Source organism: Duganella sp. S19_KUP01_CR8 (assembly GCF_036688705.1).
In the GTDB taxonomy this organism is placed as follows: domain Bacteria; phylum Pseudomonadota; class Gammaproteobacteria; order Burkholderiales; family Burkholderiaceae_D; genus Rugamonas.
Genome location: NZ_JAQQPR010000033.1, coordinates 1 through 55,221, shown reverse-complemented (window position 1 = coordinate 55,221; position 55,221 = coordinate 1). Strand labels below are relative to the sequence as shown.

The window sequence follows — 55,221 nt, the reverse complement described above, 5'->3', positions numbered from 1 at the left end:
ATCCAACTTATGCTTGTCCATCCGTATCCCGTAAAAAGACGAGAGTGGGGCTGGCGGCGGCGGGCTTCTCAGTTAAATATGCGAATGATAATCATTCTCATATGATTGTGTCAAGGCGTTTGCTCATGCCGGTGAAGGCGAAGCTGTTGCCGTCGATGCGGAACAGGTCGGGGATTTCGCCGGTTTGTTCGAAGCCTTTGCTTTGGTAGAGGCGGATCGCGGGTGCGTTCACGGACAGCACTTGCAGGTCGATCCATGCGCGTTGCGCCGATGTGCGCGCCCATTGCGCGGCGTGGTCGATCAGGCGGCTGCCCAGTCCGAGTTGGCGGAAGGCGCGGTCCACGCCCATGCCCAGCACACAGCGGTGGGTAGCGTAGCGCTCTGGATGGGCGCGCAGGTCGAGGTGGCCGGCGATGCGGCCGTCGGCGGTGCGCGCCAGCCAGAAGCGGCGCCAGCCGGGCGCATCCAGCGGCGTCTGCATGCCGGTGCGGAAAGCGTCGACCTTGTCGGCTGGGAGGCGTGATTCCGCGCGCGACAGCGGCTGGAAATACGCGGTGTCGCCCTGGCCGTTGTCGGACAGGTGATCGTTGATGTAGAGGAGAAAATCGTCGAAGCCGGCAGGCTCCAGCAGGTCGATGTGTAGGTCGGTGTGTAGTTGGCTCATCGATAAAGTGTAGCAATTTTTTTGGGGGGGCGCTCCACTGGGAGCGTTTCCACTTTACACTTGGCATTCTGTTCACTTTGCTAAGGTTGATGGAATTCCATGAACACCAATGCTACCCGTCTGGATGTGATCGACGCCTTGCGCGGCTTTGCCATCGTCTCGATCATGCTTCTGCACAATATCGAGCACTTCGATTTCTACTTTCTCCCGTCCGGATTGCCGCCCTGGCTGATGGTGGTGGACAAAACGATCTGGGATAGCCTGTTTTTCTTGTTCGGCGGCAAGTCTTACGCGATCTTCGCGCTATTGTTCGGAATGACGTTCTACATCCAGGATCATAGCCGTTCCTTGCGCGGCCAGGACTTCCTCGCCCGCTTTGCCTGGCGCATGGTGTTATTACTGGGTTTCGGCCTGTTCAATTCCATGTTTTACCACGGCGATATACTCAGTATTTATGCCGTGCTGGGATTGGCTCTGATACCGGTGGCGCGCTTGCGCAATGGCGTGGTATTGGGCATCGCGGTGTTCTTATTGCTGTTGCCGCACGCATGGGTGGAATTCTTCCAGGCCTTGCCACATCCCGACGAGAAACTCGCCGATCCCGCTTCCTGGGCATATTTCGGCCGCGCCGAAAAGTATATGGCGCATGGTTCGGCATTCGAGGTATGGCGGGGGAATTTAAGCAACGGGAAAATCGGCGTCATCCGCTGGAGCTGGGAAAATGGTCGCGTATTCCAGATACCGGCATTATTCATGTTGGGTATGCTGGCCGGCCGTTTATCACTGTTTATTCAATCCGAAGCTAACCGGGTATTCTGGCGTAAAACCTTGCTGACGGCGGCGCTGGCGTTTATCCCGTTGTATCTGTTGAAAACCTTCCCCGATGCCTGGCATATCGGCGCGGCGGTGCGCCGTCCATTGTTGGTGATCGTTACTTCATGGTCGAACGTGGCGTTCATGGTGGTGCTGGTATCCAGCTTTACGCTGCTGTCTTATTCCGGTAATTGGTTGCGGATATTCTCGCCGCTGGGCCGCATGAGTTTGACCAGCTATGTGGTGCAATCGATCGTCGGCACATCGATTTATTATGGCTTCGGCCTGGGGATGTATCAATACACCGGCGCCAGTTTCGCGCTGGCGATAGGATTGACGCTGGCGTTGCTGCAAAGGCAGTTCAGCGTGTGGTGGTTGGGCCGCCACAAGCAGGGACCGCTTGAAACGCTGTGGCACAAAGCCACATGGATTGGTTCTCATAGTGAAGTCGTGCCAAATATTGGCGCGAATATACCAAAAAACAGCTTGTGAAGAGCGGCCGACGGCGACGGCCATTCAACGCTTTATTCGTCGTCGGGAGCGATCCATTGAATGCGGCCATGTCCGGCTTCATTCAATCGGTGGACCAGTTGCGCGGCTGCGCTATCGGGAAGGCTGAATTCAAACTGCACATGGTCGGAATGGGCGACATTATCAAGGGTGGCGCCGGCCAATTCAATTTCACGCCTGATCATGCCCTCCATCGCATAGGGCGCGGTGCAGGTCAGGTATTGCAGCTTGATAATCGCGATTTTCTCGGACTTTAATAATGCCTGGGCTACGCTGTCGGTATAAGCGCGCACCAGTCCGCCAGCGCCCAATTTAACGCCACCGAAATAGCGGACCACGGTGGCTAATACCCCTTCGAGGTCCTGGTGGCGTAAAACATCGAGCATGGGACGGCCGGCGGTACCGCTGGGTTCGCCGTCATCGACCGCCGCCGATTGGCCACCGGCTAATAATGCCCAACAAACATGGGCGGCGCCCGGATGTTGCGCCCATAACTCGGCCACCACCTTTTGCGCGGCGCTCCGATCCGTCATCGGCTGAACGCAGGCAATAAAGCGGCTTTTTTTAATCAGCAATTCGTGGTGAACGGCGGAGGCGAGGGAGAAGGGCATGGCGGGATTTCTGGCACGGCGGCGGTATAAACCGGCCTATGGTGCCAGAAATCCGGGGGGAAGACAAAAACGCGCTTAGCGGTTGCTGATTTTCAGGCCGTCGCTATCGGTGAAATTGCCGAGGATGACCATAATAAAATCGATCAGCGCCCAGATACCAAAGCCGCCGAAGGTGAACAGCATTAAAATGCCGGTACCGATCTTGCCGACGTAGAAGCGGTGCACGCCCAACACGCCGAGGAAGAAGCACAACAGCACGGTGACGACGTAGTCTTTTTCCGAACGCGGGCCGGAGGCGGCTGCGGAGTGTTGCGGCGCGCCGCAATGCGGACAGGTTGGTGCTGTTTCGTGAATTTCTTTGCCGCAACCGCGGCAGAATACCATGCCCATGTTTTCCCTTTTGTTTTGTCTAATTGTTGTAGGCTGATTGCCTAGGCGGAATATTATAGGTGGACAGCCGGCTTAGCTTTCTCACCAACTGTAACGATCTGCTAAAATTCCAGCCCACCTACCTGAGTTTCCTACATGAGCAATTCCTCCCCCGCGCCGCACCACCACGCCACCGACAGCGACCAGGGGGAAGACGACGACCTGATGCGCAAGCTCGGGCTGAGCGCCAAAGGCGTGTTGCTGGCGCGCCAGGAAGGCCGCGTGTTCCTGCGCCTGAGCGGGGTGGTCGATTATGCAGGATTGCGGGTCGCCTACGACCTGGTGCCGGCGCAGGGCGTGCTGGCCAAAGCGTCCAAATGGCGCAAGATGGACGTCGACGCCCGTTCCCAGCTGTTGCTGGAACGCGCCAGCGACGCCGTCGGCGCCGAGCTGCGCGGCTATGTCAGCGCCTTTGTGCAGGAAATGGCGGACGCTTGCGACGACTGCGGGCTGGACGCCCAACCCTTCCTCGGCGCACTGGCGGAGATGCAGATCTCGGAACCGGCCGGCGTTGTGTTCGACCGTATCCGGCAGCGCCTGGAGCACGCGGTCGAGCGCGACATGGAAGAGCAGCACGCCGAACGCACGCGCCAGAGCATCAACCTGGCCGAATATCCGGCCTCGTTCGACGTGGCGCGGCGCATGAAGCGCCGTTTCATCGCGCTGCTGGGCCCGACCAATTCCGGCAAGACCCACCAGGCCATCGAAGCGCTGGCCAAGGCGCCCAGCGGTGTTTATTTGGCGCCGCTGCGTCTGCTGGCGCTGGAAAACTACGAGCGTCTGCAAGCCATGGAAGCGCACGGCAAGCCGCTGGCGGTCAGCCTGGTGACGGGCGAGGAGCGCCGCCTGGTGGCCGGCGCCACCCACGTGGCCAGCACCGTCGAGATGCTCGACACGCGCACGCCGGTCGACGTGGCGGTAATCGATGAAATCCAGATGCTGGCCGACCGCGACCGTGGCTCGGCCTGGACCGCCGCCGTCTGCGGCGCGCCGGCGCAAGTGGTCTACCTGGTGGGCGCGCCGGAAGCGCGGCGCGCCATCGAGGTGCTGGCGGCGCGGCTGGACTGCGAGCTGGAAGTCCATGTGCTCAAGCGCAAAGGCCCGTTGTCGGTGGAGCCGACCGCCGTGCGCAAGATGAGCAATCTGCGGCGCGGCGACGCCGTGATCTGCTTCTCGCGCCGCGAAGTGCTGATGTGGCGCGACATGGTGACCGAGCTTGGCCTGTCGGTGGCCACCGTCTACGGCAATCTGTCGCCGGAGGTGCGGCGCGCGCAGGCCCAGCGTTTCCGCGACGGCGCCGCCGACGTGGTGGTGGGCACGGATGCCATCGCGATGGGCTTGAACATGCCGATCGCGCGCATCGTCATGACCACCTCGGTCAAGTACAACGGCTATGAAGAGGAAGAGATCCCGGCCGCGCTGGCGCGCCAGATCGCCGGCCGGGCGGGGCGCTTCGGCGTGCACGAGGAAGGCCTGGTGGCCGGCTACGACAACGAGACCCACAATGTGATCCGCTCGCTGCTGAGGGAAAAACCGGTGCCGCTGAAGACCACCGGCTTCGCCGTGGCGCCGACGCTGGAGCATCTGCACCGGATTTCGTCGGTGACCAACGAGCATGGTCTGGCCAAGCTGTTGAAGCGCTTCGTGCACAACATCGACGTGCCGGACGGCTTCTTCTACCCGCGCATCACCGAGGACCAGTTCGAGCGCGCGGCCTGGCTCGATACGCTGCAGCTGACGGTGGCGGAGAAGTTCGCGCTGTCGCTGGTGCCGATCTCGTCCAAGGTGCCGTCGCTGCAGCGCGCGTGGGAACACTGGGCGACGGCGCTGGCCGCCAAGAAGATCACGCCGATCAAGGCGGAGCAGAGTCCGCTGCACTACATGTCCTTGCAGGAGGTGGAGGATGCCTGCCGCCTGTATTCGGCCTACGCGTGGCTGGCCTACCGGCAGCCTGAGTTCTTCCCCGATACGGAACGGGCGCAGCTGCTGTCGCGCCAGGCTTCCGAACGCGTGGACGCGATGCTGCAGGACCAGAATTCCGCCCTGCGCAAACGCCAGCCGAAGAAGTTCCGTCGCTAATGACGAGCAAGGCCAGCGCGGACGAACGCATAGACGCCATCGATATCCTGCGCGGCGTCGCGCTGTTCGGCGTGCTGTCGGTGAACCTGGTGTCGGAATTCCGGGTGTCGATATTCCAGCAGTTCCTGCCGCCCGATACTGGCATCGGCATGCTGGATAAATTGGTGGAAACACTGGTGCGCGTCGGCTTCGAGATGAAGGCCTTCGCCGTGTTTTCCTTCCTGTTCGGCCTGGGGCTGGCGGTGCAGTTCGAGCGCCTGTCGCGGACCGGGCGGCCGTTCTACTGGCTGGCGCGGCGGCTGGGGGTGCTGCTGGTGTTCGGCCTGGTGCACCTGCTGCTGATCTGGAACGGCGACATCCTGACCGAATATGCGTTCGGCGGCCTGCTGGTGCTGCCCCTGCTTGCCGCGCCGGTCTGGGCGCTGGCGCTGGCGGCGGCCGGCATGTTCGCGCTCTACCTGTTTATCGGCGTGGTGCCGGTCGGCATACCTTGGCCGGATCCGGCGTGGTTCCAGCAGCATGTCGCGCTGGCCGATCAGGTGTATGCGTCGGGCAGCTATGCCGAGATCTGCCGCTTCAGCATGAATGAACTGCCTTATCTGCTGCCGTTGCATTTGTATGTGATCCCCAGGACGCTGGCGCTGTTCCTGCTGGGAGCGCTCGCGTGGCGCACCGGCGTCCTGCAACGGCCGGGCGAACACCTGCGCCTGTGGACCGGTATCGCGGTGGTCGGCGTGGCAGGGGGCGCGGCATTGTGCATCCAGGATGTGGCCACCGGCGTTGGCCAGTCGCTGCTGGCCGCCGGCTATGCCGCGACGGTGATCCTGCTGACCCGGCGCGGATTGCTGCGATGCTTCGCGCCGCTGGGCCGGATGGCTTTTACCAACTACATCGCCCAATCCCTGATCTTCGGCTTCATCTTTTTTGGCTACGGGCTGGGGCAGTTCGGCAAGCTCGGCGCCGCGCCGGTGTTCCTGCTCGGCATCGGCGTGTATGTGGCGCAGATGGCGCTGAGCGCCTGGTGGTTGCGGCATTACCGCTTTGGCCCGCTGGAATGGCTGTGGCGGACGCTGATGTATGGGGCATTGCAAGCCATGCGGAAGAAGTGATGCTATAAAGAAATACACTCATTCTCACCAAGCTGGCGCCATCAAGCAGCCAACCTCGGCTATTATGGCGGCCGGTCGGCATAAGCTGGATGTTTAGGGATGGGGATGAATGGTGCAAGGGGAGGGGCTGGCGCGGAAGAAGCGGTCCAGCCGCAGTTTGGTTTGATTAATCTGTTGAAAGCTGGTGCAGCGCAGTTGATTGTTTTGCATCATTTGGCATTTTATGGGCCGATGTCCGATCACGTGCGGCCTTTGTTGCCGGCATTGGTCGACTGGCTGAGCGGCAGTGCGCGCATTGCCGTGCAAGTATTCCTCGTCATCAGCGGCTTCCTGGTGGCCAAATCACTGTCGCCTGCCGGTCAGTCCGGCCTGTCCGATCCGCTGGGGGCGATCTGGCGCCGCTACACCAAGCTGGCGCCGCCGTTCCTGGCCGCCACGCTGGTGGCCGCCGTCGCTTCCGCCTGGGCCGGCAACTGGATGACGCACAGTTCGGTCTCCGCGCCGGCCACCCTGAGCCAGCTGAGCGCCCACGCGTTGCTGCTGCATGGCGTGCTGGGCTATCCGTCCTTGTCGGCCGGTGCCTGGTACGTCGCCATCGATTTCCAACTGTATGCGGTCACGGCCCTGGCGCTGTGGCTGGCCGGCCGCGCCACTGGCCGCCGCCGGATGCTGTGGCTGATGCCGGCCTTGACCGCCTTGGGCGTCACGCTGTCGCTGCTGTATTTCAACCTCGACGCCGACTGGGACAACTGGGCGCCGTATTTCTTCGGCAGCTATGGCCTGGGCATGCTGGCGTGGTGGGCCAGCGATCGCTGCCGCTCGGCGGGCGCCGTGACCCTGCTGCTGGCGATGGCGTTGCTGCCGGTGTCGGCCGCCCTGTTCCTCGACTTCCGCAGCCGCATCGCGCTGGCGCTGGTGGTCGCTTGCCTGCTGTATTTGTTCGGTCGCGTTGAAACGGTGGCGACCGGCCGCGCCTGGGCCGTCGTCAATGGCCTGGGGCGGATATCGTATTCGGTGTTCCTGATCCACTTCCCGGTTTGCCTGCTGGTCAACGCGGCGTTCAGCCGTTTTGTCCCGGCCGGGCCGGCGTGGCAGGGCCTGGGCATGTTGCTGGCCTGGGCAGCCAGCCTGGCCGCCGGCGCCGCGTTCTTCCGCTGGGTGGAGGCGCCGCTGGGACGCGCAGTCCAGTTTGCTGCCGGGAAGATCGGCCTGCGTCCATTGGCGGCGTAGCTTAGCCGCCTGTGCTTTGGGCTATGGTCGTCTTCAATGCCTTGGTGACGGCCTCGGCGATGTCGTCCTGCACCATCAACAGGTCGTCGACCGGCTTGTCATAGGTTTCCGACCAGATGATGAAGCCGTTGTCGGCCCTTATCAAGCGCGCCGTGACCCGCAAGGTGTTGCCGGATTTGCGCACGCTGCCGTCCAGGATGTAGACCACGCCCAGTTTGCTGGCGACGTCGACCACCGCCATCTGCTTGTTCTTGTAAAAAAACGTGGCGCTGGGCGCTGGCACTTTCATGCCCGGTATCTTGCTGAGCCTGTAGATCAGTTCCTCGGTCATGCCATCGGCAAAGGTCTCGTTGCGCATGCCTTCCGTCAAATCCGCAAACGGCAGCACGGCGATGGATTTCTGCGTCGCCGCCGCTTGAGCCGCCGGGTGCGGCTCGTTCGCCAGCGTGTTGTGCAGCCAGAAAACAATGCCGACCACGATGGGGACGCACGCCGTCAGCAGGAAAACCAGGCGGCTGCGCGAGGCGTTGGACGGGGGCGCAGGGTGGGGCGGAGCCGGGATGGCTACCGGTTCTTCGCTCCAGGGGCTCACTTTCGCCACCAGCCGGTAACCCTGGCGCGGCACGGTGACGATGTAGCCGGGCTGCTTGGGATCGTCGCCCAGCACGCGGCGCAGCGATGCAATCGCCTGGTACACCGAATCCGGCGTGACGATGACGCCCGGCCAGACTTCGCTCAGCAGGTCGTCTGCGCTGACGATCTGGCCGGGACGTCCAGCCAGGCAAAGCAACAGGCGCATGGTGCGTTGATCGAGCCGCACGGTGTCGCCGTCGCGGCCGATCTCGCCCAGGGCGGGATCGACGCACCAGGCGCCGACGCGTAGCTTTGCAGCCGCTGAAGTTTCCATTGTGCTCCGATATTTTTGTATTTTTGACAGGGTTGGATTATAGCGCGGCCGCCTGCGGGGCTTTTCAGGGAATTTCAGAACGATTTCAGGCCGATTTCAGGCCAATTTCAGGACTTTTGGCCAGGCCGCTTGCATTGTGATGGCTCCCCACACATGAAGGAGTACCCAATGAAATGCCTGTTGCTGCCGCTGCTCTCGCTGTTCACCCTGCCGGCTTTCAGCGCCGAAACGCTGACGATCGACCCCAACCACAGCGCTGTGGTCTTTAGCTGGGATCATCATGGTTATACCAACCCGATGGCCCGTTTCGAGAAAATTGAAGGCAAGCTGGTGCTGGATGAGGACCTGAGCAAGTCCTCGGTCATGGTGAAACTGGCGGTGGACGGCATCCACACCGCCGTCGCCGCGCTTGACCGTCAACTGGTGAGCGCGGAATTCCTCGACGCCGCCGCCTTCCCCGATATCACCTTCCAGAGCACCAAGATCGTCAAGGGGCCGATGGATAGCCTCAAAATCAGCGGCAACCTGTCACTGCATGGCGTGACCAAGGCCGTGGTCCTCGACGGCAAGATCAACAAGATCAAGCGCGACCCGATGGGCAAGGAGACCGAGGCCGGCTTCGAAGCCATGGTCAAGCTGAATCGTGCCGATTTCGGCGTCAACAAGTATTTCCCGAACACGGCGAAGGAGCTGACTGTCCACATCACCCTGGGTGCGAATTCGGAGGGATAACAAAAAAAACCGCCAGCCTGGACGCGCTCAAGGTCGCGTTCAGTGCTGGCGGGTTTTTTGTTTGAGCGACGCGGCGCTCAGACTGCCTTGCGCTCGCGGCGGCGGGCTGCAACGCCTACCAAACCGAGGCCGCCCAGCAGCATGGCGTAGGTTTCCGGTTCTGGAACAGCCGTGACCATACCGGCGGTCACGAGACGCATGCTGCTGCAATTGTCGCACTCCCAGGAGCCGGCGCCGGTGTTGAAATCGCCAAGCTGCACCGTCGTGCTGCTGGTTGCCGAGGTCAGTGCTGCATCGAAGCGCAGATTCAGATAGGGGTTCGCCCATGGCGAGTTGTTGATGATGAGAAAGCTGTTAGGGCCGGTGACGTTGTTGCCGAACAGGGAGCTCGATGCGGCATTGTAGTGGTGGCCGCCAAGTATCGAGCCGTCGGTCGAGGTCAGGTCGTAGGACAGCAGGTCGCCGGTGACCGAATCGGTGGCGAAGTGACCGCTCAGGGTGCCGCCGTCATCGAAGGTGACGCCGGACAGGACCCATTCCTGGCTGCTCGCGTGGGCTGCCGAGCTCAGCAACATCGTTACGGCGCATGCTGCACCGGCCAAAAGTTTGACGATTTTCATGATACTCCCTAGTGTGGTTTTTATTGTCACATGTGCAATTCAATTTCCTATGGTATATGTTGTGTGTTAAATAGTATATTTATTTTTATAAATATTATTTTTGCCATGAAGTGAATGTTGTGTGGCTGCGTCACGGCGGCGCTGATACAGATTGTTCAGCACCAGCGCCGCCCCGGTGCATGCTGCGCCCAGCAGTTGGCCGGCTGCGATCGGCGTGCCGGCCAGCGCTTCCACCGCAAAGGCGGTCAGCGGCACCACATCCAGGAACAGCACGCCATTGGTCGGGGTGATGATCTTGTTGCCCAGGTTCCAGCAGAGCACCGCCAGCACGCCGGCGACCAGCACCATGTACGCCAGATAGGGCAGCAGCGCCGGCAGCACGGTGATGGCGGGGCGCGGAATGTAGCCCAGCGCTTGCAAGGCAAAGTCGGCGGTGAGTATGGTGGTCAGCCCCAGGCCGGTGGTGATCGCCGAATAGCGATAGCCGCTCCAGCCGGGAAAGAACGATGCGCCCAGCGTGTAGAGCGCCCACGACGCCGCCCCCAGCAGCAGGAAAGCCGCCGAGTCGCTGGCGACGCCCTGATGCAGCAGGCTGCCCGGCGCGCCGCCGGAGACCACCAGCAGCACGCCGAAGAACGACAGCGCGATACAGCCGAACGCCACGATCGAAGGGCGCTTGCCGCGTATCGCCCAGTTCAGGACCAGCGTCAGCATCGGCGTGGTCGCGATCATCGCCGACGCGGACAGCGCGCCGGACTGTCCCGCCAGCTGCTGGCCGTGAAAGATGAAGAAGCCGTAGCCGCAAAAGCCGCAGGAGCCCAGGGCCCAGGCCAGCACGTAGCGCTCGCCGCGCAGCTTGAGTGCCGCGCCGCCTTCCTTGTAAAACAAAATCGCCAGCATGATGGCGGCCGCCGCGCCGTAGCGAAACGCCGTGAAGTTAAACGGGTCCATGCGCAGCAGGGCTTGCCCCATGATCGGAAACGATACGCCCCATGCCACCGCAGCGGTCAGGCACAGTGCCATGCCCTTCAAATATTCCTTACGCACAGCCTACCCCCAAGAGTTCAGATGCTGTCGATTCTAGGGTTGGTCCTGCCGGTCGCGTAAGGTACAGATTGGGTACAATGCTCGATACTGTACTGGTACAAGGAGCGTGACAGATGCACCGATTCCACCGATCCGCCGACTCCGGGCAAAGCGTGGTCGCGCAGGTGGTCGACTATTTTGCTGCGGCGATCGCGGCGCGCGAGCTTACGCCGGGCGCCAGGCTACCGTCGATCAGAAGCTTCGCGCTGGACAGCCAGGTCGCCAAATCGACCGTGGTGGAAGCCTATGACAGGCTGGTGGCGCAGGGGCTGGCGGTCTCCCGGGCCAAGTCCGGTTTCTTCGTCTGCACGCCGAGGCAGGTGCTGGAGATCGGCCGCGCGCCCAGCGCACCGCAACGCAAAGTCGATGAATTCTGGATGCTGCGCAACGCCTTGCAGCTGCCGAGCCAGGCATTGCGTCCCGGCTGCGGCTGGCTGCCGCCCGACTACCTGAACGATGAAGGCATACGGCGCGTGCTGGGCACGCTGCGGCGGGAGCCGGGCGACGCGCTGACCTCCTACGGAGAGCCGGCCGGCTACCGCGGGCTGCGCCAGCAGTTGCAACGCCATCTTGGCGGGCGCGGCATCGAGGCGCCGCTGGACGGGATCGTCTTGACGGACAGCGGCAGCCAGGCGCTCGACCTCGCCATCCGCCTGCTGGTGCAGGCCGGCGATACGGTCTTCGTCGACGACCCGTGCTACTTCAATTTCCAGGCCAGCTTGCGCGCGCACCGGGTCAACGTGGTCGGCATTCCGCTGACGCCGAGCGGGCCGGACATGCAGCAGTTTGAACTGGAACTGGCCCGGCATCGGCCCCGGCTCTACATCACCAACGCGGTGCTGCAAAATCCGACCGGCATTTCTTTTTCCGCCGCGGTGGTGCACCAGATACTGCTACTCAGCCGGCAGCATGGCTTCGACATCATCGAGGACGACACCTTTGCCGACCTGGAAGAGCGCCCTGCGGTGCGGCTCGCCGCGCTGGACCAGTTGCAGCGAGTGATCTACATCGGCAGCTTTTCCAAGACGCTGTCGGGCGCGACGCGCTGCGGCTTTGTGGTTGCCAAGGCGGAGTGGATAGAGGCCATCCTGGACTTGAAGCTGGCCACCACTTTTGGCAACAACGAACTGTCGGCCCAGCTCATTTGCAAGCTGCTGCTCGACGGCAGCTACCGCAAGCACACGGAAGCGATCCGGCAGCGCTTGCGCAAGGCGGCGGTGTCGGTACGCAAGCGGCTGCGTGACTGCGGTCTGGAACCGTGGGCCGAGCCGGCGGGCGGACCGTTTCTATGGGTGCGGGGCGGGCCGGAGATGGATGCGTCGGCGATCGCCAGCGCGGGACTGGCGGCCGGCATACTTTACGCGCCGGGCAATGTGTTCAGCGTCAACAACAGCGCCGGCCATTGCCTGCGGTTTAATGTGGCCTACTCGCACGATCCGCGCATCTATGCGTTTTTGAAGAAACAGTTAAAGCTTGACGCTTAGCTGCACCGCCAGCGCGCGCGGCGACACCGGAATATCGAACGGCAGCGCCAGCCCCGGCGCCAGGCTGGGTTCGCGCGCGTCGGCGTTGAACAGGTTGCGCACGGTGGCGGAGACGGTCCAGCCGTGCGGCAGCGGGTGGGTGAGGGCGGCGTCCACCGTCCGGTAGTTGGCAATCGGGGCGCGCGCGTCGCCGGCCGCGCGGCGACGGCCGGCGACCCAGTTCAGCTGCGGACTGAATTGCCAGCCTGGGCTGACGGTCCAGTCCAGGCGGGTATTGGCATGGTGGCGCGGCGCGTAGCCCGGATCCCTGCCGGTGATCGAATCGTGCGCGTTCTGGCGCGCGTAGTTCGCCTGCCAGCGCAGGTTCTGGTTCAGCTCCCAAGCCAGTTCGACTTCGCCGCCGTTGCCGTCCGTTCCGCCGCTGTTCTGGTAGGTGGCGCCCGGCGCCGGCGCCGGATTCGGCACCGAGCGGATCAGGTCCTTCAGCGTATAGCGGAACAGGCTGACGTTGATCGACAGGTCGGCGCGCGCCTGCCATGCCAGCGCGGCCTCGGTGGTGGCGATGCTCTCGGGCCGGACCTCCGGGTTGCCCATGTTGACCGGATTGATGCCGGTCTGTTCGTTGAAACTGGGCGAACGGAAGGCGCGGCCGTGCAGCAGCTTGACGGTGACGTTCAGGTCGGCGTCCCATACCAGCGCCAGGCGCGGATTGGTGGTGCCGCCAAAATCGGAATAATCGTCGTGCCGCACGCCGGCCGTCAGCGCCCAATCGCGGGCGAATTGCCACTCGTCCTGCACGTAGACATAGTTGATCTTGCGGCGTTGCGGCCGGATGTGCGGCTGGATGATGCCGTAGTCGATCACCGGGCCGGACGGGATCGGCAGCCCAGCCGGACTGATCAGGAAATTCTTCAGGGTCTCGACCTGGTACAGGTACAGGTCGTCGTGGCCCGCGCCGAGGCGCAGCGCATGCCGGTTCAGGCCGCTGTACGTGGCGAAGGCGGAGCTGCGCAGATTGCGCTCCCAGCGGCCGGGCCCGCCGATCATGCCATTCGGGAACAGGTTGGCGCCGATGCGCGCGCCCGCCGGAAACAGCGCCAATCCGCCGGGCGACTGTTCAGTGAAAAACATGTAACTCAGCGAGGCGCCCACGCTCCAGTCGGTGGCAAAGTCGGGCGCGGACCACGACAGCTCGCTGGCGGCATAGCCGCTGCGCGGTTTGTGGTCGGGATCGAGCGCCGAATTGACGCCAAGGCCGGTGCCGACGTCGCTGCGCCACTTCAGGTTGGTGCGCCAGCGCCAGCGCTGCCAGGACAGGTCGAGGCTGCCGTCGTAGGCGCTATAGCCCGTGTTCATCGGGCCGGGCGCCTTGCTCACGTGGGTGCCGAAGCGGCGGTCGTTGAGGGATTGCGCATCGGCCTCGATCAGCGTGCCCGCGCCGTCGGTGCGGCCCACTTGCAGATAGGCGGCGATGGACAGTTGGCCTTGCTTGTGGCCGTACTCCAGCCAGGCGTCGCGCGCGTCGAACGAGCCGACCCGCGCGCCCACGCGCAGGCCCGGCATCTGTTCCGCCGTCTTGGTGATGATGTTGATCACGCCGGCAAACGCATCGGCGCCATACAAGGCCGAACCGGGGCCGCGGATGATTTCGATGCGCGCCACATTGGTCAGCGGCATGCTGGCCCACATATTGCCCTTGTCGCCGTTGTAGTCGGTGTTCATGCGCAGGCCGTTGAGCAGGAACAGCACCTGGGGATTGGTGACGCCGCCCGCGCCGATGCCGCGGATGAAGTAGTTGGGTGCATACATGGTGGGCACGCGCGTGACATGGATGCCGGCCACCGCTTCCAGCACATGGTCCAGATCGGTCGCGCCCATGGCGGCGATATCCTCGGCCGTGACGACCGAGGCAACGGCCGGCGCGCGCCGCAGCAGTTGGGTCGAACCGGTGGCCAGGCTGATGGCGGAACGGTCCATGCCGTACAACGCCAGGTCTTCGTCCTCGGGCAGGGCAGCGCAAAGCGACGCGGGATGCCAGGCTGTCAGGGCCAGGGCGACCAGCCAGCCGGGGCAGCGGTTGGTCATGCGGGTGCGCAGGGGAAGGAACGGTTTCATCTTGGAAGTCGAACGGCGGCAGAAACTCCACAATACACGGCGCTTGGCGCTTTAACAATTAAGTGTTGTCAAAGTGCATCAAGAAGTTATGGTGGTTTGTGCTTGCCGGGCAGACGCTGACCGGCAACCGGGCCATCAAATGGCTTAATAACGCTGCGCACTCAAACAGCATTCCAAAATTCTCGAATATCGGTTACTACACCGGTCAGCGCACGTTCACTTCGCCAGTGCCGGAGCTGGCGTTTTTTTGCGAACGAAGACATGGGGCGCAGCCGAATCCTGTTATATTGAATTTCCCTCTCCTCCTTGCCACCGGCCTGTTCGTCATCCAGCGCTGTTCGGCGCCAATCTGCGAGCCCGCTCGGCAGTCACGTAAACCATCGTACCCATGCCGAGTTGCAGTGCCCGGAAAGGCGTCCATGCATATGACGGGTTTTGGCAACGTCGGTTGTGACCGTACCTTGCCTGCCGACGGAGGCAAGATATGAGTGTTGTCGCTCCCACCATCCTGATCGTCGACGACGAAGCCCAAAACCGCCGTCTGCTGGCGGTGCTGCTGCGCCCCGAAGGCTACCAGACCGAAAGCGTCGCCAGCGGTGAGGAAGCGCTGAACTCGGTGGCCCATTCGGCCCCCGACCTGATCCTGCTTGACATCATGATGCCCGGCATCGACGGCTACCAGGTCGCCAGCATCCTGAAGGCCAACCCGGCCACTGCCAACATTCCCATCATTATGATCTCCGCGCATGGCGAGCGCGGCGCCCGGCTTGCCGGGCTCGAAGCGGGCGCGGAGGAATTCCTGACCAAGCCGGTCGATCGCACGGAATTGTGGCTGCGTGTGCGCAATCTGCTGCGCCTGAAGGCTTTCGGCGACTTGCAGGAACATAGTTTCGTACTGGAGCAGCAGGTGGCGGCACGCACGGCCGATCTGCAGCGTTTCCGCACCGCGATGGACGCCACCGCCGATGCCATCATGCTGGTGAGTCGCGACTCGCTGCGTTTCGTCGAGGTGAACGCCACCAGTTGCCGCATGCTGGGCTATACGCGCGCCGAAATGCTGGCGCTGGGGCCGGTAGCGTTGGGGGCGGTTACGCGCGATGAGCTGACGCACGTGTACGATACCGTGATCTCCGGCCAGGCCAGCACGCAATTGAGCGAAACGGCGCTGCATTGCAAGGACGGTACGCTGATCCAGGTGGAGGTGAGCCGCCAGGCCATGCCGTCCGGGAGCGACTGGATCATCGTCAGCGTGGTGCGCGACATCACCGAACGCAAGCAGGCGCAGCAACGGCTGCAGCACCAGGCCAACCACGACGCCTTGACCGGCCTGCCGAACCGCACCTTTTTCTACGAGACGCTGCGCAAGACCATCGCCTTGGCCAGCCATCAAGGTTGGAAGGTGGCGGTGATGTTCATCGACCTCGACCACTTCAAGAACGTCAACGACACCTTGGGCCATGCCATCGGCGACGAATTGCTGATCCAGTTCAGCAATCGCCTGATGACCTGCGTGCGCATGCGCGACACCATCGGACGGCTGGGCGGCGACGAGTTCGGATTGATATTGGTGATGGAGCAAGGCCACCAGGGCGCTGCCCAGGTCGCCACCAAGATCCGTGACGCGCTGCACCCGCCGTTCAACTTGCAAGGCTACGAAGTGATCATGACGGCCAGCATAGGCATCACGATCCACCCGGACGATGGCGACGATCCTGACGCCTTGATCAAGTATGCCGACACCGCCATGTACCAGGCCAAGCACGCCGGCCGCAACACCTACCGCTTCTTCACCGCGCAAATGAATGTCGACGTGTTGCAACGCCAGGACCTGGAGAGCGCGCTGCGCAAGGCCATCGAGCGCGACGAGTTCGAGCTGCACTACCAGCCCAAGATATCGCTGACCACCGGCGCGGTGGTCGGGCTGGAAGCGTTGTTGCGCTGGGCCAGGCCTGGCCACGGACTGGTGGCGCCGGGATTGTTCATCCCCGTGCTGGAAGAGAGCGGCTTGATCGTTCGGGTCGGCGGCTGGGTCATCGCGACCGCCTGCCGCCAGATCAAGGAATGGCAGCTGGGCGAGGTGGGGCCGGTTCAGGTCTCGGTCAACGTTGCCGCGCGCCAGTTCGTCGAAGGCGATCTGGAGGCCGATATCGCGCGCGCCTTGGCCGACAACGAGCTTCCCGCCGGGCTGTTGGAGCTGGAGCTGACGGAGACGTCGTTAATGCTCAACACCGAGCGCACCATCGTGTGCCTGCGCAACCTGCGCGAGCGTGGCGTCAAAGTGTCGATCGACGACTTCGGCACCGGTTATTCCAGCCTGGCCTACCTGCGCCGTTTCCCGATCGACAAACTGAAGATCGACATCGCCTTCATCCGCGACGTGACCAGCAGCCCCGACGACGCCGCCATAGTGCTGGCCATCATCACGATGGCGCACAGCCTGAATCTGATGGTGATCGCCGAAGGCGTCGAGACGCCGGCTCAGCAAGCCTATCTGCTGCGCCACCAGTGCGACCAGATCCAGGGCTACCTGATCAGCCGCCCCTTGCCGGCCGCGCAGATCACCCAGTTGATGGTGCTGCGCAAGACGCTGGATCCGTTGGTGAAGCCGAGCATGGCGCGGCAAACCTTGTTGATCGTCGATGACGACCTCTTTATGCGCGAACTGCTGGCAGCCGAACTGGGTGGCGAGCAATACAGCGTGCTGCTGGCGCAATCGGCGGCGCAGGCGTTCGAGTTGCTGGCTCAGCATGAAATTCATGTCATCCTGTGCGACCAGAGCATGCCGGACATGGCGGGCACGGAGTTCCTGGACAAGGTGAAAGCCATGTATCCGGACACGTTCAGGATAGTCTTGTCCGGCGAGACCAACCTGGAAGACATGATGGCGGCCGTCAACCGGGGCGCCGTCGACCGCTTCTACACCAAGCCGTGGGACCATGAAGCGCTGCTGGGCAGCATCAGGCAAGCGTTCATGCATCCGCGGCTTAAACCAGTGGCACTGAGTGCGGAAGAGGTTGGCTCTTGAGTGGTGGTGATTAATCGCGTCAAGGCTCTGCCCACCACATCGTGGTCCTCGTCGCGCTTATATTGCTTTCTGCCGTTTCAGGTCCAGCCCAAGCGCTGCTTTGCGCAGGCGGCCGTTGCGGCGCAGGTAGGCGAAGGCGGCGCGCGTGTCGTACATCAGTTGATAGTAGTAGTAGTTGATTTGCTCCAGCGCCGCGAGCGCCAGCAAACCGTACGACCACATCAGGTCCGCAGTCGAGGCTGTGGCGTCGTTCATCGCTGCAATGAATGCGGCCACGGCGGCGATGACCAGAAAGTTCGAATATTTAAAGAAGCGGTACAGCGGCTGAAAATACGCCGGCAATGGCTGGCGCTGCATGACTGACTGTAACTTGAGATGCCAGTACAGCACGCCCTGCAGCAGGATGTAGCTGATCAGCACGAGCGCCGCTCCCCGCATCCCCCATGCGACAGGATCGCCTGACCTCTGCCAGTCGTAGCAGAAGATGGCCGGCAAGGCGAAGCTGCAGACTGCCTCGGCATTGCGCAGGTAGGTCATACGGGCGGGTACGGTTTGCATGCGTTGAACGTTTGCTATGGAATTGCCAACTTTAGCATAGGCCAGGCAAAAACAAGAAAACCACCCGAAGGTGGTTTTCTTGATGAATCTTGGTAGGCCGTGCGGGATTCGAACCTGCGACCAACGGATTAAAAGTCCGCTGCTCTACCAGCTGAGCTAACGACCCAAGGGGCCAGCATCATAATGCGCGGAACGGAATCTGACAAGCTCAAAATGTCGCAGGAAGGCGCAGGCGCCCTTGGCGGGGCGTGCCGGTTAGACATACAATCATGGCCGACTGGGATTTCTGGCCCGGATACGATAATCAAGGAAGAAGATGACTTTACCGCAATACATTACGATCAATGGCACCTCCTACGCCTCCGCCAACCTGAACGAGGCTGCCAAGATTCAGGCCGCCAACATCCTGGCCGTCGACGCTGAGCTGGCCCGCTTACAGCAACAAACCGCCTTCACCCAGACCGCTCGCAACGCCTATGCCAATGCCCTGATTGAAGCGGTCAAAGGCCGCGAGGCCGCTGCCCCTGCGGAGAAACCGAAGAAGCCGCGCGCCCCGCGCAAGCCGAAGGCCGATGCCGCAGCAGCGTAAGATTTCTAGTACGGCGCGAGCGCGCTGTCGCTCGCGCCGTGCTGTAGTAAAAACGTGAGCAGAAACAAAAAAGCCCACGAACCGAAGTTGGTGGGCTTTCTTGATGAATCTTGGTAGGCCGTGCGGGATTCGAACCTGCGACCAACGGATTAAAAGTCCGCTGCTCTACCAGCTGAGCTAACGACCCAAAGGTATGAAACCTTGGTTTTCTTCGAATGGTAGGCCGTGCGGGATTCGAACCTGCGACCAACGGATTAAAAGTCCGCTGCTCTACCAGCTGAGCTAACGACCCCCGAAGAAGCGAGATTATAGGGGGTAATGACTCTTGCTGTCAAATACCCCCGGGTAATTATTTGCCGCCGAGGCGTTCTTTTGCCGTTACCGCTGCCGCCGAGTCAGGATAGGCCTTGATCAGGTCCTGCAGGGTCTTCTTGGCGGCCTTGTCTTTCAGCTCGGCCTGGCAGCTGGCGATGTTGAGCATGGCTTCCGGCGCCTTCGGGCTGTCGGCGTAGTTCTTCAGCACCAGCAGCTGGGCCGTGATCGCGCCCTTGCAGTCGCGCTGCGCGTAGTAGGAGCTGCCCAGGTAGTACTGCGCGTTGGCCGCGTAGCTGGAACCCGGATAGCGCGCCACGAACTCGCTGAACGCGGTGCCGGCCGCCTTGTAGTCGCCGGAGGTGAAGGTCTTCCACGCCGCTTCGTAGGTGCGCTGCTCGTTCGGGTCGACCTGGGCGGTCTTGCCGTCGATGGTCACTTCGCGCGGCTCCAGCTTGCGCAGGCGGGCGTCGAGGTCGACGTAGAAATCCTTCTGGCGCTTTTGTGCGTTGGACAGCTCGTTGCTCAGCACTTCGATCTGGCCGCGCAGCTTGGCCACTTCCTGCAAGGTCATTTCGTTTTGCGTAACCAGGTCCAGCGTGCTGGACTTGTCGGATTTGGTGTCGATGCGGGCGTTCAGCTCGGCGCGTATGGCTTCGACCTTGGCGCGCAGGTCGAGCAGGGCCTTACGGGCTTCGTCGTCGTCGAACAGGCCGGCATGGGCTTGCAGCGGCAGCCAGGTCAGCGCGGCCAGCAGGGCGGCGCTCAGGCCGGATTTGGAGAGTTTCATCATGTCGGGCGCTTTCACACAAATCAAAAAGGAAACGGGGCGGACGCGGTGTTACCCGCGCGCCGCCCCGTATTATGCCTGTGACCCGGCAAAAGGGTAGTGCTTTGTATTACTTGTAGACGATGTCTGCACGACGGTTTTGCGCCCATGCTTCTTCGTTCGAACCGGAGGCTTTAGGCTTTTCCTTGCCCAGCGATACGGCTTCGACTTGCGATTCCGGCACGCCCAGCGTGGTCATCGCCTTGCGCACGGCTTCGGCGCGCTTCTGGCCCAGGGCCAGGTTGTACTCGGCGCCACCGCGTTCATCGGTGTTACCTTGGATCAGGATCGAACGGGCCTTGTTCTTGGCCAGGTAAGCGGAGTGGTTTTCCACCACTGGCTTGCCGTCGTCGCGCACGACGTAGCTGTCGAAGTCGAAGTACACGCTGCGGTTGGCCAGCACGCCTTTAGGATCGTCCAGCGGATCCAGCGATTTGGTTTCGACCGGGGCGACGGTGCGGGTGTCTGGCTGCGGCTGCGGTTTCTGTTCGACTTGACGCTCTTCCACTTTCGCTGGTTCAGCGATTTTGACCGGAGTCGAGCAAGCGGACAGGATGGCGGCGGTGGTGACGATAAAAGCTAAGCTGCTGAGTTTACGCATTTGATTCTCCTAGTGATGAAGGCTAAAAATTACTGCATGAATGGACCCCAGGTGGGCTCCTTGATGTTGCCCGCCTGAGTGGTCAGGCGTTGTTTTACACGTCCATCCACCGAAACCACGGCCAGCGATTTGCGGCCTCCGGCTTGCGTGGCGTACATGATGTATTTGCCGTTCGGGGCAAAGCTTGGGTACTGGTCGTCGGTGCTGTCCGACAGGCGCTGTTCCTGGCCGCTGGCCAGGTCCATCACGTACAGCTGGTAGTTGCCGTCGCGGCGGGAGATGTAGGCCAGCGTCTTGCCGTCGGCCGATACGCGCGGGCTGATGTTGTAGTTGCCGGCAAAGGTCACGCGCTTGGCTTCGCCGCCGTCGCCGTTCATGCGGTAGATCTGCGGGCCGCCGCTGCGGTCGCTCATGAAGTAGATGCTGCCGTCCGGCGCGAAGTTGGCTTCCGAGTCGATGCCGGCGCTGTTGGAGACGCGCTTGAGGTTGCCGCCGTCGGCGTTGACGGTGTAGATCTGCGTATGGCCGTCCTTGGACAGCGACACCGCCAGCTTGTTGCCGGTCTGCGCCCACACCGGCGACGAGTTGCTGCCTTTTTCGTTGGCGATGACGGTGCGCGCGCGGGTGATCAGGTTCTGCACGTAGACCACCGGCTTCTTCTGCTCGAACGACACGTAGGCCACCTTGGTGCCGTCCGGCGACCACGACGGCGAGATGATGGGCTCGTTCGAGCGCAGCGCCATCTGTTCGCCGTCGCCGTCGGCATCGGCCACCAGCAGCTCGTAGTGGCGCTTGTCGTATTCCTTGACGTAGGCGATGCGGGTCGAGAAGGCGCCGCGGATACCGGTGAGCTTCAGGTAGACGTCGTCGGCGATGTTGTGCGCGGTCAGGCGGGTGAACTGCGGCGCGCGCGACAGGTTCAGCTGCGACAGCTCGCTCTGCTTGACGGTGTCGAACAGCTTGTAGCGCACTTCGTAGTCGCCGGCGGCCGACTTGGCCACGGTGCCCACCACCAGCGCGTCGGCGCCCTTGGATTTCCAGGTGCCGTAGTCGATGTTGCTCATGCTGGTGATCACGCCCGCGTCGATCAGCTTGAAGGCGCCGCTGCGCTCCAGGTCGGCCTTGATGATGGCGGAAATCTGTTGCGGGGCGATGTTCTCGTCGGCGAAGCCGGCCACGGCCACCGGGATCTGGTTGCTGCCGACGCCGGAGATCTCGATCCGCATCTGCGCCGAGGCGCCGCTGGCGGCCAGCGCCAGAGTGGCGGACAGGATCACTTGGTTCAGTTTATTCATGGTGGTCATCAGTGCATATCCTTCATGTTGAAATCGGCGACAAACTCGCGCTCTACCGTACCATCTTTTTTCTTGGGTAGTGGTGACGATTTGGCAATCGCGTTTTCAATCGCGCTATCGTAAGCGGCCGAGCCGCTGCTCTTCATCTTGCGCACGCCGATGATTTCACCGGTCGGCAGCTGGGTGATCTGGTAGGTCGCGCTGAGCGTATCGTCGACCGTGCCGTACACCAGGTTGCTCTTGATCTTGGCCCGGATCGCCGCCTGGTAGCCGCCGTCCACCTTGCCGCCGGTCGAGGTGGCGGCGGTGCCGGTGCTGCCCTTGGCGGCGTTGCCGGTGATGCGGCTCATCTCGGCGGCGAAGGCTTTGTCGCGGGCGGCCTTGTCGGCTTTCTCGGCTTTTTCCTTGGCGGCCTTGTCGGCCAGCGCGGCTTTCTTCTTGTCCTTCTCGGCCTGTTCCTTCTCGTCCTTCAGCTTTTGCTCGGCTTCCTTCTTGTCGGCCAGTTTCTTGGCGTCCAGCTTGGCCTGCTTCTCTTCGGCTTCCTTCTTCAGCTTGGCTTCCTTGGCCGCTTCGAGTTTTTCCTGTTCGAGCTTTTTCTTCGCCTTCAGGCGTTCCAGGGCGATGTCCGGTTCTTTCGGTGTCGGCGGTGCTTCCACCGGTTTCGGCGGGGCGGTCTTGACCACCGGCGTCGGCTCCGGTTCGGGTTCATGCTCGGGCTTGACCTGCGGCGGCGCCGGTGCGGCTTCCTGCACCTTCATGTCCCAGATCTCGGCCTGCACCGTGGTCGGCTCGTTGTTCTGCCAGCTGACGCCGACCCACAGGAACAGCAACAGCACGGCGTGCATCGCCGCCGCCAGCGCGATCGAGCGCCAGCCTTCATTTTGTCGCGGTACCTTGTAAGGGCCGCCTGCGGTTGCAGGTTTCATCGTATGCACTGTGATTTACTTGGTGGACAAGCCAACCCGGGTGATGCCCATCTTCTTCGCTTCCGAGATCAGCTGGATCACGTCGTCGTACTTGCTTTCCTTGTCGCCGGCGATCAGCACCGGGTAGTCGGGATGGTCGGTGTGGATGGTGCGCAGCTTCTTGACCAGCGCGTCGCGGTTGGGCGCGGTTTCCGGCGCCTCTTCACCCTTGCCCTTGACGCCGATCGACAGCGCGCCGTTCGGCTTGATGATCACCTGCACGTAGTCGCTAGGCGGCTTGGTCGAGCGTTCCGCGCTCGGCAGGTCGACCACGCTCGGGTCATTGGCCGAAGGCATGACCATGAAAATAATCAGCAACACCAGCATCACGTCGATGTAGGGCACGACGTTGATCTCGGACTTGAACTTGCGGCCGCGGCCGCCGCGCATGCTGCTGGAAAAAGAGGAAGCCATGATTGCTCTGCCTTCTTAACGCGACTGACGTTGCAGGATGTTGGAGAACTCTTCGACGAAGCTTTCGAAGCGGATCGCCAGGCGGTCGATATCGTGGGCGAAACGGTTGTAGGCGACCACGGCCGGAATCGCCGCGAACAGGCCGATGGCGGTGGCGATCAGCGCTTCGGCAATGCCGGGGGCGACCGCGGCCAGCGTGGCCTGCTGCACATTGGCCAGGCCGCGGAAGGCGTTCATGATGCCCCACACGGTGCCGAGCAGGCCGATGTACGGCGACACCGAACCGACCGATGCCAGGAAGGCCAGGTGCGATTCCAGCACGTCCATCTCGCGCTGGAAGGCGGCGCGCATGGCGCGGCGGGCGCCGTCCAGCACCGCGCCGGCGTCCATGCTTTCGCCGGCGGAGGTGTAGGCGGCCTTGCTCTTGATGAACTCACCCATGCCGGCTTCGAAGATGCGCGCCAGCGGGCCGCTGTTGGCGCGGTCCTTGCCGGCGTTCTGGTGCAGCGCGTGCAGGTTGCCGCCGGCCCAGAAGGTCTTCTCGAATTCGATGGTCAGGCGGCGCGCCGAGCGCACCGCGAACATCTTGCTGAAGATGTAGGTCCAGCTGGTCAGCGAGATGACGAACAGCAGCGCCATGATCAACTGCACGATCAGGTGGGCGTTGGTGATGAGGGACAGGAAAGAGAGGTCTTGGGTGACGTTCATGTATAGGTTCAGTCTGTTTTGATGGTACTACGCATTTTTTCTGCAACCGACGCCGGCACGGCGCGCGGACTGAGGTCCGAACCGACGCAGCCGACCTTGACTCGGGCGGTGTTCAGCAACTGCTCGCCGCACCAGGCTTGCTGCACGAACTGGATGGAGGCGCGGCCTAGCTTTTCGATACTAAGTGTTAATTTTAGTACGTCGTCCAACCTGGCTGGCGCATGATACTCCGCGCTGACGCTTTTGACGACGAACATGGCGTCGTGTGCTTGCAGCAGGGCGTGTTGTTCGACGTCGATGGCGCGCAGCCATTCGGTGCGGGCGCGCTCAAAGAACTTGAGGTAGTTTGCGTAATAGACGATACCGCCGGCGTCGGTGTCTTCGTAATAGACCCGTACGTTCCAGATAAACTCTGCTGGCATGTTATTTTGACTACTAGTGAGAGTGAGCAACATTCTACGCGATTTTATTGTTGTCGTTGAAGCTGCGACGGGGTAATACACGTCAAATCCGTTATTTATGCGGATCTTACAACTTGCGCGCAATAGATTGCACTACCGCTAGTAAAGCGTTTTCCCGGCAACTTGCCAAGGTTTGTAACAACCGCTTACGAATCGCTTCAGGGATGAAGCATGGTTAATACCCCCCCCGCACGGCGATGAACCGCCGGGGTCTGACCCCCATGGGGTCAGGCCCCTCTGCCCCTTGGGTTACAGGTTGCGCTTGATCGTCAGCGGGCCGTAGCCTTGGCAAGTCGGCATCATTTCGATGCGGTTGATGTTGATGTGGGCGGGCAGGGTGGCGATCCAGTAGGCGGTGTTGGCGATGTCTTCCGGCGTCAGCGGCTCGGTGCCTTCGTAGACCTTGGCCGCGGCCGCGTCGTTGCCCTTCAGGCGGACGTTGGAGAACTCGGTGCCGCCGCACAGGCCGGGCGCCAGGTTGGTGGCGCGCACGCCGGTGCCGACCAGGTCGGCGCGCAGGTTGAGCGTGAACTGCTCGACGAAGGCCTTGGTGGCGCCGTACACATTGCCGCCCGGATAAGGCGTGTCGCCGGCCACCGAACCGAGGTTGATGACGGTGCCGCTGCCGCGCGCCACCATGCCCGGCAGGATGGCGCGGGTCATGGCGACCAGGCCGCTGCAGTTGGTGGCGATCATGGTGTCCCAGTCGTCCAGCGACGATTCATGCGCCGGCGTCACGCCCAGCGCCAGGCCGGCATTGTTGACCAGCACGTCGATCTGCGCCCACTCGGCCGGCAAGCCGTCCAGCGCGCTCTTGATCGAGGCCTTGTCGGTCACGTCCAGCACGACCGGGAGGGCGGCCGCGCCCAGTTCGGCGGACAGCGCCTCCAGCCGGTCGGCGCGGCGGCCGCTGATCAGGACCTTGTGGCCGTTCCGGACGAAGGTGCGGGCCATGGCGGCGCCGAAGCCGGCGGTGGCGCCGGTGATGAAGACGATCATGATCTATCCTTATGCGAGAGAGTGGAGACGATGGTCAAGTGTAGCCGAAATGGCAGTATGGCTTATCTCTGCTATCAAAATCGGCATAAGATTGCCTTTTCGGCAATCATTTCCTTGCTCAAAGCTGGCGCATAAATTACAATCAGGCTTCCATTACGTCTCACGTAACTGGCGAAAAGCTCCGGTCATCACCATTTTGGTGCGTGGCGGCCGGTTAGCGAAAGGTGGGCATCCACCGGGAAACGTGAGATTTCATCAGCCGTTCGCCTGGGCAGCCATCGATGGAAATGCACGAAGAGGCTGCCTGTCCGCTATCGGCTTCCCTCATTCGATCCAACCTGCCAGTAACAAGTTACTCAATTCATTTGGAGTTTTTACATGTTCGCAAAAGATCACACCCTCGCCAACGTCGATCCTGAATTGTTCGGCGCAATCCAGAAAGAAAACACCCGTCAGCACGATCACATCGAGCTGATCGCATCGGAAAACTACACCTCGCCAGCCGTCATGGAAGCGCAAGGTTCGCAGCTGACCAATAAGTACGCCGAAGGCTACCCAGGCAAGCGCTACTACGGCGGTTGCGAGTACGTCGACGTCGTCGAGCAACTGGCGATCGACCGTGTCAAGCAGCTGTTCGGCGCGGAAGCGGCCAACGTGCAGCCTAACTCGGGTTCGCAAGCCAACCAGGGCGTGTTCTTCGCCGTGCTGAAACCAGGCGACACCATCATGGGCATGTCGCTGGCCGAAGGCGGCCACCTGACCCACGGCATGCCGCTGAATATGTCCGGCAAATGGTTCAACGTCGTTTCCTACGGCCTGACCGCTGAAGAAGACATCGACTACGAAGCCATGGAAGTGCTGGCCAAGGAACACAAGCCTAAGCTGATCATCGCGGGCGCTTCGGCGTTCTCGAAAAAGATCGACTTCGAGCGTTTCGCCGCCGTCGCCAAAGCCGTTGGCGCCTACTTCATGGTCGACATGGCGCACTACGCCGGCCTGATCGCCGCCGGCCTGTATCCTAACCCGGTGCCGCACGCCGACTTCGTCACCTCGACCACGCACAAATCGCTGCGCGGCCCGCGCGGCGGCATCATCCTGATGAAGGCTGAGCACGAGAAAGCCATCAACTCGGCTATCTTCCCAGGCATCCAGGGCGGCCCGCTGATGCACATCATCGCCGGTAAGGCAGTGGCGTTCAAGGAAGCGCTGACGCCTGAGTTCAAGGCTTACCAGCAACAAGTCGTCATCAACGCCGACGTGCTGGCCAAGACCCTGATCAAGCGCGGCCTGCGTATCGTCTCCGGCGGTACCGAGTCGCACGTGATGCTGGTGGACCTGCGTCCGAAGAACCTGACCGGCAAGGAAGCGGAAGCGATCCTGGGCGCCGCCCACATGACCTGCAACAAGAACGGCATCCCTAACGATCCGCAGAAGCCATTCGTGACTTCCGGCATCCGTCTGGGCTCGCCAGCGTTCACCACCCGCGGTTTCAAGGAAGCGGAAGCGGAAGAAGTCGGCAACCTGATCGCCGACGTGCTGGACAACCCGCACGACGCAGCGACCATCGAGCGCGTGAAAGCGGCCGTGAAGGTTCTGGCTGACAAGTTCCCTGTCTACGCCAAGTAATACAAGCCTGCGTCGTCCCCGCGAAAGCGGGGACCCATGCTGAGTAACTTCGGCAGCGCAGTATGGATTCCCGCTTGCGCGGGAATGACGCTGATTCACTCTGCTAGTCGCCAATATGAAATGTCCGTTTTGCCAGCATGAAGATACCCAGGTTCTCGATACGCGTGTATCCGAGGAAGGGGATTCCATACGCCGGCGCCGGCGCTGCGGTAAATGCGATAAACGATTTACCACGTATGAGCGCATCGAACTGGTGATGCCGTATGTGGTCAAGAAGAACGGCAGCCGCACCGAGTATGCGGCCGCCAAGTTGCGCGGCAGCCTGACGCTGGCCTTGCGCAAGCGCCCTGTGGCGGCACCCGCCGTTGACGCGGCGATACTGTCGATCGAAGAAAAGCTGCTGACCAGCGGTCAGCGCGAAGTCGATACCGGCTACATCGGCGAGCTGGTGATGCAGGAATTGAAGCGCCTCGACAAGATCGCGTATATCCGTTTTGCATCGGTCTATAAAAACTTCGAAGACCTGGCCGAGTTCCAGGATGCGATTGCCGAAGTCGGGCAGGAACGCAAGCCACGTAAGGCTTAGTTGCCGGTTCGTAGGCGTCCGGCCTACGGCTGACGCACCTTTGATACACCTCATACCCTCTACAGTCGTCGCTGCTAACTTCTAGCACTGTCCTTGTCGACTTGCGGAGGTGTGCCATGCGCACACGCGCCTTGATGCACGGCTTTACGCTGCTGGAAATCCTGATCGCCGTGCTGTTGCTGGCGGTAGGCATCGTCGGCGGCGTGTCGATGCAGCTGGCGGCGCTGCGCATGCGGCATCAGGCCGCGCTGTTGTCGCAGGCGACCTACGTGGCGGCCGGCCTGGCCGAACGCATGCGCGCCAACGCCGCGCAAATGCACCTGGCCGATGGCGCCAATCCCTATCTGATGCTGGACTACGATGCGCTGGCCGAACCCGATCCGCCGGCGCCGTCGGCCTTGTGCTACGGCGGCGCGTGCGACAGCGCGCAGCTGGCGATGTTCGATCTGTATGAAGTGAAAGTTCAAGTCAGTCAATACCTGCCTGCGGGCCGCATACTGGTTTGCCGCGACGGCGGCGGCAAGCTGGCCTGGACTTGCGGCGGGGCTGCGGGCGCGCCGGTGGTGGTCAAGGTCGGATGGCACGGCAAGAATCCCGACGGTACGCCGCGCAAGGATGTCGGTGGGGACTACACCCCGGCCGTCGCCGTGGCGGTTGGAGCGACGCGATGAACGCGCGTGGATGGACGGTGATCGAGTTCGCCATCGCCGTGGCGCTGGGCCTGATTGTGACCTTGTTGGCCAGCGGCCTGCTGCTGTCGGCCGGCAGCAACTACCGCAATCACAGCGAGAACGCCGGGCTCAACGACGGCGGCCGCCATGCGCTCGACATCATGGCGCGGGCGATACGGCAAGGCGCCTATGTCAACTGGGACAGCAAGGCCGCGCCGGTGGAACTGGAAGCCGATGCGCCGGCCTCCATCGCGGGGCTGGACGCGCGCAGCATCAGCCGGGGCGGCGCGGATATCTCGGCGATGTTGCCGGCCGTGGCGCATGGCAGCGATGTGTTGGCCTTGCGCTTTTCCGGCTCGGGCGCGGGCGGCAATGGCGACGGTTCCAGCCTCAATTGCGCCGGCTTCGGCGTCGCCGTTCCTGACGCGGCCGATGCGCGCGGCTGGAGCATCTTCTATGTCGCGGACGACGGCGCTGGCGAGACCGAACTGCGCTGCAAATACCGCGGCGCCTCCGGCTGGGGCGCGGACGCCATCGTGCGCGGCGTCGACTCCTTTCAGGTGCTGTATGGGCTGGATACCGATACGCCAGCCGACGGCATCCCCAATGCCTACGTCAACGCCAGCAATATCAATGCGATGGATGCCGCGCTGGTGTTGTCCGGCGCCACGCCCGGCGAGCGCCTGCGCGACTTCCATCGCAAGACATTCTGGAAGCGCGTGTGCAGCGTCCGGGTGGCGCTGTTGCTGCACGGCGAGAGCAATACGCGCGCGGACAAGGCGACCACGCGGTTCGATCTGTTCGGTCCCGCGTATTCCGATGCGCATGGCGACGATGAAGGTGTGCGCATCGTCGAGGCGACGCTGCCGCCGGCGCAGCGCACGCGGGCGCGCCGGGTGGTCGGAATGACGGTGGCTTTGCGCAATCGGAGCGGCTAGCTCATGGCGGCGCAACGGCAGCGAGGCGTGGTTGTGTTGATGTGCCTGATGATGTTGATCCTGGCGATGTTGCTGGGCGTGTCGGCGGCGCAAATGAGCTTGCAGGGCGAGAAGGCGGCGCGCGGCGAGCGCGATCGGGATGTGGCGTTTCAGGCGGCGGAGGATGCCTTGGCGGATGCGGAGCGCGATATCCAGAGCGGCACGGCGGAGGCCAGCGCCTGCGCCGCGCCGCCTGTCTGGCAGCGGGTGGATTTGTCCGGCGTTGAGGACGGCGGCGCCTGCACCTTGGGCTACGGCGAGCACACCGGCGCGGCGATGCTGACGGCCGAAGGCGTGCTGCCGTTCAAGAGGCCGCGTTATGTGATCGAGCGCATGGAGTGCCACCAGCCGGGCGAGGATGCGTCGGCCGGCGGCGCGGTCGCTTATTGCTATCGCGTGACGGTGATAGGTTTCGGCGCCAGGGCAGGCACGGAAGTGGTTTTGCAAACGGTGTTCGTCAAGCCGGAGTGAGGAGGGGATATGCGCATGGCAAACAGTGCACCGCTGCCCGGACATGGCCGGCGATGGCGGTGGGCGTGGCTGGTGATGGCCGCGTTGTTGATGTTGTTGCCGATGCTGGCGGGTGGCGTGCGCGCAGCGCCGCCGGTGCTCGATATCGCCAGCGAGCCGTTGACCTCCGCGTGCCGCACAGCCCCCGGCGCGCGGATCGCCGGCCCGTCGCTGCTGCTGGCGGCCCTGGCAGGCGACCTGCTGAGCGCCACACTGGACGCGGGCGATTGGGGCGGGCATTTTGAGCGTATGGCTTGGCCGCCAGCAGGCGCCGCCTCGCCGGGTTCCGCAGCGGCATTGTGGGATGCCGGCACAATCCTGACCGGCGAGCCGGGGCGCGCGCCGATGCCGGAACCTGCTGCGCGCAGGCTCTACACGGCCATCGTGCAGACAGACGGCAAGCTGGTTGGCATTCCCTCTGCATGGCCCGCCTTGTCTGCGGCACAGCAAGCATTGCTCGATCAAGCGCCGCCGCCCCACGCAGCGGCCGCCGACGGGTTGGGCGAGCGTCGCGTGGCCTACCTGCGCGGCGACCGCAGCGACGAAGGCAGCCTGTTCCGCCGCCGCAGCAGCGTGCTCGGCGATTCGATCAACAGCACGCCCGTGCTGGTCGGTCCGCCATCGGGCGCTGCGCGGGATGCCGGCTATCAGGCTTTCCGCGAGCGCCACAAGGCCCGCCGCGCCACGATCTACCTTGGCGCCAACGACGGCATGCTGCACGCCTTCGACGCCAACACGGGCGGCGAACTCTACGCCTATTTGCCCAACGCGCTGATGCCGGTGCTGAACCGCTTGCCCAGCCTCGACTACGTGCACCGCGCCTACGTCGACGGCCCTTCGTTCAGCGGCGACGCCCTGATCGGCGGAAGATGGAGCACAGTCCTCGTCGCCGCCATGGGCGGTGGCGCGCAAGGTGTCTTCGCGCTGGACATCAGCGATCCCGCCGCGCTGGATGAAAACGCCGCGCTGTGGGAATTCACCGACCGTGACGACCCGATGATGGGCAACGTCACCACGCTGCCGCAGCTTGCCAAGGTGCGCACCAGTCGCGGCGCCGACCTGCCCACCTATCGGTACTTCGCCATCGTCGCCAGCGGCCTGAACAACTACGCCGGCGACGGCCATGCCAGCGGCGCGGGCAAGGGCGCCTTGTTCCTGCTGGCGTTGGATAAGCCGCGCGATACGCCGTGGATACACAACGTGAACTATTTCCGCCTCGTCACGCCCATCTCCGACCCATCGCTTGCCAACGGCCTGAGCGCGCCGGTGCTGGTCGCCGATCGCGATGGCGCCTTGAGTTACGCCTATGCCGGCGACCTGCAAGGCAATCTGTGGCGCTTTGATTTCAACACCTGGCCAGGCGCGGCCGCCAAGACGCTGTTCGTCGCCCGCGATGCCGATGGCAGGCGGCAGCCGATTGCGCAACAGCCGATGCTGGCCTATGCCTCCGGCGGCGGCTACCTGATGCTGTTCGGCACGGGCATGCTGTTCGATCGGACCGGCCTGGCGGCGGGGAGCTTCAGCACGCAATCGTTCTACGCCATCCTCGACAGCCTGTCCGTGCCGATGGATGTCGTTGCCGGCCGGCGCCAGTTGACCGAGCGCGTGCTGGATCCCGCAACGGCCGACTTGCTCAGCATCAGCGGCGCGGAGATCGCGCCCGGCAGCAAAGGCTGGTACGTCGATTTCCTGCACGCCGCGCGCACGGGCGAGCGCAGCATCAACAGCGGCAGGCTGGTTGGCGGCGAGGTTGTGTTCAACACGCTGCTGCCGGGTGCGGACAAATGCGATGCTTCGCGCAGCCGCAGCTACGTGCTGGATGCATTGAGCGGGCTGCCGGCTGGCCACAGCACGGCGGCCATTTTGCGGACCGCGCCTATCGTCGGCGTGCTGCAATCGACCTATACGGCCGTGCCGTCGTTGGTGCCACTATCGTCGAGCCTCAGTGCGCCGGATCCGACGGGGCGGATCGTGGCCGATAAAAACTATGCCGTGGTCCATGCGTCGGCGCGTGAGGTGACGGTGGTGGGCAGCGTCAGGGTGCGGTCGCGGTCCGGTCGGCTGAGCTGGCGCGAAGTGGCCAACTGGCGCGAACTGCACGAGGCGATCAAATGAAGCCCGCGCGCCGACAGGCCTTCAGCATGATCGAATTGCTGATCGTGCTGGTGATACTGGCTGTGCTTGCCGCGCAGGTGATGCCGGGTTTTCAGCAGCATGTGATCCGTGCGCGGCGCGCCGAAGCGCAGGCCACGCTGCTGCAACTGATGCAGCAGGAAGAGCGGTTTTTCACGCAGGCCAATACCTACATCGCCTTCTCGTCCGGCGCCGCCGACCCGGAAGCCCGCCAGTTCAAATGGTGGAGCAGCAATGGCGCGCCGACCAGCGCCTACGAAATCGAAGGCAAGGCCTGTGACGGCGAGTTGATCTCGCAATGCGTGCAACTGATCGCCACGCCGGGCACCGCGCTGGTCGATGCCAGTTTTCGCGACGACGATTGCCGGCAACTCAAGCTGACCAGCAGCGGCCTGCGCGTGGCGACCGGGCCGTCCGTTCATTGCTGGCCATGAGGAGGGCACGATGCGAGGCCATCCCGTCAACGCCGGCGTCAGCCTGGTCGAATTATTGATCGTGTTGGTGTTGGCAACGATACTGTTCGGCGTCGCCGTGCCGAACTACCGGGCCGCGCTGGAACGCCAGCAGTTGCGCATCGCCGTCAACGACCTGGTGGCGGCCATCAACCTAACCCGCTCGCACGCCATCGCGCGCGGCGGCCAGGTCTTGATGGTGCCGCTGGAGCCGGCAGGCGGCTCCTGGCGCCTGGGCTGGACGGTGTTTGTCGACGACAATGGCAACCGCCGCCCCGATCCCGGCGAGTTGCTGCTGCTCCGCCATGGCCCGATCGCCGAGGGTGTCACGATCGCCTCGGTTTTTTCGTCCGCCGCAGCGCCGCAATATCTTGCTTATAATGCTGCAGGGCGTGCTTGCAGCGCCAGCAACAGCCTGGCCGCGCGCTGGGGCACGCTGTCGCTGACGCATGGCGACAGCGCGCGCAACATCAAAATCAATATGCTGGGCCGGGTGCGCGTGTGCGACCCGGCGGTGGACGGAGCAAGCTGCGCCAGCGCTACAGACTAAGGACAACGTGAACATCAGCAACGATCTCGAAGGCATGACGCTGGCGCTGGAGTGGGCCGCCAAAGGGCTGTACACCACCTCGCCGAATCCGCACATCGGCTGCGTGATCGTGCGCGACGGGCAAGTGATCGGCGCCGGCGTGACCCAGCAGGCCGGCAGCGACCATGCGGAAATCCAGGCGCTGAAGGATGCGCAGGCGCGCGGCCACGATGTGCGCGGCGCCACCGCCTACGTGACGCTGGAGCCGTGCAACCACCACGGCCGCACGCCGCCGTGCTCGGACGCGCTGGTGCGTGCCGGCCTGGGCCGCGTGGTGGCGGCGATGGAAGACCCCAATCCGCTGGTGGCCGGGCAGGGCATGGCCAAGCTGGCCGCCGCCGGCATCGAGGTCGACACCGGCTTGCTGGCCGAGCAGGCCTATGAACTGAATATCGGCTTCTTCTCGCGCATGACGCGCGGCCTGCCATGGGTGCGCATGAAGACCGCCGCCAGCCTGGACGGCATGACGGCGCTGCACAACGGCGTCAGCCAATGGATCACCGGGCCGGAAGCGCGCGCCGACGGCCACGCCTGGCGCGCCCGCGCCTGCGCCATCCTGACCGGCATCGGCACCGTCAAGGCCGACGATCCGCAGCTCAATGTGCGCGCGGTGGAAACGCCGCGCCAGCCGCGCCGCATCGTCGTGGACAGCAAGCTCGACATTGATCCGTCGGCCAAGGTCCTGCAAGGCGGCGGCACCTGGATCGCGGCGGCGGTGGCCGATCCCGAAAAGGAGGCGGCGCTGCGCGCGATGGGCGCGGAAATCATCCTGCTGCCCAACGCCTCCGGCAAGGTCGACCTGCCAGAGCTGATGCGCGAGCTGGGCCGGCGCCAGATCAACGAGCTGCACGTCGAAGCCGGCGGCAAGCTCAACGGCTCCATGATCCGCGAAGGCTGCGTGGACGAGCTGCTGGTCTACCTGGCGCCGATGCTGCTGGGCGATGCGCAGGGCATGTTCGCCTTGCCGGCATTGACCGACCTGTCGCTCAAGCAGCATCTGAAATTTCACGAGGTTAAGCAGATCGGCGAAGATTTGCGTATCCTTGCACGATTCACTCATCACTAAGAGCATTCACATGTTTACTGGAATTGTCGCCGCTATCGGCAAAATCGAATCCGTCACGCCGCTGGAAGGCGGCTCGTTCGCGGGCGTGCGCCTGAACATCAACGCCGGCGGCCTGCCGCTGGCCGACGTCGCGCTGGGCGACTCGATCGCCATCAACGGCGCCTGCATGACCGTGGTGGAAAAGGACGACAGCAGCTTCCGCGTCGACGTCTCGCGCGAAAGCCTGAACTGCACCGTCGGCCTCGACACGCTGACCGAAGTGAACCTGGAAAAGGCGCTGACGCTCAACGAGCGCCTGGGTGGCCACCTGGTGTCCGGCCACGTGGACGGCCTGGGCGTGGTGCGCAAGTTCGAGGGAGTGGGCGAATCGTGGGAGCTGGTGATCGAGGCGCCGCACGAGCTGGCCAAGTTCCTGGCCTTCAAGGGCTCGATCGTGGTCAACGGCGTATCGCTGACCGTCAACCGCGTGACCGATATCGGTACCGGCAAGGACCTGGTCTGCCAGTTCTCGATCAACCTGATCCCGCACACCATCGCCATGACCACGCTCAAGCATCTGGAAGCGGGCAAGCAGGTCAACCTGGAGATCGACCTGATCGCCCGCTACGTCGAGCGCATGGTCTCGGTCGGCGCGGCCGGCAAATAAGGCCCCGCAACGCCCGGTGATCCGGGCGTTGACAGCGGCTCAAGCCTCGACTAGTATACCTACCAACTAGTCGGTAAATTTGGAATCATGAACATCAACTCGGATTACAGCCAGCGCGCGGTGGTGCAGTCGCAAGACTTGCCTTGGGTCGATTCGCCCGCACCGGGCATACAGCGCAAGATGCTGGAGCGCGACGGCTGCGAGGTGGCGCGCGCGACGTCCATCGTGCGTTACGCACCGGGCAGCAGCTTTCCCAGCCATCTGCATGAGCTGGGCGAGGAGGTCTTGGTGCTGGAGGGCGATTTCTTCGATGAGTCCGGCAGCTACGGCGCCGGCGCCTATCTCAAGAATCCGCCGGGATCATCGCATGCGCCGGGCTCGGTCGGCGGCTGCACGCTGCTGGTCAAGCTGCGCCACATGGATCCGCAGGATACGCAGGCCGTGCGTATCGATACCGGCGCCACCGCGTGGCTGCCGGGCCTGGTGCCGGGGCTGTCGGTGATGCCCTTGTCCGAGTTCGGCGCCACTCATACGGCGCTGGTGCGCTGGGCGCCCGGCACGCGCTTCAATCCGCATCGGCACTACGGCGGCGAGGAGATCTACGTGCTGGAAGGCGTGTTCGAAGACGAGTTCGGCCGCTATCCGGCCGGCGCATGGCTGCGCAGCCCGCACCTGAGCGCGCATCAGCCGTTCAGCCGCGAAGGCTGTATCATCCTCGTCAAAGTCGGACACCTGCCGATTGCCGATCACAAAGAAAGCCAGTAAATGAAGCATTTTTCCGAGATGTCCGAGTCCGCGCTGCGGGTGGTGGATGCTGCCGAAGGCCTGATCCAGGAGCGCGGCTACAACGGCTTTTCCTACGACGACGTGGCCAAGCTGGTCGGCATCAAGAAGCCCAGCATCCACCATCACTTCGCGACCAAGGGCGATCTGGCGACGACGGTGGCGCAGCGCTACACGCATCGTTTTCGTGAGCAGTTGCTGCGCATCGAGGTACAGCACGCCAAGGCGGAGGACCGTTTGACGGCCTACGCAACGCTGTTCGAAAACACCTTCGCCGCCGAGCAGCGCCTGTGCGTCTGCGGCATGCTGGGAGCGGAGGCCAATTCGCTGCCGGAAGGCGTGGCGCACGAGGTGGGCCGCTTTTTCGAGGCCAACACCGATTGGCTGGCGATGGTGATCGCCGAAGGCCAGCGCGCGCAGCAGCTGCGTGCGCAGCCGGAAGCGCGCGCGCTGGCAGAGGCCTTCCTCGCCACGCTGGAAGGGGCGATGATCGTGGCCCGTTCGGTGCGCGGCGCGCGCGGCCCGGCTGGCGTGGCGCAAACCTATTTATCGACGTTGCTGGCCTGACGCGGCGGCGGCGTTCCGTGCCGGCAGTTGTCGGCATTTTTTAATCTGTAAAAACCTACCAACTAGTTGGTATACTTTGAGGTGATCTATGCATACATTGAATGGCAGGAAGTTGTTGGTCGTCGGCGGCACCAGCGGCATGGGCTTGGAAACGGCGCGCATGGGCCTGGAGCAGGGCGCCAGCGTGGTGATCGTCGGCCATCGACCGGAGAAAACGGCGGCGGCGCTCACCGCATTGTCGCAGTTGGGCGAGGTTACCGCGCTGACGGCCGATCTGGGCAGCGCGCAAGGCTTGCAGCAACTGCTGGACGCCATCGACGACGGGCACAAGGATATCGACCTGCTGGTGAACGCCGCCGGCGTGTTCTTCCCCAAGCCTTTCCTTGAGCACGGCGAGGCGGACTACGACCAGTATCAGGCGCTGAACAAGGCCTTCTTCTTCGTCACGCAGAAGGTGGCGGCCAATTTGGCGGCGGCCGGTCGCCCGGGCGCCATCGTCAACATCGGTTCGATGTGGGGCAAGCAGGCGATCGCCGCGACGCCGTCGTCCGCCTATTCGATGGCCAAGGCTGGCCTGCATGCGTTGACCCAGCACCTGGCGATGGAACTGGCGTCGCGCCGGATACGCGTCAACGCGGTGTCGCCGGCGGTGGTGGAGACGCCGATCTACGAGGGCTTCATCCCCAAGGCCGAGGTGCACGGCGCGCTGCAGGCATTCAATAGTTTCCATCCGATCGGCCGCGTCGGCACGCCGCGCGACGTCGCCGAAGCGATCATGTTCCTGCTGTCGGACAAGGCGTCGTGGGTCACCGGCGCGGTGTGGGATGTGGATGGCGGCGTCATGGCCGGCCGGGGATAGCTGGATTTGCGCCGGAATATTGACAATTAATCCAGAAGACGACTTCTAAAGCCGGCCATTTGGTGGATAAAAGCGGGCTTTTGCGGTGGGGCGGGCGTAAATCCTTTAAAATAGCGCCCTGTTCTAGCTCCGCTACAAAGGATTAAAAATGTCAATTTCCAGCACCGAAGAAATCGTCGCCGAATTGCGCGCTGGCCGCATGGTGATCCTGGTCGATGAAGAAGACCGGGAAAACGAAGGCGACCTGGTGCTCGCGGCGGACTTTGTGACGCCTGAAGCCATTAATTTCATGGTCAAGCATGCGCGCGGCCTGGTCTGCCTGACCCTGACCGAAGAGCGTTGCGACCAGCTGAACCTGTCGATGATGTCGGCCCGTAACGGCACCGCCTTCGGCACCAATTTCACCGTGTCGATCGAAGCGGCCGAGGGCGTGACCACCGGCATCTCGGCGGCCGACCGCGCCAAGACCATCCAGGTCGCCGTCGCCAAGGACACCCAGCCGTCGGACATCGTCCAACCCGGCCACATCTTCCCGCTGAAGGCGCAACCGGGCGGCGTGCTGATGCGCGCCGGCCATACCGAAGCCGGCTGCGACCTGACCGCGATGGCCGGCCTGACCCCGGCTTCCGTGATCTGCGAGATCATGAAGGACGACGGCACCATGGCGCGCCTGCCGGACCTGCTGGAATTCGCGAAGGAACACGGCCTGAAGATCGGCACCATCGCCGACCTGATCCACTACCGCAGCCGCAACGAGTCGCTGGTCGAGAAGATCGGCGAGCGTCCGCTGAAGACCGCCCAGGGCGACTTCCGCATGATCGCCTTCCGCGACAAGCCGAGCGGCTCGGCCCACCTGGCGCTGGTGCACGGCGAGATCGAGAAGAGCAAGGAAACCCTGGTGCGCGTGCACCAGCCGGTATCCATCCTGGACATCCTGGAATCGGAAGCGACCACCCACTCGTGGAACCTGTCGTCGTCGCTGGCGGCGGTCAAGGCGTCCGAGCGCGGCGTGATCGTGCTGCTCAACTGCGAAGAAACGGCGGAGCAGTTCTTCGCCCAGTTCGACGCGCTGGGCAAGCCGGAAACCAAACCGAAAGGCCGCGCGGCCAGCATGGACCTGCGCAGCTACGGCATCGGCGCGCAAATCCTGCGCGAAGTCGGCGTCTGCAAGATGCAGCTGCTGGCCAGCCCGCGCAAGATGCCGTCGATGACAGGCTTCGATCTGGAAGTGACCGGCTACATGGCCAAACCTAACTAATTCAACCAACACACAAGAGGCACTCCATGACTGTAGGAAGCTACGAAACCAATTTGTCCGGCGACGGTCTGCGCATCGGCATCGTTCAAGCCCGTTTTAACGAAGATGTCTGCCACGGCCTGCTGGCGTCCTGCCTGGCCGAACTGAAGCACCTGGGCGTGGCCGATGAAGACGTGCTGCACGTCGCCGTGCCGGGCGCGCTGGAAGTGCCGCTGGTGCTGCAGAAGATGGCCGAGTCGCAGCAGTTCGACGCGCTGGTCGCGTTGGGCGCGGTGATCCGTGGCGAAACCTACCACTTCGAGCTGGTCTCGAACGAATCGGGCGCCGGCATCACCCGCATCGGCCTGGATTATGGTATTCCTATCGCTAACGCGATCTTGACCACCGAGAACGACGAGCAGGCGGAAGCCCGCATGGCCGTCAAGGGCGCCGATGCGGCGCGCGTGGCGGTGGAGATGGCCAATCTGACCATCGCGCTGGAAGAGCTGAGCCAGGACCAGGGCGACGACGAGTAAGAACAAGTAGGAAACGGCGCAGTGTGCCGGTATGCGCCGGCGCACTGAGCCGGATTTTGTAAGTATTTAAGAACAGGTATAACCATGACAGATAAAATTTTGCACGCCAACCCTAGCAAGAACCGTACGCCGCGCCACCGCGCGCGTGAGTTTGCGTTGCAGGGTTTGTATCAGTGGCTGCTGAACAATGAAGACGCATCCACCGTGGTCAACAACATCCGCGCCGCGCACGGCTTCGACAAGGCCGACGGCGACCACTTCACGGTGCTGCTGTACGGCGCGATCAAGGATTCGGTAGCGCTGCGCGAAAGCTTTGCGCCGCTGGTCGACCGTGGCGTGGGCGAGCTGTCGCCGATCGAGCACGCTGTGCTGCTGATCGGCGCGTTCGAGCTGAAGAACAACCTGGAAATCCCTTACCGCGTCGTCATCAACGAAGCGGTCGAGCTGACCAAGTCCTTCGGCGGTATCGACGGCCACAAATACGTCAACGGCGTGCTGGACAAGCTGGCCGTCCGCGTCCGCCCGGACGAAGTCGCCGCCGACAAAAAACGCTAAGCAGCGTTCGGTACTGTCAAAAGCCACCCAAGGTATCTTGTGGTGGCTTTTTTTTATTTGGGTTTGACGGGGAGGGCACCGCGCCGCAGAATCCGTTGACTTAAAATCAATGTCGAGGGCGCATCATCGAACTGCATACCCTGAACCGGGCGCCGGCCTGGCGTCGCCGTGGCTGGCTGGCGCTGATCGCCGGCGCGCACTTGCTGGCGTTTATCGGCTGGCGCGCGCCTGAGCGGCCTCTGGCGGCCGCTGTGGGCCGCCATGAGGCCATCACTTATATCCTGGCGCCGCTGAAGCCGCCGGCACCCAAGGTGGTTGCCCAGCCCAAACCCATCCGCGAGCCGGCCGCACCACGCATGACCTTGCTGCCGCCGGCTCAGCAGCCTCAACCGGTTCAGCAGCCCCCGCAAGCCCCACAAGCCATCACGCAGGCCACGCCGCCGCCGGATCCGTTTGCGCAACCACCCGCCAAGCCGGCCGAGGACCTGTTGCAGCGCTCGCTCAAGAGCGCCGCCGCAGCCGACCGGCAGCTGCGCAAGGAAGCCTGGAATCCACGCGACAAGAAGATCGCCAACGATACGACAGCGCTGGCGGCCAAGCTGGGTGGCGCCTATGCCGGCGACAACGGCGCCACGCTCGAGAACTTCACCACGCCCGATGGCCGCCTGATGACGCGCGTACGTTCGGGCGGCGGCAGTTATTGCGCGGTGATGGAGTCCAATGCGCTGACCGGAGGGCGTGACCCATTCAGGGATGGCGTTAAAACCAAGATCAGCACCTGCCCACGTTAGACGTAAAAAAGCCACCTCGCGAGGTGGCTTAATCGTTTTCAAGCAATGAAATCAGAGACCGGCGATCTGGGTGCCGCTGACCGACTTGTCTACCGCCGCGACCGGCGGGGTAGGCTTGGCTGGCGCTGCTGCCATCATTGGGGTAATGGTCGGCACTTTCTTGCCTGCCGAAACCTGCTTCAGGCGCTGGTATTCGGCCAGCACTTTGGAGCCGTAGCCGTCATCGTGTTCGAACGCCGCGGCGCCGACATAGATCTTCAAACCAGCTTCGACCGAACCGCCACGGGTGACGTAGTCCTTCAGGATCAGCGAGCCGACACGGATGTTGGCCACTGGATTCAGTGCGGCTTGCAGGCCGCCCATTTCCTGGAATTTGTCGTGGTGGATCTTCGACATCACCTGCATCAGGCCTTGCGCGCCGACCGGGCTTTCCGCGAACGGATTCAGGCCCGATTCAATCGCCATCACCGCCAGGATCAGCAGCGGATCAAGCTTGATCTCGCGCGCCGTCAGGTAGGCGGTGGACACCAGCATGTTGGCGGCGTCGCCCGCTACGCGGTAACGCTTGGACAGCCAGGAGGTGACCCATTGTTGCTGCTTCTGCGTGCCCAGCAGGGCTTTTTCTTCGGCGGTCAGCGGTGCGGTGCTGGCGGCCGGGGTGGAAGCCGGGGTTTCCATCAGTGCCGACAGCGGCGGCGCCACGACGGCAACGGCTTCGACTTCGGATTCGTGGTTCAGGCTGTTGCTCAATGCCTTGGCCAGGTCGGGACGGACAAACAGTACTGCCATCACTACTAAAGCGGTCACACCCAGAATGGTCAGAGTGTGCTGGGCGGTGGTCAACACGCCCTTTGCCGAAACGCGAGTCGTGGAAATCCACGCTGCTGGCTGGCGAGCCATGGTGCGGGCAAACTGCGTTGCACCGATAAAACGATTGTTCATAGAATTCCCCTGGAATGTCCGTAAAAGCGGGTCCCCGCCAGCGTCGAACGCAGCTAACCGGGTGCTAATGCCGTGCATCAGAAATATCATCGTCCGTCGCCGCTGGGAGCGCGCGTTGGACGCCGTCATTGCTTGCTTGAGCTGATCTTTCCCTGTGGTATTCGATCAGTGGCAATACAACTTCTTTCGGGGGTAAGGCAGACGCCTTTTGAAAACACTCCTTAAAATGTCATGTGGAGCCCCGACTCCGTGAATGAATAAGCAACACATTTATGTGGTCCGCGTTTCCGGGAGATCCCGTGCTGAACCGTGTTCTCTTCAAGTAGGGCAAATTGTAGAAGCCGTTTTATATCAAGTCAATACTAACGCCAAGCGAAGCTATAACTTTTAAATCTTACTTTTTTGCTTGTATTGCGCCTAAAACCAATAAAATCAACTACTTGACCTGTCTTTTTAAACAGTATGCTGCGTTGTAAGAAAAAATTAAAAAACGATGAAATATTCTGATTTGCGAGATTTTATTTCTCAACTGCAACGGATGGGCGAACTTAAGCCCATTTTGGTGCCCGTTTCACCATATTTGGAGATGACCGAGGTCTGCGACCGCACTTTGCGGGCCGCCGGCCCGGCTTTGCTGTTCCAGAATCCGACCGGACACAGCATGCCGGTGCTGGGCAATCTGTTCGGCACCGAGCGCCGCGTGGCGCTGGGCATGGGCGCCGACAGCGTCAGCGAGCTGCGCAAGATCGGCCACGTGCTGGCGCGCCTGAAGGAGCCGGAGCCGCCCAAGGGCTTCAAGGACCTGATGGGCATGGGCTCGCTGGTGAAGGCCGTGTGGGACATGGCGCCCAAGGAGTTGCGCGGCGCGCCTTGCCAGGAGATCGTGTGGGAGGGCGCCGATGTCGACCTGTCGAAATTGCCTATCCAGCATTGCTGGCCGGGCGATGTCGCGCCCTTGATTACCTGGGGCCTGGTGATCACCAAGGGTCCTAATAAGAAGCGCCAGAACCTCGGCATCTATCGTCAGCAGGTGCTGGGGCCGAACAAGGTCATCATGCGCTGGCTGGCGCATCGCGGCGGCGCGCTGGACTTCCGCGAGCACGCCATACAGAGCAAGGGCCAGCCGTATCCGATCTGCGTCGCGCTGGGCGCCGATCCCGCTACTATATTAGGCGCGGTGACGCCGGTGCCGGACAGCCTGTCCGAATACCAGTTCGCCGGCCTGCTGCGCGGCAGCCGCACCGAGCTGGTCAAGGCCATCGGCAGCGAGCTGCGCGTGCCGGCGTCGGCGGAGATTGTGCTGGAAGGCCATATCTATCCTGATGAAAACCATCCGAGCGGCTACGAGCATGCGCTGGAAGGCCCGTACGGCGACCACACCGGCTACTACAACGAGCAGGACTCGTTCCCGGTGTTCACCATCGACCGCATCACGATGCGCCGCGATCCTATTTATCATTCCACTTATACCGGCAAGCCGCCCGACGAGCCGGCCATCCTGGGCCTGGCGCTGAACGAGGTGTTCGTGCCGCTGCTGCAGAAGCAGTTCTCGGAGATCACTGACTTCCACTTGCCGGCCGAGGGATGCAGCTACCGCATGGCGGTGGTGCAGATCAAGAAGCAGTACGCCGGCCACGCCAAGCGCGTGATGTTCGGCGTGTGGAGCTTCCTGCGCCAGTTCATGTACACCAAGTTCATCGTGGTGGTGGATGAAGACGTCAACATCCGCGACTGGAACGAGGTGATCTGGGCCATCACGACCCGCGTTGATCCGACCCGCGACACCACGCTGGTCGATAACACGCCGATCGATTACCTGGACTTCGCCTCGCCGGTGAGCGGCCTGGGCAGCAAGATGGGCATCGACGCCACCAACAAGTGGCCGGGCGAAACCACGCGCGAGTGGGGCACCACGATCAGCATGACGCCCGAGGTGAAGGCACGGGTGGATCAGATTTGGCAGGAGTTGGGGCTGTAGGTTATAATTGATCCCGGCGGGCCCCTGCGCATTGTGGCATGGCTAACCTGGTCAGGTCGGGAACGAAGCAGCCACGGCTATTAACCATAAGTGCCGCAGATCAGGCTCGCCTCCTTCGGGAAAATGAAAAAGCTGCCATTGGCAGCTTTTTTTATTTGTTCTTCTTCAGTTATTCGTCATCCAGCGCCGCTTCCAGCGGCCGTTCCGACGCCACCATCAGCGGGTTCTCCTTCAGCAGTGCGGCGTCGGGCTTGAGCTTGATCAGGTTCTTCGCATCAGTGTTGTAGGCCGTGGCGCCCACTTTCAGCTGCGCCGGCTTGCTGAACTTGAACACCACCGTCTTAACGTTCGGCACGAACATGCTCATGGCCCCTGCGACCTTCTTGATGCCGGCATTCATCTGGCCGATGCTGCCCATGACTTGCGCGTAGTTCCATTGCGTACCTTCCGGCAGCAGCGCCAGCACCTCCAGCGAGACCGCGGACTTTTCTTCCTTCGGCAGGCTGGTCATGATCTTGGTGTCGTCCGTCATCCACTTGGAATTCGGCACCAGGGCCATGCGGAAGTCGGCCGACAGCGGCGGCAGCTGTTGACGTTCGCCGCCATGGACCACGGTCAGCACGACATCGGACGGCTTGTAGTTCTTGTTCTTGGGCTTGACGGCCAGGAAAACGCTGAGCTTGTCGCGCTCTGCGGCGGGCAGGGCGTAGAAGCGGTCGATGCGCGTATCCTCCACCAGCTTCTTATATGGCACCCATTCGCGTTCGTCGGCGTGGGCGGCGATGGACAGCAACAGCAACGGCAGCAGGACAAGTTTTTTCATATAATTTTCATGTTAAAAGAAAAACACATTGTAGGGCAGCCCGCGCCAATTACCCAATCCGGCCACGCCTTGTTACAATTGCCGTTTTGGCGACCCTGCGCCGCATCTTATTAGCTGAGCAGGATAGGCCCTTTGCACCCGCTATCTACGGTAAAATCCCAGCATGTCCTATCAAGTCCTCGCCCGTAAATACCGCCCCAAGAATTTCGAAACGCTCGTCGGCCAGGAGCACGTCGTGCGCGCGCTCACGCACGCCTTGCACAGCGGTCGCCTGCACCACGCCTATCTGTTCACTGGAACGCGCGGGGTCGGCAAGACCACCTTGTCGCGCATCCTGGCCAAATCGCTCAATTGCATCGGCCCGGACGGCACCGGCGGCATCACGCCGACCCCGTGCGGCGTGTGCGAAGCGTGCACCGCGATCGATGCCGGCCGCTTTGTCGACTACATCGAGATGGATGCGGCGTCCAACCGCGGCGTCGACGAGATGGCGCAGCTGCTGGAGCAGGCGGTGTACGCGCCGAGCAATGCGCGCTTCAAGGTCTATATGATCGATGAGGTGCACATGCTGACCAACCACGCCTTCAACTCGATGCTGAAGACGCTGGAAGAACCGCCTGAGCACGTCAAGTTCATCCTGGCCACCACCGATCCGCAGAAGATTCCGGTGACGGTGCTGTCGCGCTGCCTGCAGTTCAATCTGAAGCAGATGCCGCCCGGCCATATCATCGGCCATCTGGATAACATCCTGGGGCAGGAGGGCATCAGTTTTGAAGCGCCGGCCTTGCGTCTGCTGGCTGCCGGTGCGCACGGTTCGATGCGCGATGCGCTGTCGCTGACCGACCAGGCGATCGCCTACGCCGCCGGCGCGGTGACGCTGGATGCGGTGCAGGGCATGCTGGGTGCGCTGGACCAGTCTTACCTGATCCGCCTGCTCGATGCGCTGGCCGCGCAGGATGGCGCGGATCTGCTGGCCGTGGCCGACGAGATGGCCACGCGCAGCCTGTCGTACAACGGCGCCTTGCAGGACCTGGGCACTTTGCTGCACCGGATCGCGCTGGCGCAGACGGTGCCGGCTGCCTTGCCGGATGATTTGCCGGAGTACGCCGATATCGTGCGCCTGGCCGCCGCCTTCGATGCGGAAGAGGTGCAGCTGTATTATCAGATCGCCGTGCATGGCCGTAATGAATTGGGCCTGGCGCCGGATGAATATGCGGGCTTCTCGATGACCTTGCTGCGCATGCTGGCCTTTCGGCCCGGCATAGGCGGGGCTGAAGGACAAGCGGCTGCCGCGCCTGCGATGTCGCGTCCGGCGGCGGTGGCTGCGGCACGCGCCGCAGCGGCGCCGCCTGCGCGCGCGGCTGCGCATATGCAGGCCAGCCATGCCAGCGTGACGCCGGCTGCGGTGGTTGCCGGTGCTGCGGCCGCGATGGCGCGCGCCGAGGCGCCTGCTGCTGCGCCGTTTGCGGCGCCTGTTGCGGCTCCGGCTGCGCAGCCCCCGTCTGCCAGTACGATGCCGTCTGCGGCGATTGCGCCACCAGCGCCGGCGCCTGTTGTTGCGCCTGTCGCAGCTCCGGCCGCGTATGCTGCCCCGGCGCCTGCTCCTGCGCCGGTTGCCGCTGCGCCAACGGCACCGGCTGCGCCGATCAGCGCCGCGCGTGCCGCCATCAACGCCGCCCTCGAAGCAGCCCGTGCGGCCTCCAAGCCGGGTGCGCGTTCGTCGTCGGCAAGCGCCGCGCCGGCTGCGGCCGCCCCGGCACCAGCTGCTGAGCCATCGCCGGCTCAGTCGTTTGGCGCCGCGCCGAATGCAGCGCCATCCGCGCCATCGCAGGCGCCGAGCGCTGCCTACACGCCGCCTGCCGCACCGGTTGCGGTCGCGCCGTCACGTCCCGCGCCTTGGGAAGACATGCCGCCGGCAACGACCATGGGCGGCGATGCGCAAGCGGCTGTCCTGGAAGCGCCGGTTCGCCAGGTCGCGCCGCAGCAGGTCGCGCCGCAAGCCGCGCCCGCTGCCAAGCCTGCCCCGCAGCAGGCCGACGAAGAGGATGACCTACCACCCTGGGTCACTGAATTTTCCGACGATAGCGCGATAGCGCAGTCCGCACCGGCCCAGGCCTACGAGCCTTCGCAGCCGTCATCGCACAGCCCGTCGCAAGCAGCGTCGCAGGCACCAGCGCGCAACCAGGCGCCACCGCCGCTGGCCTACGCCGACGAAGCGCAAGCCGTCGTCATGCCGGCCCGCGCCGCGCCGGCGCCGGCCAAGGCGCCGCACGCCTACGTCATCACGCCGGTGCCGGAGCTGAACTGGGACGGCAACTGGCCGGCCGTGGCCGCCGCCTTGCCGTTGCGCGGCGTGGCCCAGCAGTTGGCCATGCAAGCCGAACTCATTGAATGCAGCATTGACGGCAACGCCGTGGTCTTCAACGTCCGCGTGCCGATCGAAACCTGGCGCACGCCCGGCAACGTCGAGAAGCTGACGGTCGCGCTGACCGAACGCTTCGGCCGTCCGGTGCGCGTGGATACCGAACTGGGTGCCGTCTGGTACACCGCCAGCGCCGAAGCACAGGCGTACCGCGAAGCCTGCCAGCGCGCCGCCGAGGATACCGTCGCCAACGATCCCTTTGTGAACAGCATGATCCGCGAGTTCGACGCCTGGGTGGTGCCGGGCTCCATCACGCCGCCGCCCGCCGTATCGGCGTCCGCAGCGGCCAACTGATCACATCTTTAACTTTCAATCTACGGAGAACACCATCATGATGAAGAACCAACTGGCCGGCTTGATGAAGCAAGCACAAGCAATGCAGGACAACATGAAGAAGGCGCAGGACGCGCTGGCCCTGATCGAAGTCGAAGGCCAATCCGGCGCCGGCCTGGTCAAGATCGTCATGACCTGCAAGAACGACGTCAAGCGCGTATCGATCGACCCGTCGCTGCTGGCCGACGACAAGGACATGCTGGAAGACCTGGTCGCCGCCGCCTTCAACGACGCCGTGCGCAAAGCCGAAGCCACTTCCGCCGAAAAGCTGGGCGGCCTGACCTCCGGCATGAACCTGCCGGCCGGCTTCAAGATGCCTTTCTAAGGGCTGCCGCAAAGCTCCATGTCCAAATCGCTGGAATTTCTGACGGAAGCGTTGCGCCGTCTGCCCGGCGTCGGCCCCAAGTCGGCGCAACGGATGGCGTTTCACTTGCTCCAGCATGACCGCGAAGGTGCGGACATGCTGTCGCGCGCGCTGCACCAGGCGGTGAGCGCCGTGCATCACTGTGCGCTGTGCAATACCTTCACCGAGGAAGACGTCTGCGACACCTGCAACGACGAGCAGCGCGACCGCCGCCTGCTGTGCGTGGTGGAGACGCCGGCCGACCAGCTGATGATCGAGCAGACCTTGACCTACAAGGGCCTGTACTTCGTGCTGATGGGGCGATTGTCGCCGCTGGACGGCATCGGCCCCAAGGACATCCACCTGGAAAAACTGGTGGCGCGCGCGGTCGACGGCCTGGTCACGGAAGTGGTGCTGGCCACTAATTTCACCAACGAAGGCGAAGCCACCGCGCACTACATCAGCGAGATGCTGAAGGCGCGCGGCCTGCGCGTGAGCCGGCTGGCGCGCGGCGTGCCTGTCGGCGGCGAGCTGGAGTACGTGGACGCGGGCACCATCGCCCGCGCCATGCTGGACCGAAGGGCGACATGACTGACAAGAACACCGCTGGGAAGGAGTCTTCCCCTGCATGGGAAGACCGCAAGCAGGCAGGCGGCATGCCGCCTGAAACCCCTGCTGGCCCATTGGCCGGCATCAAAGTACTGGAACTGGGCACGCTGATCGCGGGCCCTTTTTGTGCGCGCATGCTGGGCGAGTTCGGCGCCGAGGTGATCAAGATCGAGTCGCCCGACGGCGGCGATCCGATCCGCAAATGGCGGGTGCTGAAGGACGGCACCTCGCTGTGGTGGTCGGTGCAGTCGCGCAACAAGAAATCGCTGACCTTGAACCTGAAGGACGCGCGCGGCCGCGCCATCGCGCGCCAGCTGGCGCTGGAAGCGGACATCATCATCGAGAACTACCGCCCCGGCGTGCTGGAGAAGTGGGACATCGGCTACGAGCAACTGAAGGCCGCCAATCCCGCCACCATCATGGTGCGCCTGTCGGGCTTCGGCCAGACCGGGCCGATGAAGGACCTGCCGGGCTTCGGCGCCATCGGCGAATCGATGGGCGGGCTGCGCTACGTGTCCGGCCATGCGGACCGGCCGCCGGTGCGGGTCGGCGTGTCGATCGGCGATTCGGTGGCGGCCCTGCACGGCGTGATCGGCGCGATGATGGCGCTGCGCCACCGTGACGCCACCGGCGGCAAGCTCAAGGGCGAAGGCCAGATGGTCGACGTGGCCTTGTATGAATCCGTGTTCAACCTGATGGAATCGCTGGTGCCGGAGTTCGACCACGCGGGCGTGGTGCGCGAGCGTACCGGCGGCGCGCTGCCGGGCATCGTGCCGTCGAACACCTACACCACCAGCGATGGCGAGAACATCGTCATCGCCGGCAATGGCGACGCGATCTTCAAGCGGCTGATGCTGGCCATGGGCCGCATCGACATGGCCGGCGATCCCCAGCTGGAGCGCAACGACGGCCGCGTGCCGCGTACGCAGGAGATCGACGATGCGATCCAGGCCTGGTGCGATACCCAGGACATCGACAGCGCGCTGACCGTGCTGAAGGCGGCCGACGTGCCGGCCGGGAAAATTTATTCGGTGCGCGACATGATGGTCGATCCGCAGTTTATCGCCCGCGAGATGTTCGAGCAGCACCACTTCGCCGACGGCACGCCGGTCAAGCTGCCGGCGATCTCGCCCAAGCTGTCGGCCACGCCGGGCCACACCAGGTGGATAGGCCCGTCGCTGGGCCAGCATAACGACGAGGTCTTGCAGTCGCTGGGCTACAGCGCCGAGGACATCGCCGCCATGAAGCAGGACGGCGTACTCTAACGCCGGTGCCGCGCCGCACTGCGCCAGGCGGCATATGGCTCGCCTTGCGGCACGTGCGCATCGGGGCCGAGGTAGCAGTCGTCGATGCCGAAGTCGTGGATGCGGCGGAAACCGCGCGCTTCCAGGAATTTCCGGATATCCTCCCGTACCGGCTGGCGGTTGTGCTCCACCGTGAGCACGCGCAGCCGGTAGTCGTCAAACGGGAAACTCTTCAGTATCGCCAACTCCGATCCTTCGGTGTCCAGGCTCCAGTAATCGATCACCGGCGGCGCGCTGCATTCGTACAGCACCGAGGCGATGGTGCGCGTTCGCTTGCGCACGGAGGCCAGATCGGGGCCGAATACATGGTGCGTGTAGCGCAGCATGGCCGGCGTGTATTCCTGCAGTATCCCGCCCAGCATGTTGGCGCCTTCCAGGAACTCGACTTCAGCTTCGTGGTCGTAGAGGCAGCCATGTATGCATAAACACTGGCGGTTCCTTTGCAGCGCCTGGAAGTAGCGGTCGTTGGGTTCGATGCAGATGCCGTGCCAGCCGTAGGCCGATTCCAGCAGCAGCGTGTTGCTGGAGCGGACGCCGTCGGCGGCGCCGGAGTCGAGGAAGTAGCCGTCGCGCATGCCGTTCAGTACCGCCAGCACGAAGTGATCCTGTCCCAGTTGCGAGCTCATCACGGTCTCCTGTTGGTACGGCGCAGCGCGGCGGAACGCCAGTCTGCATAAGGCGTACTTTCTTGTGTAGGCGGCGGCCGGCGGAAGTCGTCCTCGTGACGATGGCCGTACAGCATGGTGACGTTGATGCGACGGCTTTCGTAGTCGTCGCGGAAGGTGCAGGCGGCGGTGCCGTGGAACAGGTCCGAGTTGAAGATGATGGCGCGGTTCTGCCGGTAGGGCACGTAACGCGCTTGCGCACCGACCTCGGCCAGGTAGCGCCGTATCAGGTCCGGCCGCCGGTTGTAGCTGATGAAATCCCAGTCCGGCGGCGCTTCGACGTCGTAGATGTGCATGCCGCCGCTGGTTGGATCGAGGTTGGCGTCGTCCGGCGTGATCCAGAAATTGACGTTGATGGCGGCGAAGTCGGCATGCACGTCGTCGCCCGGCATGTGGGGCGGATATTTGTAGGCCCACAGCTGCGTCAGCGGGTGGCGTTCGCCGATCAGCCGGGGCAGGGCGCGGCGCAATTCGCGCGCCAGCTGAACCAGCAGCGGGCAGTTGAAGCCGTCGCGTTGCAAGGCGCCCAGACGGCCGTGCGAGTAGCGCAGCGAGTTCCAGACAGTCGATTCAAGGCAGAAGCGGCGCAGGCTTTCCAACGCGGCCGGCGCAAGAAAGTCGTCGATGACGACGATGCCGGGCGGCGTGCTGCGATAGGCCTGTTCGACATCTGCGCCGCGCCAGCTGTCCGAGCAGGTTTGCTCCATGGCCGCTGTGGCGCGCCGGTGGACGATGCGGTTGTAGATGTCGCCTATACCGGCAAGCTCATCCGCAGTCGGGCGCTCGCGCTTGCTGATGTTGTTGGCCGCCATCTGGTCGGCCAGTTGGCGGTAGCGTTGCACGATGGCGTTGTACTCGGCGCCCAGTACGCCCAGCCGCTGCAAGTAGACGAACTGCTCCGCATCGTGGCGCAGCTTGGCGACCGTTAGCGGCGGCAGCGGCGGCGCGGCTGGGTTCTCCAAGGTCATGGCGGCGGCTCTCAGGCGGTTTCGGTGTTCAGTCTGCCCAGCGAGTCGGGGATGTGCACATCGTCCAGCCACGCCGCCTGCAGCACCTCCGCGATCATTTCCTGCCAGTGCTCCTCGATCACCTTGCGCACGGCATCGTCGTGGTACAGGCGCTGGCACATCTGGCATTGATGGGCGTACAGGCCTTCCCATTTGATGTCGGGGTTGTGCGTGGCGGCCCAGGCGACCACCTTGGCCGGACCCTGGTGGTGTATCCACAGCTTGAGGAAGTCTTCCTCCGATTCGACGATGGCGCGCCGCAGAAAGCCCGGCTGGCCGGTGTCGGCGACGTTGAGTTCGGGGATGACGCGCAGGCCCAGGCCGCAGCAGGAGCCGACGCGGCCGTCCGCCTGCAGGGTGTAGGTCTTGAGCACGCTGGAACAGCCGCCGCGTATCGCCGCCGCCTGGACGTCGCAGGCCACGCCTTCGGGATAGCGGTAGATGGTTTCGTGGTGGAGCGGCATCCAAGGGCTGCTGAGCACGGTCAGCGCGGCGAATTGATCGGCGGGCAGGGCGGCGATCAGCGGATGCTCGGTGAGCATCTCAGGCGTGATGTGGCGGTCCTGCTTCAGCTCCATCATCACGTGGGTGCGGAAGCGGCGCTCGCAGGCGGCCACGGTGGCCAGGACCACGCGCTTCAGCGGCACGAAACGCACGTGCTCGTCGCCGGTGCTGTAGTTGATTTCCGAGAGGCCGGCATCGATCAGCGCGGCGATCTTTTCGCGCGCCGTCTCCAGGCTGGTGGCCCAGTGAGCGTTGGTGACCAGGCGCACCGGCAGCTTGTGATCGGCGGCGCGGCGTATGCCTTGCAGCAGGGTCTTCCACTCCAGCGTGGCCTCGCCGCCGGTGAAGACGACGTTGCTGAACTTGAGCTGCTTGGCTTCGTCGATGGCGGCGAGGATGGGCGCCAGCTCCAGCCGGTTGCGCTCGCGCGGGCTGGAGAGGGTGCCGCAATCCGCGCATTCGGCCGGGCAGGTGAAGGTCGGCATGATGGACAGCGTGTGCGCGCGCCGGCGCAGCAGCGGTGCCTCCGAGTCAGCGGGCGACATTGAATTCCGCCTCCGAGATGGCGAGGATGCCGCGCGACTCCAGGATCTGGGCGTACTGCACCAGCGCCTCGATCGTGACGCGCACGTATTCCTGGCCGCGATAGGGATCGTATTCGTTGTTGTCGGTGCCGGTGTTCGTGCCTTCGTCGGTGCCGGTGTCCGTGCCGGTATTGGTGCCGCTGTCGGTGCCGGTGTTGGTGCCCGTATCCGTGCCGGTGTTGGTTCCCGTATCGGTCCCCGTGTCGGTGCCGGTATTCGTTCCGGTGTCCGTGCCGGTATCGGTGCCGGTGTCCGTGCCCGTGTGGGTGCCTGTCTGGGTACCGGTATCCGTGCCCACTTCGGTGCCTTCGTCGGTGCCGGGGCCGGTGCCGATGGTGGCCGAACTGTGCTCGAAGTTCTGCGTGCTGTTGGAGTCGTTGATGGTACGGTGGTCGGTCGGCACCAGGAAGCCGCTGGCGAAGATGGGGCTGCTCGTGAACAGCATCGCCTGCTCCATGCCGCCGAGGGAAAACGGCGATTTTTCTTCGATGCTGGCGCGGACCAGCGCCAGCACGATGTGGTAGTCGCCATGCTTGATGACGGCGTTGCCGAACGCGGTCATGAACTCGGTGCGGCTGGGCGTGGTGTCCTGGTGATCGGCCGCGTAGTTGCGCAGCCAGCGCCGCATGTGGCGGTTGGCCAGGATCGAATACACCAGCTGGTTGCTGACCGAGGCGCGCTGCTCCGGCAGCTTTTCGCCGACGGCAAAATCGGCCAGCACCTGGGCCGGGTCGGTGATGAATTGCTCGCGCAGCAGGTAGTCGCGCGACATGGCCTTGAACAGCGCGTCGACCCGCCTGGATGCGGCGGCCGCGCGCAGCACCAGCGGATGGCGGTGGTGATGCCGCTCGGGTGTGAACACCAGGCGGAAGGAATGTTCTTGCTCGTCCATGTGGCCTCCTTAGCTCAGACTGACCATCTTAGGCAGCTGAGCCGACAGGGAGGCGATGGACGTCAAAGCTGGGCGCGGAACTTTATCGCGTGTCCATCGTCGCCGGCCGCCAAGCCGTTCAGAGGGAACTGGTTGATGAGCATGAGGTCGATCGATTCGGGCGGCGACGGATGGCCAAGGTAGTAGCCCTGCGCCAGGTCGCAGCCGTATTGTTCCAGCAGCAGCAACTGGGCGCCGGTCTCCACGCCTTCGGCCACGACCGCCATCTTCAGGCCGTGCGCCATGGCGATGATGGCGCGGGTGATGGCGGCGTTCTCCGAATCCTGCGGCAGGCCGCTGATGAAACTCTTGTCGATCTTCAGCGCGCGCACGTCAAAGCGCTTCAGGTAGTTCATCGACGAATAGCCGGTGCCGAAATCGTCGATCGACAGATAGACGCCGATGCCGCGCAGCTGCTCCAGCGTGACCATGGTGGCGCGGGCGTCGTCCATCAGCGTGCCTTCGGTCAGCTCCAGTTCCAGCAGCTCGGCCGGCAAGCCGGTTTCGTGCAGCGTGGACAGCACGATCTGGCTCAGGTTCTCATCCTTGAACTGCTTGGCCGACAGGTTGACGGCCACCCGCACCGGCTGCTTGCCGGCGGCCTGCCACGCCATCGCCTGCCGGCAGGCGGTGCGCAACACCCATTCGCCGATCGGCACGATCAGGCCGGTCTCCTCGGCCAGCGGGATGAACTCGGTCGGCGAGATGATGCCGCGTTCCGGGTGGCGCCAGCGCACCAGCGCCTCGACGCCGACGATCTGGGCGCTGGAGACGTCGATCTGCGGCTGGTACAGCAGATACAGCTCATTGTTCTGCAGCGCCTTGCGCAGGCCGACTTCCAGCTTGACGTGGCTCATGATCTGCATCGTCAGCGACGAGCTGTATAGCTTGGCGTTGTTCTTGCCGCAGTTCTTGGCGTGGTACATCGCGGTGTCGGCGTATTTGAGCAGCGAGTTGCAGTCCTCACCGTCCTCCGGGTACAGCGAAATGCCGATGCTGGCGGTGACGAAGATCTCGTTGGTGTCGAGCAGGAAGGGGCGGCGCATGGCTTCCTTGACGCGGTGGGCCACGTTGAGGGCATTTTCCACCCGCTCCAGGTCGGGGATCAGGATGGTGAACTCGTCGCCGCCCAGGCGCGCCAGGTTGTTGCTGCCGACTTCGGTGCGCGAGACCAGGTCGCTGGGCCGGGTGGTTTCGCGCAGGCGCTCGGAGACCGCCTTGAGCAGGTGGTCGCCAACGTCGTGGCCCAGCGTGTCGTTGATGCGCTTGAAGGCGTCCAGGTCCATGAACAGCACGGCGAATTTCTTGTTGCCCTTGCGCGAGCGGACCAGCTCGGCCTCCAGCGTCTCGAGGAAGGCCTGGCGGTTGGGGATGCCGGTCAGGCTGTCGCAGTAGGCCAGCCGGCGGATCTGTTCCTCGGTGCGCTTGCGTTCGCTGATATCGCGCACCAGGCCCAGCACTTCATCCGGACCGGTGGCCACCAGGCGCGCCTCGAAATGCCGCACCGGCGGCGCCACCGCGTGTTCGCCCTGGCGCGCGCGCGGGGCCGCGCCGGGGATGGGCAGTTCGTAGTCGAGCGAGCGGATGTGCTGGGTGTCGAGCACGGTCTGCACCTGCTCCAGCATGTGCTTGGCGATGTCGTCCGGCAGCACCTGGTTCAGGTGGCGGCCCACGCACTGGTCGCTGTCGAACACGCCGCTGGCTTCGTGGCCCTGCTCGTAGTCGAGGTAGTAGCCTTCCTTGTTCATGCGGAAGAAGGTGTCCGGGATCGCCGCCAGCACCGCGCGGTGGTGGGCGTCGGCGATGCGCAGGCGGGTGATGGCGTCGCTGGCGCGCAGCACGTACAGCACCCGGTGGCCGAGGATGGGCCAGTTGATCGGCTTGGAGACGAAATCGGTGGCGCCGGCCTCGTAGGCCTGGGTCACCGATTCCAGCTCGTCGCCGCCGGTGACCATGATGATGGGCACGGTGGTCTGGGTTTCCAGCCGGCGGATTTCGCGGCACACGGCGAAGCCGTCCATGCCGGGCATGTCGACGTCGAGCAGCAGCAGGTCCGGCGCCATGCTCTGGAACAAGGCCACGGCTTGCAGGCCGTCTTCGGCCTCGACCGCGTCCAGGCCGACCTGGCCCAGCATTTCCAGCATCAACAGGCGCATCACCGGATCGTCGTCGGCGACCAGTACCAGGCCGCGCTTGGGGGAGGAGGAGCTAGGCATGTCATGTTTCCTTTTCCAGGATGGCTCCCAATGCCTGCCGCACGGCCTGGAAAGAGCGTTCCATATCGGCCAGCAGGACAGCGGCGCCGGCGGTGGTGTCGTTGCGTCCCAGCTGCTCGAGCTCCTTGCAGCGCTGCGCCAGCGCGTCGGCGCCGACGTTGGCGCTGCTGGACTTGAGGCTGTGGGCGGCCTTGCGCATCTGGCTGATGTTGCGGGTGCCGATGGCCTGGCGCAGCGTGTGCAAGTGCTTGGGGGTGTCGTCGAGATAGGCGTGCAGCACGCGCTCCAGCAGCGCGTCGCCCTTGGTGGCGCTCAGGGCGCGGATGTTTTCCAGCGCCTGGCGGTTGATCTGGCCGTTGGCGGAGGCGACCGGGGCTGCGGGGCGCGGCTCCGGCGCTTCCGGCGCGGCCGGCTTGCGCGGCAGGCTGATCCAACGGGAAATGGTCTGTCCCAACGCCTGCTGCGTGAAGGGCTTGCTCAGGTAGTCGTCCATGCCGGCGGCCAGGCAGGATTCGCGGTCGCCCTGCAGGGCGTTGGCGGTGATGGCGACGATGGGCATGCTGCGCCCGCGCCCGCGCTGCTGTTCGCGGCGGCGGATTTCCGTGGTCGCGGCGAAGCCGTCCATGACCGGCATCTGGCAATCCATCAGGATCAGGTCGAACTCGGCCGCCTGCACCGCCTGCAGCGCTTCCTCGCCGTTGCGGGCGCGGCTCACTTCCAGGCCCAGCCCTTCCAGCATGGCGCTGGCCACCTCGACGTTGACCGGGTTGTCTTCCGCCAGCAACACCTTGCGCCGCCTGCGCGCGCGCGGGGCCGGCGTCGGGCCGGGGC

The 55,221-nt window shown here is 63.6% G+C and carries 54 protein-coding genes, 3 tRNA genes, 1 other RNA gene, 1 pseudogene and 1 riboswitch (1 of these 60 only partly in view); of the genes and pseudogenes, 31 read left to right on the top strand and 28 right to left on the bottom strand.

Translation table 11 applies throughout. From position 1 onward, the window contains the following. A protein-coding gene (locus V6M89_RS26225) for a TonB-dependent siderophore receptor (RefSeq protein WP_332855957.1) crosses the window boundary here: on the bottom strand, positions 1–21 show its beginning. The gene continues 2,169 nt to the left of window position 1, outside the view; only the first 21 of its 2,190 coding nucleotides appear in the window; its start codon is at positions 19–21; its stop codon lies off the left edge, out of view. 76 nt (positions 22–97) lie between these two features. After that, complete coding sequence (locus V6M89_RS26220) at positions 98–664, bottom strand: GNAT family N-acetyltransferase (protein WP_332855956.1); 567 nt, start codon at positions 662–664, stop codon at positions 98–100. 99 nt (positions 665–763) lie between these two features. On the opposite strand from V6M89_RS26220, the gene V6M89_RS26215 reads away from it, so the two are divergent. Next, on the top strand, positions 764–1,969 hold the full coding sequence (locus V6M89_RS26215) for a DUF418 domain-containing protein (RefSeq protein ID WP_332855955.1): 1,206 nt from the start codon (positions 764–766) through the stop codon (positions 1,967–1,969). Positions 1,970–2,001: 32 nt separating this feature from the next. Here V6M89_RS26215 and V6M89_RS26210 read toward each other — a convergent pair whose 3' ends face one another. Together V6M89_RS26210 and V6M89_RS26205 are read right to left on the bottom strand one after the other, a co-directional pair. After that, on the bottom strand, positions 2,002–2,598 hold the full coding sequence (locus tag V6M89_RS26210; protein ID WP_332855954.1) for an IMPACT family protein: 597 nt from the start codon (positions 2,596–2,598) through the stop codon (positions 2,002–2,004). Positions 2,599–2,673: 75 nt separating this feature from the next. Beyond that, entirely contained in the window at positions 2,674–2,982 is a 309-nt protein-coding gene (locus V6M89_RS26205; protein ID WP_332855953.1) for a TM2 domain-containing protein, read from the bottom strand. Between the two features lie 141 nt (positions 2,983–3,123). Here V6M89_RS26205 and V6M89_RS26200 point away from each other — a divergent pair, with 141 nt between their 5' ends. From V6M89_RS26200 to V6M89_RS26190, 3 genes are all read left to right on the top strand, one after another. After that, positions 3,124–5,106 (top strand): helicase-related protein, encoded by a 1,983-nt coding sequence (locus V6M89_RS26200; protein ID WP_332855952.1) that lies wholly within the window; start codon positions 3,124–3,126, stop codon positions 5,104–5,106. Next, positions 5,106–6,215: a DUF418 domain-containing protein gene (locus V6M89_RS26195; protein WP_332855951.1), complete on the top strand. Its 1,110-nt coding sequence runs from the start codon at positions 5,106–5,108 to the stop codon at positions 6,213–6,215. The genes V6M89_RS26200 and V6M89_RS26195 overlap by 1 nt, the downstream gene beginning before the upstream one ends. Positions 6,216–6,320: 105 nt before the next feature. Further along, the gene (locus V6M89_RS26190; protein WP_332855950.1) at positions 6,321–7,445 is read left to right on the top strand and encodes an acyltransferase family protein; all 1,125 of its coding nucleotides are present in this window, start codon (positions 6,321–6,323) and stop codon (positions 7,443–7,445) included. 1 nt (position 7,446) lies between these two features. On the opposite strand, the gene V6M89_RS26185 is transcribed toward V6M89_RS26190, so the two are convergent. Continuing rightward, positions 7,447–8,352 (bottom strand): winged helix-turn-helix domain-containing protein, encoded by a 906-nt coding sequence (locus V6M89_RS26185; RefSeq protein WP_332855949.1) that lies wholly within the window; start codon positions 8,350–8,352, stop codon positions 7,447–7,449. A gap of 168 nt (positions 8,353–8,520) precedes the next feature. On the opposite strand from V6M89_RS26185, the gene V6M89_RS26180 reads away from it, so the two are divergent. Continuing rightward, positions 8,521–9,084: a YceI family protein gene (locus V6M89_RS26180; RefSeq protein ID WP_332855948.1), complete on the top strand. Its 564-nt coding sequence runs from the start codon at positions 8,521–8,523 to the stop codon at positions 9,082–9,084. 77 nt (positions 9,085–9,161) lie between these two features. Here the strand turns inward: V6M89_RS26180 and V6M89_RS30455 are convergent. Then, positions 9,162–9,260: pseudogene (locus V6M89_RS30455) on the bottom strand (FxDxF family PEP-CTERM protein); the annotation flags it as partial. Positions 9,261–9,770: 510 nt separating this feature from the next. Then, on the bottom strand, positions 9,771–10,727 hold the full coding sequence (locus V6M89_RS26170; protein ID WP_332855946.1) for a DMT family transporter: 957 nt from the start codon (positions 10,725–10,727) through the stop codon (positions 9,771–9,773). A gap of 137 nt (positions 10,728–10,864) precedes the next feature. Between V6M89_RS26170 and V6M89_RS26165 the strand changes: the two genes are divergently transcribed. After that, positions 10,865–12,274 (top strand): aminotransferase-like domain-containing protein, encoded by a 1,410-nt coding sequence (locus tag V6M89_RS26165; protein WP_332855945.1) that lies wholly within the window; start codon positions 10,865–10,867, stop codon positions 12,272–12,274. Here the strand turns inward: V6M89_RS26165 and V6M89_RS26160 are convergent. Further along, positions 12,257–14,389, bottom strand: a complete 2,133-nt coding sequence (locus V6M89_RS26160) for a TonB-dependent receptor plug domain-containing protein (protein ID WP_332855944.1) — start codon at positions 14,387–14,389, stop codon at positions 12,257–12,259. The genes V6M89_RS26165 and V6M89_RS26160 overlap by 18 nt on opposite strands. A 484-nt stretch (positions 14,390–14,873) precedes the next feature. On the opposite strand from V6M89_RS26160, the gene V6M89_RS26155 reads away from it, so the two are divergent. Beyond that, positions 14,874–17,414: an EAL domain-containing protein gene (locus V6M89_RS26155; protein WP_332855943.1), complete on the top strand. Its 2,541-nt coding sequence runs from the start codon at positions 14,874–14,876 to the stop codon at positions 17,412–17,414. A 57-nt stretch (positions 17,415–17,471) separates the two neighbouring features. Here V6M89_RS26155 and V6M89_RS26150 read toward each other — a convergent pair whose 3' ends face one another. Together V6M89_RS26150 and V6M89_RS26145 are read right to left on the bottom strand one after the other, a co-directional pair. Continuing rightward, on the bottom strand, positions 17,472–17,951 hold the full coding sequence (locus tag V6M89_RS26150; RefSeq protein ID WP_332855942.1) for a hypothetical protein: 480 nt from the start codon (positions 17,949–17,951) through the stop codon (positions 17,472–17,474). Positions 17,952–18,062: 111 nt separating this feature from the next. Continuing rightward, positions 18,063–18,138 (bottom strand) — tRNA-Lys (locus V6M89_RS26145). Between the two features lie 150 nt (positions 18,139–18,288). On the opposite strand from V6M89_RS26145, the gene V6M89_RS26140 reads away from it, so the two are divergent. Then, the gene (locus tag V6M89_RS26140) at positions 18,289–18,561 is read left to right on the top strand and encodes a hypothetical protein (protein ID WP_332855941.1); all 273 of its coding nucleotides are present in this window, start codon (positions 18,289–18,291) and stop codon (positions 18,559–18,561) included. A 111-nt stretch (positions 18,562–18,672) separates the two neighbouring features. Here V6M89_RS26140 and V6M89_RS26135 read toward each other — a convergent pair. The 10 genes from V6M89_RS26135 to V6M89_RS26090 all read right to left on the bottom strand — a co-directional run bounded on the left by V6M89_RS26135 (position 18,673) and on the right by V6M89_RS26090 (position 25,145). Beyond that, positions 18,673–18,748: transfer RNA gene (locus tag V6M89_RS26135), tRNA-Lys, on the bottom strand. A 29-nt stretch (positions 18,749–18,777) separates the two neighbouring features. Continuing rightward, a tRNA-Lys gene (locus V6M89_RS26130) sits at positions 18,778–18,853 on the bottom strand. 57 nt (positions 18,854–18,910) lie between these two features. After that, complete coding sequence (gene ybgF, locus V6M89_RS26125; RefSeq protein ID WP_332855940.1) at positions 18,911–19,666, bottom strand: tol-pal system protein YbgF; 756 nt, start codon at positions 19,664–19,666, stop codon at positions 18,911–18,913. 106 nt (positions 19,667–19,772) lie between these two features. After that, the gene (pal, locus tag V6M89_RS26120; protein ID WP_116989443.1) at positions 19,773–20,303 is read right to left on the bottom strand and encodes a peptidoglycan-associated lipoprotein Pal; all 531 of its coding nucleotides are present in this window, start codon (positions 20,301–20,303) and stop codon (positions 19,773–19,775) included. A 29-nt stretch (positions 20,304–20,332) separates the two neighbouring features. Then, positions 20,333–21,607 carry a Tol-Pal system beta propeller repeat protein TolB gene (gene tolB / locus V6M89_RS26115; RefSeq protein WP_332855939.1) on the bottom strand — a complete coding sequence of 425 codons (1,275 nt, stop codon included), beginning with the start codon at positions 21,605–21,607 and terminating at the stop codon, positions 20,333–20,335. Further along, entirely contained in the window at positions 21,607–22,524 is a 918-nt protein-coding gene (gene tolA, locus V6M89_RS26110; protein WP_332855938.1) for a cell envelope integrity protein TolA, read from the bottom strand. Before tolA ends, tolB begins: the two co-directional genes overlap by 1 nt. Before the next feature lie 15 nt (positions 22,525–22,539). Further along, a complete protein-coding gene (locus V6M89_RS26105; RefSeq protein WP_217945598.1) occupies positions 22,540–22,977 on the bottom strand; it encodes an ExbD/TolR family protein in 438 nt (145 codons plus the stop codon). 15 nt (positions 22,978–22,992) lie between these two features. Next, a complete protein-coding gene (gene tolQ / locus V6M89_RS26100) occupies positions 22,993–23,685 on the bottom strand; it encodes a protein TolQ (RefSeq protein WP_332855937.1) in 693 nt (230 codons plus the stop codon). 8 nt (positions 23,686–23,693) lie between these two features. After that, on the bottom strand, positions 23,694–24,107 hold the full coding sequence (gene ybgC, locus V6M89_RS26095) for a tol-pal system-associated acyl-CoA thioesterase (protein WP_332855936.1): 414 nt from the start codon (positions 24,105–24,107) through the stop codon (positions 23,694–23,696). Positions 24,108–24,395: 288 nt separating this feature from the next. Beyond that, complete coding sequence (locus tag V6M89_RS26090) at positions 24,396–25,145, bottom strand: SDR family oxidoreductase (protein WP_332855935.1); 750 nt, start codon at positions 25,143–25,145, stop codon at positions 24,396–24,398. A gap of 154 nt (positions 25,146–25,299) precedes the next feature. Next, a riboswitch (ZMP/ZTP riboswitch) is annotated at positions 25,300–25,425 on the top strand. Positions 25,426–25,523: 98 nt separating this feature from the next. Here V6M89_RS26090 and glyA point away from each other — a divergent pair. The 17 genes from glyA to V6M89_RS26005 all read left to right on the top strand — a co-directional run bounded on the left by glyA (position 25,524) and on the right by V6M89_RS26005 (position 39,729). Beyond that, the gene (glyA, locus tag V6M89_RS26085) at positions 25,524–26,771 is read left to right on the top strand and encodes a serine hydroxymethyltransferase (RefSeq protein ID WP_332855934.1); all 1,248 of its coding nucleotides are present in this window, start codon (positions 25,524–25,526) and stop codon (positions 26,769–26,771) included. Positions 26,772–26,886: 115 nt separating this feature from the next. Next, on the top strand, positions 26,887–27,357 hold the full coding sequence (gene nrdR / locus V6M89_RS26080; protein WP_043479966.1) for a transcriptional regulator NrdR: 471 nt from the start codon (positions 26,887–26,889) through the stop codon (positions 27,355–27,357). 116 nt (positions 27,358–27,473) lie between these two features. Further along, positions 27,474–28,028 (top strand): type IV pilus modification protein PilV, encoded by a 555-nt coding sequence (gene pilV, locus V6M89_RS26075; protein WP_332855933.1) that lies wholly within the window; start codon positions 27,474–27,476, stop codon positions 28,026–28,028. After that, complete coding sequence (locus V6M89_RS26070; RefSeq protein WP_332855932.1) at positions 28,025–28,966, top strand: PilW family protein; 942 nt, start codon at positions 28,025–28,027, stop codon at positions 28,964–28,966. The genes pilV and V6M89_RS26070 overlap by 4 nt, the downstream gene beginning before the upstream one ends. 3 nt (positions 28,967–28,969) lie before the next feature. Further along, positions 28,970–29,476: a pilus assembly PilX family protein gene (locus V6M89_RS26065; protein WP_332855931.1), complete on the top strand. Its 507-nt coding sequence runs from the start codon at positions 28,970–28,972 to the stop codon at positions 29,474–29,476. Positions 29,477–29,491: 15 nt separating this feature from the next. Further along, the gene (locus V6M89_RS26060) at positions 29,492–31,630 is read left to right on the top strand and encodes a pilus assembly protein (RefSeq protein ID WP_332855930.1); all 2,139 of its coding nucleotides are present in this window, start codon (positions 29,492–29,494) and stop codon (positions 31,628–31,630) included. Then, positions 31,627–32,082 (top strand): type IV pilin protein, encoded by a 456-nt coding sequence (locus V6M89_RS26055; RefSeq protein WP_332855929.1) that lies wholly within the window; start codon positions 31,627–31,629, stop codon positions 32,080–32,082. Before V6M89_RS26060 ends, V6M89_RS26055 begins: the two co-directional genes overlap by 4 nt. Positions 32,083–32,092: 10 nt before the next feature. Further along, on the top strand, positions 32,093–32,650 hold the full coding sequence (locus V6M89_RS26050) for a GspH/FimT family pseudopilin (protein WP_332855928.1): 558 nt from the start codon (positions 32,093–32,095) through the stop codon (positions 32,648–32,650). A 7-nt stretch (positions 32,651–32,657) separates the two neighbouring features. Then, positions 32,658–33,755, top strand: a complete 1,098-nt coding sequence (ribD, locus tag V6M89_RS26045; RefSeq protein WP_332855927.1) for a bifunctional diaminohydroxyphosphoribosylaminopyrimidine deaminase/5-amino-6-(5-phosphoribosylamino)uracil reductase RibD — start codon at positions 32,658–32,660, stop codon at positions 33,753–33,755. A gap of 10 nt (positions 33,756–33,765) precedes the next feature. Continuing rightward, a complete protein-coding gene (locus V6M89_RS26040; protein ID WP_332855926.1) occupies positions 33,766–34,401 on the top strand; it encodes a riboflavin synthase in 636 nt (211 codons plus the stop codon). A gap of 87 nt (positions 34,402–34,488) precedes the next feature. Next, the gene (locus tag V6M89_RS26035; protein ID WP_332855925.1) at positions 34,489–35,166 is read left to right on the top strand and encodes a cupin domain-containing protein; all 678 of its coding nucleotides are present in this window, start codon (positions 34,489–34,491) and stop codon (positions 35,164–35,166) included. Next, positions 35,167–35,751: a TetR/AcrR family transcriptional regulator gene (locus V6M89_RS26030; RefSeq protein WP_332855924.1), complete on the top strand. Its 585-nt coding sequence runs from the start codon at positions 35,167–35,169 to the stop codon at positions 35,749–35,751. A gap of 88 nt (positions 35,752–35,839) precedes the next feature. Further along, positions 35,840–36,610: an SDR family NAD(P)-dependent oxidoreductase gene (locus V6M89_RS26025; RefSeq protein WP_332855923.1), complete on the top strand. Its 771-nt coding sequence runs from the start codon at positions 35,840–35,842 to the stop codon at positions 36,608–36,610. 148 nt (positions 36,611–36,758) lie between these two features. Beyond that, the gene (gene ribBA, locus V6M89_RS26020) at positions 36,759–37,868 is read left to right on the top strand and encodes a bifunctional 3,4-dihydroxy-2-butanone-4-phosphate synthase/GTP cyclohydrolase II (protein WP_332855922.1); all 1,110 of its coding nucleotides are present in this window, start codon (positions 36,759–36,761) and stop codon (positions 37,866–37,868) included. A 26-nt stretch (positions 37,869–37,894) separates the two neighbouring features. Beyond that, positions 37,895–38,383 carry a 6,7-dimethyl-8-ribityllumazine synthase gene (ribH, locus tag V6M89_RS26015; protein ID WP_332855921.1) on the top strand — a complete coding sequence of 163 codons (489 nt, stop codon included), beginning with the start codon at positions 37,895–37,897 and terminating at the stop codon, positions 38,381–38,383. Between the two features lie 84 nt (positions 38,384–38,467). Beyond that, positions 38,468–38,938, top strand: a complete 471-nt coding sequence (gene nusB / locus V6M89_RS26010) for a transcription antitermination factor NusB (RefSeq protein WP_332855920.1) — start codon at positions 38,468–38,470, stop codon at positions 38,936–38,938. 200 nt (positions 38,939–39,138) lie between these two features. Continuing rightward, positions 39,139–39,729: a hypothetical protein gene (locus tag V6M89_RS26005; protein ID WP_332855919.1), complete on the top strand. Its 591-nt coding sequence runs from the start codon at positions 39,139–39,141 to the stop codon at positions 39,727–39,729. A gap of 51 nt (positions 39,730–39,780) precedes the next feature. Here V6M89_RS26005 and V6M89_RS26000 read toward each other — a convergent pair whose 3' ends face one another. Next, the gene (locus tag V6M89_RS26000; protein WP_332855918.1) at positions 39,781–40,671 is read right to left on the bottom strand and encodes a lytic transglycosylase domain-containing protein; all 891 of its coding nucleotides are present in this window, start codon (positions 40,669–40,671) and stop codon (positions 39,781–39,783) included. A 493-nt stretch (positions 40,672–41,164) separates the two neighbouring features. On the opposite strand from V6M89_RS26000, the gene ubiD reads away from it, so the two are divergent. Then, the gene (gene ubiD / locus V6M89_RS25995) at positions 41,165–42,649 is read left to right on the top strand and encodes a 4-hydroxy-3-polyprenylbenzoate decarboxylase (RefSeq protein ID WP_116989465.1); all 1,485 of its coding nucleotides are present in this window, start codon (positions 41,165–41,167) and stop codon (positions 42,647–42,649) included. Between the two features lie 15 nt (positions 42,650–42,664). Next, positions 42,665–42,763: signal recognition particle sRNA small type (ffs, locus tag V6M89_RS25990), an RNA gene on the top strand. Between the two features lie 55 nt (positions 42,764–42,818). Here ffs and V6M89_RS25985 read toward each other — a convergent pair. After that, positions 42,819–43,472 (bottom strand): DUF2987 domain-containing protein, encoded by a 654-nt coding sequence (locus tag V6M89_RS25985; protein ID WP_332855917.1) that lies wholly within the window; start codon positions 43,470–43,472, stop codon positions 42,819–42,821. Positions 43,473–43,635: 163 nt separating this feature from the next. Here V6M89_RS25985 and dnaX point away from each other — a divergent pair, with 163 nt between their 5' ends. From dnaX to V6M89_RS25965, 4 genes are all read left to right on the top strand, one after another. Further along, positions 43,636–46,188, top strand: coding sequence for a DNA polymerase III subunit gamma/tau (gene dnaX / locus V6M89_RS25980; protein WP_332855916.1), 2,553 nt, complete (start codon positions 43,636–43,638; stop codon positions 46,186–46,188). 37 nt (positions 46,189–46,225) lie between these two features. After that, positions 46,226–46,552, top strand: coding sequence for a YbaB/EbfC family nucleoid-associated protein (locus V6M89_RS25975; protein WP_020705779.1), 327 nt, complete (start codon positions 46,226–46,228; stop codon positions 46,550–46,552). Between the two features lie 18 nt (positions 46,553–46,570). Then, positions 46,571–47,161 (top strand): recombination mediator RecR, encoded by a 591-nt coding sequence (gene recR / locus V6M89_RS25970; RefSeq protein ID WP_116989468.1) that lies wholly within the window; start codon positions 46,571–46,573, stop codon positions 47,159–47,161. Positions 47,162–47,226: 65 nt separating this feature from the next. Then, entirely contained in the window at positions 47,227–48,444 is a 1,218-nt protein-coding gene (locus V6M89_RS25965; RefSeq protein ID WP_332855975.1) for a CaiB/BaiF CoA transferase family protein, read from the top strand. Here V6M89_RS25965 and V6M89_RS25960 read toward each other — a convergent pair. From V6M89_RS25960 to V6M89_RS25935, 6 genes are all read right to left on the bottom strand, one after another. Beyond that, positions 48,441–49,109 (bottom strand): FkbM family methyltransferase, encoded by a 669-nt coding sequence (locus V6M89_RS25960; RefSeq protein WP_332855915.1) that lies wholly within the window; start codon positions 49,107–49,109, stop codon positions 48,441–48,443. The two genes, V6M89_RS25965 and V6M89_RS25960, sit on opposite strands and share 4 nt — an antisense overlap. Then, positions 49,109–50,116 (bottom strand): hypothetical protein, encoded by a 1,008-nt coding sequence (locus tag V6M89_RS25955; RefSeq protein WP_332855914.1) that lies wholly within the window; start codon positions 50,114–50,116, stop codon positions 49,109–49,111. The genes V6M89_RS25960 and V6M89_RS25955 overlap by 1 nt, the downstream gene beginning before the upstream one ends. Before the next feature lie 11 nt (positions 50,117–50,127). Further along, on the bottom strand, positions 50,128–51,204 hold the full coding sequence (locus V6M89_RS25950; RefSeq protein WP_332855913.1) for a radical SAM protein: 1,077 nt from the start codon (positions 51,202–51,204) through the stop codon (positions 50,128–50,130). After that, positions 51,191–52,135 carry a hypothetical protein gene (locus tag V6M89_RS25945; RefSeq protein WP_332855912.1) on the bottom strand — a complete coding sequence of 315 codons (945 nt, stop codon included), beginning with the start codon at positions 52,133–52,135 and terminating at the stop codon, positions 51,191–51,193. Before V6M89_RS25945 ends, V6M89_RS25950 begins: the two co-directional genes overlap by 14 nt. 62 nt (positions 52,136–52,197) lie before the next feature. Continuing rightward, the gene (locus V6M89_RS25940; RefSeq protein WP_332855911.1) at positions 52,198–54,390 is read right to left on the bottom strand and encodes a putative bifunctional diguanylate cyclase/phosphodiesterase; all 2,193 of its coding nucleotides are present in this window, start codon (positions 54,388–54,390) and stop codon (positions 52,198–52,200) included. Between the two features lies 1 nt (position 54,391). After that, the coding region (locus V6M89_RS25935) for a response regulator (protein WP_332855910.1) at positions 54,392–55,221 on the bottom strand (830 nt) is incomplete at its 5' end.

What these genes read in the sequence shown, in the direction of transcription:
- V6M89_RS26220 (WP_332855956.1), bottom strand. Translation starts at nt 664, where the DNA reads ATGAGCCAACTACACACCGACCTACACATCGACCTGCTGGAGCCTGCC.
- V6M89_RS26215 (WP_332855955.1), top strand. Translation starts at nt 764, where the DNA reads ATGAACACCAATGCTACCCGTCTGGATGTGATCGACGCCTTGCGCGGC.
- V6M89_RS26210 (WP_332855954.1), bottom strand. Translation starts at nt 2,598, where the DNA reads ATGCCCTTCTCCCTCGCCTCCGCCGTTCACCACGAATTGCTGATTAAA.
- V6M89_RS26205 (WP_332855953.1), bottom strand. Translation starts at nt 2,982, where the DNA reads ATGGTATTCTGCCGCGGTTGCGGCAAAGAAATTCACGAAACAGCACCA.
- V6M89_RS26200 (WP_332855952.1), top strand. Translation starts at nt 3,124, where the DNA reads ATGAGCAATTCCTCCCCCGCGCCGCACCACCACGCCACCGACAGCGAC.
- V6M89_RS26195 (WP_332855951.1), top strand. Translation starts at nt 5,106, where the DNA reads ATGACGAGCAAGGCCAGCGCGGACGAACGCATAGACGCCATCGATATC.
- V6M89_RS26190 (WP_332855950.1), top strand. Translation starts at nt 6,321, where the DNA reads ATGAATGGTGCAAGGGGAGGGGCTGGCGCGGAAGAAGCGGTCCAGCCG.
- V6M89_RS26185 (WP_332855949.1), bottom strand. Translation starts at nt 8,352, where the DNA reads ATGGAAACTTCAGCGGCTGCAAAGCTACGCGTCGGCGCCTGGTGCGTC.
- V6M89_RS26180 (WP_332855948.1), top strand. Translation starts at nt 8,521, where the DNA reads ATGAAATGCCTGTTGCTGCCGCTGCTCTCGCTGTTCACCCTGCCGGCT.
- V6M89_RS26170 (WP_332855946.1), bottom strand. Translation starts at nt 10,727, where the DNA reads ATGGCACTGTGCCTGACCGCTGCGGTGGCATGGGGCGTATCGTTTCCG.
- V6M89_RS26165 (WP_332855945.1), top strand. Translation starts at nt 10,865, where the DNA reads ATGCACCGATTCCACCGATCCGCCGACTCCGGGCAAAGCGTGGTCGCG.
- V6M89_RS26160 (WP_332855944.1), bottom strand. Translation starts at nt 14,389, where the DNA reads ATGAAACCGTTCCTTCCCCTGCGCACCCGCATGACCAACCGCTGCCCC.
- V6M89_RS26155 (WP_332855943.1), top strand. Translation starts at nt 14,874, where the DNA reads ATGAGTGTTGTCGCTCCCACCATCCTGATCGTCGACGACGAAGCCCAA.
- V6M89_RS26150 (WP_332855942.1), bottom strand. Translation starts at nt 17,951, where the DNA reads ATGACCTACCTGCGCAATGCCGAGGCAGTCTGCAGCTTCGCCTTGCCG.
- V6M89_RS26140 (WP_332855941.1), top strand. Translation starts at nt 18,289, where the DNA reads ATGACTTTACCGCAATACATTACGATCAATGGCACCTCCTACGCCTCC.
- ybgF (WP_332855940.1), bottom strand. Translation starts at nt 19,666, where the DNA reads ATGATGAAACTCTCCAAATCCGGCCTGAGCGCCGCCCTGCTGGCCGCG.
- pal (WP_116989443.1), bottom strand. Translation starts at nt 20,303, where the DNA reads ATGCGTAAACTCAGCAGCTTAGCTTTTATCGTCACCACCGCCGCCATC.
- tolB (WP_332855939.1), bottom strand. Translation starts at nt 21,607, where the DNA reads ATGACCACCATGAATAAACTGAACCAAGTGATCCTGTCCGCCACTCTG.
- tolA (WP_332855938.1), bottom strand. Translation starts at nt 22,524, where the DNA reads ATGAAACCTGCAACCGCAGGCGGCCCTTACAAGGTACCGCGACAAAAT.
- V6M89_RS26105 (WP_217945598.1), bottom strand. Translation starts at nt 22,977, where the DNA reads ATGGCTTCCTCTTTTTCCAGCAGCATGCGCGGCGGCCGCGGCCGCAAG.
- tolQ (WP_332855937.1), bottom strand. Translation starts at nt 23,685, where the DNA reads ATGAACGTCACCCAAGACCTCTCTTTCCTGTCCCTCATCACCAACGCC.
- ybgC (WP_332855936.1), bottom strand. Translation starts at nt 24,107, where the DNA reads ATGCCAGCAGAGTTTATCTGGAACGTACGGGTCTATTACGAAGACACC.
- V6M89_RS26090 (WP_332855935.1), bottom strand. Translation starts at nt 25,145, where the DNA reads ATGATCGTCTTCATCACCGGCGCCACCGCCGGCTTCGGCGCCGCCATG.
- glyA (WP_332855934.1), top strand. Translation starts at nt 25,524, where the DNA reads ATGTTCGCAAAAGATCACACCCTCGCCAACGTCGATCCTGAATTGTTC.
- nrdR (WP_043479966.1), top strand. Translation starts at nt 26,887, where the DNA reads ATGAAATGTCCGTTTTGCCAGCATGAAGATACCCAGGTTCTCGATACG.
- pilV (WP_332855933.1), top strand. Translation starts at nt 27,474, where the DNA reads ATGCGCACACGCGCCTTGATGCACGGCTTTACGCTGCTGGAAATCCTG.
- V6M89_RS26070 (WP_332855932.1), top strand. Translation starts at nt 28,025, where the DNA reads ATGAACGCGCGTGGATGGACGGTGATCGAGTTCGCCATCGCCGTGGCG.
- V6M89_RS26065 (WP_332855931.1), top strand. Translation starts at nt 28,970, where the DNA reads ATGGCGGCGCAACGGCAGCGAGGCGTGGTTGTGTTGATGTGCCTGATG.
- V6M89_RS26060 (WP_332855930.1), top strand. Translation starts at nt 29,492, where the DNA reads ATGGCAAACAGTGCACCGCTGCCCGGACATGGCCGGCGATGGCGGTGG.
- V6M89_RS26055 (WP_332855929.1), top strand. Translation starts at nt 31,627, where the DNA reads ATGAAGCCCGCGCGCCGACAGGCCTTCAGCATGATCGAATTGCTGATC.
- V6M89_RS26050 (WP_332855928.1), top strand. Translation starts at nt 32,093, where the DNA reads ATGCGAGGCCATCCCGTCAACGCCGGCGTCAGCCTGGTCGAATTATTG.
- V6M89_RS26040 (WP_332855926.1), top strand. Translation starts at nt 33,766, where the DNA reads ATGTTTACTGGAATTGTCGCCGCTATCGGCAAAATCGAATCCGTCACG.
- V6M89_RS26035 (WP_332855925.1), top strand. Translation starts at nt 34,489, where the DNA reads ATGAACATCAACTCGGATTACAGCCAGCGCGCGGTGGTGCAGTCGCAA.
- V6M89_RS26030 (WP_332855924.1), top strand. Translation starts at nt 35,167, where the DNA reads ATGAAGCATTTTTCCGAGATGTCCGAGTCCGCGCTGCGGGTGGTGGAT.
- V6M89_RS26025 (WP_332855923.1), top strand. Translation starts at nt 35,840, where the DNA reads ATGCATACATTGAATGGCAGGAAGTTGTTGGTCGTCGGCGGCACCAGC.
- ribBA (WP_332855922.1), top strand. Translation starts at nt 36,759, where the DNA reads ATGTCAATTTCCAGCACCGAAGAAATCGTCGCCGAATTGCGCGCTGGC.
- ribH (WP_332855921.1), top strand. Translation starts at nt 37,895, where the DNA reads ATGACTGTAGGAAGCTACGAAACCAATTTGTCCGGCGACGGTCTGCGC.
- nusB (WP_332855920.1), top strand. Translation starts at nt 38,468, where the DNA reads ATGACAGATAAAATTTTGCACGCCAACCCTAGCAAGAACCGTACGCCG.
- V6M89_RS26000 (WP_332855918.1), bottom strand. Translation starts at nt 40,671, where the DNA reads ATGAACAATCGTTTTATCGGTGCAACGCAGTTTGCCCGCACCATGGCT.
- ubiD (WP_116989465.1), top strand. Translation starts at nt 41,165, where the DNA reads ATGAAATATTCTGATTTGCGAGATTTTATTTCTCAACTGCAACGGATG.
- V6M89_RS25985 (WP_332855917.1), bottom strand. Translation starts at nt 43,472, where the DNA reads ATGAAAAAACTTGTCCTGCTGCCGTTGCTGTTGCTGTCCATCGCCGCC.
- dnaX (WP_332855916.1), top strand. Translation starts at nt 43,636, where the DNA reads ATGTCCTATCAAGTCCTCGCCCGTAAATACCGCCCCAAGAATTTCGAA.
- V6M89_RS25975 (WP_020705779.1), top strand. Translation starts at nt 46,226, where the DNA reads ATGATGAAGAACCAACTGGCCGGCTTGATGAAGCAAGCACAAGCAATG.
- recR (WP_116989468.1), top strand. Translation starts at nt 46,571, where the DNA reads ATGTCCAAATCGCTGGAATTTCTGACGGAAGCGTTGCGCCGTCTGCCC.
- V6M89_RS25965 (WP_332855975.1), top strand. Translation starts at nt 47,227, where the DNA reads ATGCCGCCTGAAACCCCTGCTGGCCCATTGGCCGGCATCAAAGTACTG.
- V6M89_RS25960 (WP_332855915.1), bottom strand. Translation starts at nt 49,109, where the DNA reads ATGAGCTCGCAACTGGGACAGGATCACTTCGTGCTGGCGGTACTGAAC.
- V6M89_RS25955 (WP_332855914.1), bottom strand. Translation starts at nt 50,116, where the DNA reads ATGACCTTGGAGAACCCAGCCGCGCCGCCGCTGCCGCCGCTAACGGTC.
- V6M89_RS25950 (WP_332855913.1), bottom strand. Translation starts at nt 51,204, where the DNA reads ATGTCGCCCGCTGACTCGGAGGCACCGCTGCTGCGCCGGCGCGCGCAC.
- V6M89_RS25945 (WP_332855912.1), bottom strand. Translation starts at nt 52,135, where the DNA reads ATGGACGAGCAAGAACATTCCTTCCGCCTGGTGTTCACACCCGAGCGG.
- V6M89_RS25940 (WP_332855911.1), bottom strand. Translation starts at nt 54,390, where the DNA reads ATGCCTAGCTCCTCCTCCCCCAAGCGCGGCCTGGTACTGGTCGCCGAC.